Annotated in this window: 45 protein-coding genes (2 of these 45 cut by a window edge); 6 read left to right on the top strand and 39 right to left on the bottom strand. The window is 59.5% G+C overall.

Features of this window, described 5'->3' with window-relative positions:
• The 4 genes from ONB52_00695 to rsgA form a co-directional block, all read right to left on the bottom strand.
• Positions 1 to 883: the 5' portion of a hypothetical protein gene (locus ONB52_00695; protein MDZ7414656.1), read on the bottom strand. 437 nt of this gene lie to the left of the window's left edge; the window shows 883 of its 1,320 coding nt (coding positions 1-883); it begins with the start codon at positions 881 to 883; the stop codon falls past the left edge of the window.
• A 69-nt stretch (positions 884 to 952) separates the two neighbouring features.
• Complete coding sequence (locus tag ONB52_00690) at positions 953 to 4,654, bottom strand: CHAT domain-containing protein (protein MDZ7414655.1); 3,702 nt, start codon at positions 4,652 to 4,654, stop codon at positions 953 to 955.
• Between the two features lie 179 nt (positions 4,655 to 4,833).
• Positions 4,834 to 5,412: an HD domain-containing protein gene (locus tag ONB52_00685; protein MDZ7414654.1), complete on the bottom strand. Its 579-nt coding sequence runs from the start codon at positions 5,410 to 5,412 to the stop codon at positions 4,834 to 4,836.
• Between the two features lie 78 nt (positions 5,413 to 5,490).
• The gene (rsgA, locus tag ONB52_00680; protein MDZ7414653.1) at positions 5,491 to 6,561 is read right to left on the bottom strand and encodes a ribosome small subunit-dependent GTPase A; all 1,071 of its coding nucleotides are present in this window, start codon (positions 6,559 to 6,561) and stop codon (positions 5,491 to 5,493) included.
• A gap of 324 nt (positions 6,562 to 6,885) precedes the next feature.
• Between rsgA and ONB52_00675 the strand changes: the two genes are divergently transcribed.
• Both ONB52_00675 and ONB52_00670 read left to right on the top strand, forming a co-directional pair.
• Positions 6,886 to 9,168 (top strand): GWxTD domain-containing protein, encoded by a 2,283-nt coding sequence (locus ONB52_00675; GenBank protein MDZ7414652.1) that lies wholly within the window; start codon positions 6,886 to 6,888, stop codon positions 9,166 to 9,168.
• 27 nt (positions 9,169 to 9,195) lie between these two features.
• Positions 9,196 to 9,879: an NAD(P)H-binding protein gene (locus ONB52_00670; protein ID MDZ7414651.1), complete on the top strand. Its 684-nt coding sequence runs from the start codon at positions 9,196 to 9,198 to the stop codon at positions 9,877 to 9,879.
• A gap of 150 nt (positions 9,880 to 10,029) precedes the next feature.
• Here ONB52_00670 and ONB52_00665 read toward each other — a convergent pair whose 3' ends face one another.
• The 4 genes from ONB52_00665 to ONB52_00650 all read right to left on the bottom strand — a co-directional run bounded on the left by ONB52_00665 (position 10,030) and on the right by ONB52_00650 (position 12,723).
• Positions 10,030 to 10,437: a biopolymer transporter ExbD gene (locus tag ONB52_00665; protein ID MDZ7414650.1), complete on the bottom strand. Its 408-nt coding sequence runs from the start codon at positions 10,435 to 10,437 to the stop codon at positions 10,030 to 10,032.
• A 1-nt stretch (position 10,438) separates the two neighbouring features.
• Positions 10,439 to 10,846: a biopolymer transporter ExbD gene (locus tag ONB52_00660; protein MDZ7414649.1), complete on the bottom strand. Its 408-nt coding sequence runs from the start codon at positions 10,844 to 10,846 to the stop codon at positions 10,439 to 10,441.
• A gap of 92 nt (positions 10,847 to 10,938) precedes the next feature.
• On the bottom strand, positions 10,939 to 11,652 hold the full coding sequence (locus tag ONB52_00655; GenBank protein ID MDZ7414648.1) for a MotA/TolQ/ExbB proton channel family protein: 714 nt from the start codon (positions 11,650 to 11,652) through the stop codon (positions 10,939 to 10,941).
• 21 nt (positions 11,653 to 11,673) lie between these two features.
• A complete protein-coding gene (locus ONB52_00650; protein ID MDZ7414647.1) occupies positions 11,674 to 12,723 on the bottom strand; it encodes a TonB family protein in 1,050 nt (349 codons plus the stop codon).
• Positions 12,724 to 12,942: 219 nt separating this feature from the next.
• Here ONB52_00650 and selB point away from each other — a divergent pair, with 219 nt between their 5' ends.
• The 4 genes from selB (at position 12,943) to ONB52_00630 (ending at position 19,293) form a co-directional block, all read left to right on the top strand.
• Positions 12,943 to 14,865, top strand: a complete 1,923-nt coding sequence (gene selB, locus ONB52_00645; GenBank protein ID MDZ7414646.1) for a selenocysteine-specific translation elongation factor — start codon at positions 12,943 to 12,945, stop codon at positions 14,863 to 14,865.
• A 144-nt stretch (positions 14,866 to 15,009) separates the two neighbouring features.
• Positions 15,010 to 16,758, top strand: a complete 1,749-nt coding sequence (locus ONB52_00640) for an aldehyde dehydrogenase family protein (protein MDZ7414645.1) — start codon at positions 15,010 to 15,012, stop codon at positions 16,756 to 16,758.
• 125 nt (positions 16,759 to 16,883) lie between these two features.
• Positions 16,884 to 18,233, top strand: coding sequence for an MFS transporter (locus ONB52_00635; protein MDZ7414644.1), 1,350 nt, complete (start codon positions 16,884 to 16,886; stop codon positions 18,231 to 18,233).
• Between the two features lie 316 nt (positions 18,234 to 18,549).
• Positions 18,550 to 19,293, top strand: coding sequence for an NYN domain-containing protein (locus ONB52_00630; GenBank protein MDZ7414643.1), 744 nt, complete (start codon positions 18,550 to 18,552; stop codon positions 19,291 to 19,293).
• Between the two features lie 272 nt (positions 19,294 to 19,565).
• Here the strand turns inward: ONB52_00630 and ONB52_00625 are convergent, their stop codons facing one another.
• From ONB52_00625 to ONB52_00475, 31 genes are all read right to left on the bottom strand, one after another.
• Complete coding sequence (locus ONB52_00625) at positions 19,566 to 21,134, bottom strand: capsule assembly Wzi family protein (GenBank protein MDZ7414642.1); 1,569 nt, start codon at positions 21,132 to 21,134, stop codon at positions 19,566 to 19,568.
• Positions 21,135 to 21,311: 177 nt separating this feature from the next.
• Positions 21,312 to 21,842, bottom strand: coding sequence for an N-acetyltransferase (locus tag ONB52_00620; GenBank protein ID MDZ7414641.1), 531 nt, complete (start codon positions 21,840 to 21,842; stop codon positions 21,312 to 21,314).
• Positions 21,773 to 22,864 carry a Gfo/Idh/MocA family oxidoreductase gene (locus ONB52_00615; GenBank protein MDZ7414640.1) on the bottom strand — a complete coding sequence of 364 codons (1,092 nt, stop codon included), beginning with the start codon at positions 22,862 to 22,864 and terminating at the stop codon, positions 21,773 to 21,775. Before ONB52_00615 ends, ONB52_00620 begins: the two co-directional genes overlap by 70 nt.
• A 19-nt stretch (positions 22,865 to 22,883) precedes the next feature.
• Positions 22,884 to 24,344, bottom strand: coding sequence for a sugar transferase (locus tag ONB52_00610; GenBank protein MDZ7414639.1), 1,461 nt, complete (start codon positions 24,342 to 24,344; stop codon positions 22,884 to 22,886).
• The gene (locus ONB52_00605) at positions 24,328 to 25,392 is read right to left on the bottom strand and encodes a DUF354 domain-containing protein (GenBank protein MDZ7414638.1); all 1,065 of its coding nucleotides are present in this window, start codon (positions 25,390 to 25,392) and stop codon (positions 24,328 to 24,330) included. The genes ONB52_00610 and ONB52_00605 overlap by 17 nt, the downstream gene beginning before the upstream one ends.
• Positions 25,393 to 25,486: 94 nt before the next feature.
• Positions 25,487 to 26,692 (bottom strand): hypothetical protein, encoded by a 1,206-nt coding sequence (locus ONB52_00600; GenBank protein ID MDZ7414637.1) that lies wholly within the window; start codon positions 26,690 to 26,692, stop codon positions 25,487 to 25,489.
• Positions 26,674 to 28,845 carry a bi-domain-containing oxidoreductase gene (locus ONB52_00595; GenBank protein MDZ7414636.1) on the bottom strand — a complete coding sequence of 724 codons (2,172 nt, stop codon included), beginning with the start codon at positions 28,843 to 28,845 and terminating at the stop codon, positions 26,674 to 26,676. The genes ONB52_00600 and ONB52_00595 overlap by 19 nt, the downstream gene beginning before the upstream one ends.
• A gap of 284 nt (positions 28,846 to 29,129) precedes the next feature.
• The gene (asnB, locus tag ONB52_00590; protein ID MDZ7414635.1) at positions 29,130 to 31,046 is read right to left on the bottom strand and encodes an asparagine synthase (glutamine-hydrolyzing); all 1,917 of its coding nucleotides are present in this window, start codon (positions 31,044 to 31,046) and stop codon (positions 29,130 to 29,132) included.
• Between the two features lie 154 nt (positions 31,047 to 31,200).
• Entirely contained in the window at positions 31,201 to 31,362 is a 162-nt protein-coding gene (locus ONB52_00585; protein ID MDZ7414634.1) for a hypothetical protein, read from the bottom strand.
• A 106-nt stretch (positions 31,363 to 31,468) separates the two neighbouring features.
• Positions 31,469 to 31,879 (bottom strand): class I SAM-dependent methyltransferase, encoded by a 411-nt coding sequence (locus tag ONB52_00580; GenBank protein ID MDZ7414633.1) that lies wholly within the window; start codon positions 31,877 to 31,879, stop codon positions 31,469 to 31,471.
• A gap of 101 nt (positions 31,880 to 31,980) precedes the next feature.
• Entirely contained in the window at positions 31,981 to 33,429 is a 1,449-nt protein-coding gene (locus ONB52_00575; GenBank protein MDZ7414632.1) for a hypothetical protein, read from the bottom strand.
• 189 nt (positions 33,430 to 33,618) lie between these two features.
• The gene (locus tag ONB52_00570) at positions 33,619 to 34,794 is read right to left on the bottom strand and encodes a glycosyltransferase family 4 protein (GenBank protein MDZ7414631.1); all 1,176 of its coding nucleotides are present in this window, start codon (positions 34,792 to 34,794) and stop codon (positions 33,619 to 33,621) included.
• A gap of 280 nt (positions 34,795 to 35,074) precedes the next feature.
• Positions 35,075 to 36,247 (bottom strand): glycosyltransferase family 4 protein, encoded by a 1,173-nt coding sequence (locus ONB52_00565; GenBank protein ID MDZ7414630.1) that lies wholly within the window; start codon positions 36,245 to 36,247, stop codon positions 35,075 to 35,077.
• The gene (locus ONB52_00560) at positions 36,156 to 36,980 is read right to left on the bottom strand and encodes a methyltransferase domain-containing protein (GenBank protein ID MDZ7414629.1); all 825 of its coding nucleotides are present in this window, start codon (positions 36,978 to 36,980) and stop codon (positions 36,156 to 36,158) included. The genes ONB52_00565 and ONB52_00560 overlap by 92 nt, the downstream gene beginning before the upstream one ends.
• Before the next feature lie 15 nt (positions 36,981 to 36,995).
• Positions 36,996 to 38,879: an asparagine synthase (glutamine-hydrolyzing) gene (asnB, locus tag ONB52_00555; protein ID MDZ7414628.1), complete on the bottom strand. Its 1,884-nt coding sequence runs from the start codon at positions 38,877 to 38,879 to the stop codon at positions 36,996 to 36,998.
• Complete coding sequence (locus ONB52_00550; GenBank protein MDZ7414627.1) at positions 38,879 to 39,943, bottom strand: glycosyltransferase family 4 protein; 1,065 nt, start codon at positions 39,941 to 39,943, stop codon at positions 38,879 to 38,881. The genes asnB (ONB52_00555) and ONB52_00550 overlap by 1 nt, the downstream gene beginning before the upstream one ends.
• A gap of 165 nt (positions 39,944 to 40,108) precedes the next feature.
• Positions 40,109 to 41,311: a glycosyltransferase family 4 protein gene (locus ONB52_00545; protein ID MDZ7414626.1), complete on the bottom strand. Its 1,203-nt coding sequence runs from the start codon at positions 41,309 to 41,311 to the stop codon at positions 40,109 to 40,111.
• 9 nt (positions 41,312 to 41,320) lie between these two features.
• Positions 41,321 to 42,565, bottom strand: a complete 1,245-nt coding sequence (locus ONB52_00540; protein ID MDZ7414625.1) for a glycosyltransferase family 4 protein — start codon at positions 42,563 to 42,565, stop codon at positions 41,321 to 41,323.
• 18 nt (positions 42,566 to 42,583) lie between these two features.
• Positions 42,584 to 44,479, bottom strand: a complete 1,896-nt coding sequence (gene asnB, locus ONB52_00535) for an asparagine synthase (glutamine-hydrolyzing) (GenBank protein MDZ7414624.1) — start codon at positions 44,477 to 44,479, stop codon at positions 42,584 to 42,586.
• A 7-nt stretch (positions 44,480 to 44,486) separates the two neighbouring features.
• Positions 44,487 to 45,320 (bottom strand): class I SAM-dependent methyltransferase, encoded by an 834-nt coding sequence (locus ONB52_00530; protein MDZ7414623.1) that lies wholly within the window; start codon positions 45,318 to 45,320, stop codon positions 44,487 to 44,489.
• Position 45,321: 1 nt separating this feature from the next.
• The gene (locus ONB52_00525; protein MDZ7414622.1) at positions 45,322 to 46,551 is read right to left on the bottom strand and encodes a glycosyltransferase; all 1,230 of its coding nucleotides are present in this window, start codon (positions 46,549 to 46,551) and stop codon (positions 45,322 to 45,324) included.
• Positions 46,552 to 46,709: 158 nt separating this feature from the next.
• Entirely contained in the window at positions 46,710 to 47,702 is a 993-nt protein-coding gene (locus ONB52_00520; GenBank protein ID MDZ7414621.1) for a hypothetical protein, read from the bottom strand.
• On the bottom strand, positions 47,699 to 48,451 hold the full coding sequence (locus ONB52_00515; GenBank protein MDZ7414620.1) for a class I SAM-dependent methyltransferase: 753 nt from the start codon (positions 48,449 to 48,451) through the stop codon (positions 47,699 to 47,701). Before ONB52_00515 ends, ONB52_00520 begins: the two co-directional genes overlap by 4 nt.
• A gap of 4 nt (positions 48,452 to 48,455) precedes the next feature.
• Positions 48,456 to 49,496, bottom strand: a complete 1,041-nt coding sequence (locus ONB52_00510) for a GNAT family N-acetyltransferase (protein ID MDZ7414619.1) — start codon at positions 49,494 to 49,496, stop codon at positions 48,456 to 48,458.
• Between the two features lie 23 nt (positions 49,497 to 49,519).
• Entirely contained in the window at positions 49,520 to 51,076 is a 1,557-nt protein-coding gene (locus ONB52_00505) for a flippase (protein ID MDZ7414618.1), read from the bottom strand.
• Between the two features lie 78 nt (positions 51,077 to 51,154).
• Positions 51,155 to 53,275: a hypothetical protein gene (locus ONB52_00500; GenBank protein MDZ7414617.1), complete on the bottom strand. Its 2,121-nt coding sequence runs from the start codon at positions 53,273 to 53,275 to the stop codon at positions 51,155 to 51,157.
• The gene (locus ONB52_00495) at positions 53,268 to 54,071 is read right to left on the bottom strand and encodes a class I SAM-dependent methyltransferase (protein MDZ7414616.1); all 804 of its coding nucleotides are present in this window, start codon (positions 54,069 to 54,071) and stop codon (positions 53,268 to 53,270) included. Before ONB52_00495 ends, ONB52_00500 begins: the two co-directional genes overlap by 8 nt.
• A gap of 71 nt (positions 54,072 to 54,142) precedes the next feature.
• Positions 54,143 to 55,381 (bottom strand): dTDP-4-amino-4,6-dideoxygalactose transaminase, encoded by a 1,239-nt coding sequence (rffA, locus tag ONB52_00490; GenBank protein ID MDZ7414615.1) that lies wholly within the window; start codon positions 55,379 to 55,381, stop codon positions 54,143 to 54,145.
• Positions 55,366 to 56,073 carry a WbqC family protein gene (locus ONB52_00485; GenBank protein MDZ7414614.1) on the bottom strand — a complete coding sequence of 236 codons (708 nt, stop codon included), beginning with the start codon at positions 56,071 to 56,073 and terminating at the stop codon, positions 55,366 to 55,368. Before ONB52_00485 ends, rffA begins: the two co-directional genes overlap by 16 nt.
• 33 nt (positions 56,074 to 56,106) lie before the next feature.
• Positions 56,107 to 56,763: a formyltransferase family protein gene (locus ONB52_00480; GenBank protein ID MDZ7414613.1), complete on the bottom strand. Its 657-nt coding sequence runs from the start codon at positions 56,761 to 56,763 to the stop codon at positions 56,107 to 56,109.
• Positions 56,756 to 57,671 carry the 3' portion of a glycosyltransferase family 2 protein gene (locus ONB52_00475; protein ID MDZ7414612.1) on the bottom strand. The gene runs 164 nt beyond the window's last position, so only the last 916 of its 1,080 coding nucleotides appear in the window; its start codon lies beyond the right edge, outside the window; its stop codon occupies positions 56,756 to 56,758. The genes ONB52_00480 and ONB52_00475 overlap by 8 nt, the downstream gene beginning before the upstream one ends.

The raw sequence follows: 57,671 nt of genomic DNA, 5'->3' as shown, positions 1-57,671 counted from the left end.
TGATCTTGACCATGGGAATCACGTCGGTTTCGGCAAACGCATCGCCAAGATTCATGTTGAAGAGCAGGGAGATCGGAACGGTGTAAATGATGTGGCAGTGCGGCGCCTTCAGTTGCTCCGCATGCTCGGCAAAAAGAAGGGAATGACTGCTTTGTCCTTCCGGCAGGATTTTGTAATGCATCTTTTCCAGGCCATCGACAATCACCACCAGCCCTTGCCAGCCCTGACGTTGCAACTTCACCTGCACGGCATCCACCAGTTCGTTCAAACGCTGCAGAAAGACCCGCAGCTCTTTTTCCAGGGTCTGGCGGATTTCCAGCTTGCGCGAGCTGCCACTGCGGATCTGGCCGGTAAATGCCAGCAAGATGCGGGTGAGCAAGGGTACGGCTGGCTCAACAGCAAATTCGGTTTTGAGCGCCCCTTCGATGTCGCGCATGCTTTCGTGCGTGAGAATTCTTTCGGCAAACCACTTGTCCAGGTTTTGCAGCAGTGTCTGGGGAATTTTGAGCTTTGCTTCTGACACCGCTTCCGTTATTGCCCGCGCCATCGCCACCAAAACATCGAGGTAATTGAGGTCGCCCAGGTCCAGAACGTTTTCCACATCAAAATAGACCGCAAATAGTTTTTCTTCCCGCAATTTCGCCTGCAGTTGTTTGAGTTCCGTGGATTTGCCACAACCGCGGTGGCCAGTAATCAATTGTTTGTGAAATTGCGGAAACGGCGTGCGGCGAATGCGCCGGGAGATCATGGCCGCCAAATTTTGGCCGCCGCGCACTGCCGTGAGATCGACATAACGGCTGTCATTCGGCTCCAAAGGGATTTCCGGATGGCAGGCGTGATAGGCCTCATCGATATTCTGTGCTGGCTGAAAAGAGGTTGACATGGGTTCTTCTCTAAAATTTGGAGTTCGGCTGTTTTAATAATAAATCCCTCACGAAAAAATTGGCAAATACTATTTGGTCTGTGCCAGCTCCTGTTCCATGATGGCGAGCCAGCCGGCGTTGGCGGGCGGGAGTTTGCCGTTTTTTTGCAGGGCGCGCAGAATCTGCAGCCCGCGGTTGAGGTAGTCCCGTTTTACCGGCGGGGGAGAAATGAGGCCGAGTTTGTAAAAACTGACGACGAGATCGAGTTGGCGTTCGAGCAGGTTGGGCTCCTGGGCCGCCAGTTTCAACCGAATGTCCAAAGCTTTCTCATAATACTGCCGCGCCGCAGAGCCCTCGCCGAGGCTTCTCAACAAATCCCCCATCCGTTCATAACTCACCGACAGGTCGCGGGCGTAGTCCGCCCGATTGGGCTCCTGGGCCGCCAGTTTCGCCGCAATCTCGAGAGCTTTCTCATAATACTGCCGCGCCGCAGAGCCCTCGCCGAGGCTTCTCAACAAATCCCCCATCCGTTCATAACTCACCGACAGGTCGCGGGCGTAGTCCGCCCGATTGGGCTCCTGGGCCGCCAGTTTCGCCCGAATCTCCAAAGCTTTCTCATAATACTGCCGCGCCGCCTCGGTTTCGCCCAACCCCATCATCAAATCCCCCAGATTGCTTGACAAGCGTGGATAAGCCGAATGAGTTGCCGGAAAACATGCCAGCATCTCACGGTTGAGGCTGGCGGCCTCGCTGTAATGACCCCACTTCATCAATTTCACAAGAATGTCTGATCCTTCCCCAAAAGCCGCGTCAACATTCTCCGCCTGCAGCAAATGGCGCACGCCCAAAATCGCTTCGTGAATATTGTGGGTTTGGTTTTGCACGCGCCATTGCCAATAATCCGCGGCGCGTTGGTGCAGGTGGCGCTGCTGCGCCGGCGTGGCGTGCTGCAACAACGGGCCGGCGGTCCAGCGGTGCACAAAATAAAGCTCATGGTCCACCACCGAGAGCAGAGAAAGATTGGCCAGGCGGCTGGCGCTGGCGGCCAGCGGCCTGTGCTCATTGGTGCGCGCCGGCCGGCCAAAGCGCTGAAACGCCAGGCCGGTCAAATCCACCGGCTGCTCGTAAACCGTCGTGCCGAGCAGCAAGTCCCAGTCTGCCGATTGTTGCTGCGCCAAGGCGATCAGTTCGTTGAGCAAAATATCGCGGCAGCCGGCCGCCACCGCGGCTTGCAAAGCCTCGTCCAGCGTTTCCGGCAGGGCCTCGGCAGCAATATTCAGCTCGGCCAGCTTGGCCGCCAGTTTCCTGCTGACGTCGGGAAAGCGCGCCACGCCGCCGCCAAGCAGGGCATCGAGAAATTCCAGCAGGCGCGGGTGACCGCCGACTTTGCGGTAAACCGCCAGCCGCTCTTCACCGGCCAGGGCATTGAGATGGGGCAGCCGCAGCAGCAGCTTGCGCATTTCCTGCACCGAGAGCGGGCCGAGGGGGATTTCCGTGAGCGCATATTTCAACGCGGGCACGGGGTAGCGGCAGGTGAGGAGCAGCCGGGCCCGGAGCGGCAATTCCGCGAGCTTTTGCAGAAAGCCTTCCAACTCCGGATCGCGCAACGTTTGGCAGTCTTTTTCGAGGTTGTCTTCAAAATTATCGAGCAGCAGGAGCACGGGCCAATGCTGCAAAGCCAGCCAGAGCGCAGAGCGGCGCTGTTCATCGGTGATTTCATAAACCGCGCGCAGCGGCGTGGCGCGGCGGCGCAGCTCGTGGTCATGCGGCAATTGCCTCTGCTCGGCGAAGCTCCAAAGCTGGTTGCCCACTTCATGGCAAATTTCGGTTTCGTTGGTGCGGCCCACCACCGTGACCGCCAGCCAGCCTTCTTTGACGAGATTTTCGACGAGGTGCGCCGCGAGCGCGCTTTTGCCGACGCCGCCCATGCCGGTGATGAGGGCGCCGATTTTTTTGTTGTCCGCCAAGGCACGCCGGAGTTGGCGCTGCTGCCGCCTCCGGCCAATGAAGTCACCGACACGGCGCAGGCACAGCCCGGGCACAGCAAAGAGCTGCGGCTGCGGGCGAATACGGTCAAACGGCTGGCGGCGGTCGAACAGCGGCATGTCTTCTCCGCCAAGATACAGCGCGGGCGTGGCATACTCCGGCTCCTGCCCCTTGCCATTTGCCCCTTGCTCCTTGCCATTTGTCCCTTGCCCCTTGCCACTTGCCCCTTGCTGCCTTTCCAACTCCACCTGTCGTCGCGCCTTGCTCAACGCCCACAGCGGCGAGGGCACTTCGTCGTCGGCGAGATGTTGGTAGAGATAACCGGCGAGGGCGGTGGCGTAAGCGTCGCTCACCGGATGCTGCATCGCCACCACCGCGGGAAAGCCGCGCTGCAGCAACTGCGCCGCGAAGCTGCCGAGATCGGCTTCGCCGTCTTTCGCCGCCACGCCGGTCAAACACGAGGCGAGCACAATGAGCGGCACATGCGGGTGGCCGGTGGCGGCAATGGTGTCCGCCAGTTTTTGCGGGGTCACTGCCACGGGGTTGCCGTCGCGATCTTCAAAAATCAAAATGCCGGGCCGGCCGTGACAGGAAATGTGGAGGACATGAGACGGCTCGGCCTCCAATTTGGCACTGAGATTTTCGAGACTGCCTTCTTCGAGAATTTCGACGATGCAGTTGCCGCCGTGACTGGCATGGTCCACGGCGTCGAGGATGGTGCGCAGCTCGGCCTCGAGGTCGAGCAGCGGCTCCTGGGTTTTCTCCTCGTCCGGGCTGGCGATGAGCACGAGCAGGCGCAGGGGCCCGGGGATGCTGGTTGCCGGTTTGGCCGCAGTGTCGATGAGAGAACGGCTCACCGCCACGTGCGGATAAAGCACAAGCGGCAGGTTGATCACCGGGTCGTGGGTGGCTTCAATAGGCAGGGAAAGCACTTTCGGATCGCTGGCACGGAAAGTGATTTCGACGCGCTCGTTGCGACGCTGGGCCTCATCAATGGTATCGTGAACTTTCTTGCCGATTTCGCCGGGGAGCAGAAATTCAGCGAGCTGGCGGCCGAGGCGGTCGAGCAGTTGCTCACGCGAGGCCATGGGCATGGTCCAGCCGCGGGTGACGCCGGCGGCGAGGGCTTTGAGATAGTCTTCATGGGTGAACTCGAAGCCGGCCGGCAAGGTTGCGGACTGCGGCGGCACGAGCATTTCTTCGCCGCGCTGCAGGGCGACGGAGAACTGGCCGTCGGCCGCGCGCGAGAAAACCAGGGCAAGGCGAGTGGTGGGAATGGCCGGCAGCGGCGGGGCCGGCGCGGTTTGCGGTTGCTGCAATTGCTGCGAGATCGTTTGCAGCATGCGCAGCAGGGTTTGGTGGCGTTCGGCCTCTTTTTCGGAGAGCAGCAGCAGCGCGTGATTGACCAGCTCCTGATCGCGGCTGAGGCCGTCGTAGAGTTTTTCCACGAAGCGGTCGGTGGCCAGCGCGGCATCGGCGCCGGGGAGCAGGCGCTGAAAGACCGGCACGAGCAGGCTGCGGGTGGGCAGCTCGCCGCTGCCGAGCTTTGCCATGGCATCCGCCACGGTCGGGTCGGTCAGCAGGCAAAGGATGAAGTGCGACTGTGGCACGGCATGGTGCGCAGCGACAGCCTGCAGCGCGTTTTCAATCCAGCGGCCCAATTTGGTTTTAAAAAGCGGGCCGAGCTTGTCCTGTATGAGTTGACCGTAGAGGGCCTCGCCGGTTTTTTGCACCAGGTCGAGCAGGCCGGCCGTTTGAGCGGCGTGGAAAAGCGCCTTCAAAAAAATCGGAACGCTGAAATCCATAAAGTCTCCCCGCTTGACAAGCCGGGGGCAAGCCGCACAGCAGCCGCCCGGCTCGTGGTTACCCGGAATGTCTCAGGTGGCCGGCATACTGCGGTCACCATGCCATCACCGCGTCTGCGCATGCAAGCGCCGGGCGAAGGCCCGAGGCCTTGCGCGCGCAGCGGCGCGCATGCCACTGCTCACGCGGCCGGCAACAGCAAATCACACAACTCCTGCAGGCGGGCGAGCACCGCCGGCCCGTGCTTGGCGAGTTTTTCCCTGATCTGCGGCAGCGTCAATTCCTGATAGAGCAGGTGTTCCGTCTTGACGTAGAAGCGGTCAGCCAGGCAGATGATTTTCTCCTCCAGGCTCAGCGGCAGGTAATCGCGCACCGGCAGTGGCAGATTCTGCCGCAGCACTTCCGCGGCGGTCAACCCGGCGCCGGTGTGGCGCTCGCACACCAGGGCATGCGCCGGCAGTCCCTCCTGCTCCAGAATCTCCCGTCCGAGGATGGTGTGGCGAATGTAGGGCTCGCGGCCGTGGCAGTGGAGGGCGGGGGCATGGCAGCGCAAGATGCCGATGTCGTGCAGCCACGCGGCCTGCTCGATGAAAGTGAGGTCCAGCGCGGCCCCGGGGTGGCGGTGCAGGTAAGCACGCGCCAGCGCCAGGGCTTTGGCCGCCACCAGCACGCTGTGCACCACCAGCAGGCGGTACGCCGGGCCGGCGGGATCATAGTATTTTTGGATGAGGGTCAGCGGATTGAGCGGGTTGCTGGTCATGGCGGGAATCCCCGTGCGCCGGCGCGGGGCCGGCTTTGCGATGACGCTGGTTGACAGTGGCAACAGGATTGAACGGATTCAACCGCGGTATTTTTGTTTCAGGTGCGAGCGCAGGGCCTTGTGCAGGGTTTTACGGCGCCACTTTTCGCGGAGGCGGGCGCGGTAATCCTGCTTGCGCTGCAGGAGCTGCACTTCCTGCTGCAGCTTTTTGAAATTGGCAAGGCGGCCGGGATCGATCTCGCCGCGTGCGAGCGCCGCTTGCACGGCGCAGTCCGGCTCGTTTTCATGCTGGCAATCGTTGAACCGGCAGCCGGCGGCGAAGGCTTCGATTTCTTCAAAGACTTCCTGCAGGCCTTCGCCGGCCTCCCAAAACTGCAGTTCGCGCATGCCGGGCGTGTCGATCACCAGGCCGCCGCCCGGCACCAGAATCAGCTCGCGCTGCGAGGTGGCGTGGCGGCCGCGATCGTCGGTCGCGCGAATCTCGCGGGTTTTCAGGCGCTGCTCGCCCAGCAGGCGGTTGATCAGGGAGGATTTGCCGACACCGGAGGAGCCCAGAAACGCCACGGTCTTGTGATCGCGCAAGTACTCCTTCAGCCCGGCCAGCCCCTGGCCGGTAACCGCACTCACCACGCGCACCTCGACGCCGGGTGCCACGGCCGCAACATCGGCAAGCCGGGCCCCGACCTCGGGACAGAGATCCGCCTTGTTGAGCACGATCACCGGTTGCGCGCCGCTCTCCCACGCCAGCGCCAGGTAGCGCTCGATGCGGCGCAGGTTGAAATCCTGATTCAGCGAGCTGACCAGGAACACGGTGTCGATGTTGGCGGCGACAATCTGCTCTTCGGTGTGCTCACCGGCGGCTTTGCGGGAGAACTTGCTTTTGCGCGGCAACACGGCAAGGATGACCGCCTTGTGTTCGCCCGGCAACCGCCGCACGACCACCCAATCGCCGACCGCCGGCAAATCCCCGCTGCCCTGTGCTTCATAGAACAGTTTGCCGGCGGCTTCGGCCGGCATTTCACCCTGTGCGGTGTAGAGGCGGTAGGCGCGGCGATGCGCGACCGCCACGCGTCCGGCGGCAAAGCCCTTGTCGCGATAGGGCGCGAACTGCGCCTCGAAGAAATCATTCCAGCCGAATGTTGCGAGCACTTGTGAACCTTTCTCTGCGAAACCAATCAACGTCGCGATCGCCTGCGCATATGCGCTCCGCGGCTGGGCTTTGCGCATCTTCCACCCGCGGCGCGGGCCAAATCCCAACTCACGCTCGCCAAGTTGGGTGCCGCAAAATATCAACTCCCGCCAACATAGTCAATTGGATTGTGGGCGGTGCCGAATTCCGCGGGCGCACAGGTCGCGTTTTTGTGCTTGCGATTGCAGCGCCGTTTCACTAGCTTGCTGCCGGCGTGACAGATTACCCGTCAAAATCCACTGTGCCGCCCATGCGCCGCCAACCGGACTCTTCCCTTGCCGCACATGAAAAACTTCATTCACTCTTTTCCCGCTCTGCTCCTGCTGCTCGTGCCGCTGCAACTCAGCGCCGGCGTCCCGGACGAGGCCGCCACCTGGCTGGCGCGCGGCCGGGAGTTGCTGGCACAAAACCAGCTTGAGCAGGCCCACAAGGCGTTCGAGCGCGCGCTGCGGCTGTCGCCCCAAAATCGTGAAGCCCTTGTCCACCTCGGTCAAATCGAAGTGGCGTGGGGCAAATGGGGCAAGGCCGACGATCGCTTCGAGAAGATTCTCGAGCGCAACCCGAACGATCTCACCGCACATTACTACCGCGGCATCTGCCACCGCGAGATGGCCACCACCAAGGCGCTGCTGCTGAAGAAGATCGATTTCGACAAGGCCGAGAAGCATTTGCGCACGGTGCTGGCACAGGATTCCCTGTTTCAGGACGCGGTGTACCAGCTCGCGCTGGTCAAGCGCTATCGCGAGGATTATGAGGAGGCAATCCGCCTCGGTCATCTGGCGGTGCGGCTGCGGCCGGACCTGCCCGGCCCGCAGGTGGGCCTGTTTCGCCTGTACCGCTATTTGCTCGATCATCGCAGCACCGACGAGGCCCTGCGCTGGCTGGCGCAATGGCAAAACGACCATGCCCGCCATGCCATCGGGGAATGCTACCGCCTGCAGGACCGGGAGGAGAAGGCGGACTCGATTTTCCGCGAGCTGCTGGAACGGCCCGCCACCCTCAATCTGCAGCCGGTGCGCCTGTCGCGGGCGCGTGTATTCTACAACACCGGGCGCGCCCTGCTGGGGCAAAGTTTCTTCTGGCAGGCGGTGGATTCCATCCGTTCGAAACTCGATGCCGATTTCATTTTCGAGGACATGAAGTACATCCTCAGCGACGCCGAGTATGACACCTATCTCAAGTTGCAAACGCCGGAGGAATACCGCGCCTTTTTCCAAAAGATGTGGGTCAAACGCGATCCGCTGCCGGCCTCCCAGGTCAACCTGCGGCTGGCGGAACATTACCGGCGCCTGCGCTACGCTGAAAAAAACTACGCCTTCGATGGCTTCCGCACCTGGTTCAACAGTCCCGACCGCTCGCGCTATCTCAAATACACGCGGGTCTATTTTCTCAATCACGAATTCAACGACAAGGGTTTGGTTTATATCCGCCAGGGCCCGCCGGATGACACCGCCCTCTCCGTCAGCCAGAGGGTGAATCCCAATGAATCCTGGCGCTATTTCAAAACGCCGGAGCGCGGCGAGTTGATCTTCCATTTTGTGATTGCCGACAACGCGGTGGGCAACAACTGGCGTCTCACGCCGGTCCTCACGGATCCCGACATGCTCGCGGAACGGCTGCATTGGGGGCCGGTTTACATGCGGCTGCTCAACGCCAGAGAGAGCGAACGCCTGACCTACGAAAACGAGATGGCCGAGCAGAGCGTGAAAGCGGTGCAAACCGGCCTGGACAGCGACCGCCATACCTGGAGCAGGAAAATCGAACCGCTGGCCATGGCGTTCCAGACGGTGGTGTTCAAGGGCACCGCCGGCCGCGATGAGCTGGCGCTCTATTACGCCATTCCCGCGAATCAGATCACCCGGGATCATCCCGCCGAAGCCGGCCCGATTCTGCTGGAAAAAGGCGCGGTGTTGCATGACAGGAACTGGCACGAGCTGAAACGGGTGGACAAGCAAATCGCGCTGCCTCCGGACTCGCCGCGGCAATTTCCGCGCGGCTTGTTCATTGACGCCCACCATTTCAGCGCGCCGCCGGATTCCTATCACGTCGCCTTTCATGTCCGTCTCGACCAGGTCACGCCCAGCCGGGTGGGCGGCTTTACTTTTGAGCTGGCGCTGCCCGATTACAACAGCGACCGCCTGGTTTTGAGTGACCTGCTGCTGGCCTTCGCGGTCGCGCCCGCCAGCAGTGACGGCCCGTTTGTGCGCAATGGCCTGGCGCTGCTGCCCAACCCTTTCAAGCAATTCAGCCTGAGCCAGCCGGTGCAACTCTATTTTGAGATTTACAATTTGGCCTTGAATGAAGAGGGTCGGGCGCAGTTTCTCCTGCAATACACCGTGCAGGCGCTCAAGGGCAAGTCCGGCGGTTTTGCCGGCCTGTTCGGCGGCGGCGACCGGACGAAAATCTCACTGACCTTCGAGCGCGAGACGAACAGCCGTGACACCTTCGAGCAAACCGGCCTGGATTTGAGCGCAGCCAAGCCCGGCGAGTACGAACTGACGGTGAAAGTCACGGATCGCGTCAGCGGCGCCAGCGCCGAAGCGAAGAGCATGATCCGGCTGGATTGAACAGGGCAGGGCGGGAGGAAAGTGCGCATGGCGAAAACCGCGTTGTTGCTGGGCGCCAGCGGGTTGGTGGGCAGCCATTGCCTGCCGCTCCTGCTGGCAAACGACAGTTATCATCGTGTGATCACCTGGGTGCGCCGGCCGCTGCCGGACCGGCATCCCAGGCTGCAACAGGAGATCGTGAATTTCGACGATCTCGAGGGCAGCGCGGCTTCGTTGCGCGGGGTCGATGAGATTTTCTGCTGTCTGGGCACCACCATCAGGAAAGCCGGCTCGCCGGCAGCCTTTCGCCGGGTGGATTTCACCTATCCCGTCGCGATTGCCCGCCGCGCCGCGCAACAGGGCGTGAAGCAATTCCTGATCGTGACCGCGATGGGGGCGAATCCGCGTTCCGCCATCTTTTACAACCGAGTCAAGGGTGAGGTCGAGCAGGCCTTGCAGCAACTACACCTGCCCGGCCTGCACATTTTACGGCCCTCCCTGCTGCTGGGAAAACGCGCGGAATTCCGGCCGGCCGAACGCCTGGGCATCGCGCTGTTCCGGCTGTTGTCCTTCGCGTTCCTCGGGCCACTGCGACGCTACCGTGCCATCGCCGCGGCCGACGTCGCGGCGGCGATGGTTGCCATTGCGCAACGCGGCCGCACGGGGGTCAATGTTTATGAATCAGAGGAATTGCAGGAGATTGCGGTGGGAAAAAGAGGGGGGGAATTTTGAAACAGGGTGCACACGAACAATCGCGGGCATGCTGCCGCCGCCGGGCGGCGGGTGGCAGCGCAATTTTCCATCCTGCTTCCCTTCGCTCCCTCCCCGGCCGGCTTTTGCCACCCGGCGGCGATTTGAATCGCAACGCGCCACGGCAACGTCTCACCGGCGCTGCACCGTGGCAATCGCAATCCGCTTCGCACCGTTCTTCTTGGCCAGACTGAGCAGATCCAAAATCTGGCGGTGGCTGACGTTCTTGTCGGCGCGGATGACGACCAGGCGGTTGGGATGATCATTCACCATTTTCTTCAGGGCCGGCGCGAGCCGGGCGGGTGCCAGCATCTGGTCGTTGAGCGCGATCTCGCCGCCGGCCGCCAGTGAGATCGTGATGTTGTCCTGCGATTTCGCCTCGACGGTGGCGGCTTTGGGCAAATCGACTGCGAGATTGGAGGGCACATCCAGCAGCGGGGCGGTGACCATGAAAATGATCACCAGCACCAGCGCAATATCCACCAGCGGCGCGAGATTCAAATTGCTGATGATGTCGCCCGAGGGCTTGCCGGAATCCATATCAGAGTTTGCGTTTGACAATGGAAAGTTCCTTGGCGCCCGCCTGCCGCGCGGCATCGAGCAGGGCCACGACGCGATCGTGCACCACCTGCTCGTCGGCGCTCACCACCACCAGTTTGTTGCGGCTCTGGCTCAACAGCCGGCGCAGGCTTTCGTGCAGGGCCTGTGGTGCCACCGGCTGGTCGTTCAACAAAATCACGCCGGCGCGGGTGAGATGGATTTCAATGCACGCATCGACCTGCTTTTCCGCGCCGCCCGCCGTGCCGACCTTGGGCGCCGACACCATGATCTGCGATTGCATGATCATCGGCGTCATCACCATGAAGATCACCACCAGCACCAGCGCCACGTCGATCAATGAGGTCAGGTTGATTTCGGTCAGGCCGCCTTCCTGTTGATCAATTTGCATAACCGTGTTTTCCAGAATGACAGCGGGAGCGGCGCCGGCCGCTGCCATCCGCAGTGGCCGCGCGCGTCATGCCTTGCCCGCCGCGTCGGGGGTCAAACGCTCGTGGTCTTGCGAATGGCAGAGACGCGCGTCGCGCGCTTGAGCCGGCCGGCCGCCTCGTCGTGGGTTTCCTCCGCCGGCATCTGCTCCTGCATCTGCCCGATGCCGATGATCACGCGCACTTTGCGTGTGGCCGCTTCGATTTCCGTCATGATCGTTCCCACCCGGCGCAGGAAAAAGTTGTAGGCAATCGCGGAGGGGATCGCCACGAACAAACCGGCGGCGGTCGCAATCAACGCTTCGGAAATGCCCGCCGCCACCACTGCGGGCCCGCCGGAGCCGGAAACCGCGAGATCATGAAAGGCGCGAATGATGCCGACGACCGTTCCCAACAGCCCGATGAACGGCGCGATGTTGCCCATCGTGCCCAGAATGCTCAAGAAACGCTCCAGCTTGATCTTCTCCTCCAGCGCTGTCGCTTCCATCATTTCCTGCACCCGCTTCTCACCCAGCGCGAGATTCTCCAGGCCGGCGCGCACCACCGCCGCCAGCGGCTTGTGCAGCGTCTGACAGTACTGCAGGCAGGCGCGCGGCCCGCCGCTCTGCATGTTTTTGTAGATGGCGCTGACAAAGGCGTTGGCATCGAGCGTGGTGCGGCGGAAATACAACCAGCGTTCGATGATGAAAGTCACCACCAGCAGGGAACAACCGAAGAGAACGATGAAGGTCGGGCTTTCCCGCACCGTTTCCCAGAAATTGACTTCCATTCCAGGCTCCGAACAAGTCCGTTAGCTCATCTTGATGAAGATCATCGGATAGACGACTTTCATGTACCCGCGCGCGATGGGTTGATACTTCCAGCGCCGGATGGCATCGCGCAATTCCTCCTGAAAGGCCGCAATCGGAATTTGCGAAGAGAGAATCTGCACCTCGGTGACTTTGCCCTCCGCGCTGATCGTCACCTCCACCTCCACCTTGCCGCGTGCTTCCAGGCCGTTCTTCAGATATTTGGTGTAGAGGTATTGCAACCGCCCCATGTTGTCCATCATCACCTGGCGCAGGGATTCCTCCGAACGGCCGCCGGCGCCGCTGGTGGCCTCCTTGCTGCCGGTGATGCGGCCAATGCGTTCGATGGTGACGCGGCCAACCTTGCCGAGCTTGACGCCGGTGCCGCCGATTTCGCCCTTCAAACCTTCGAAGACGCCGTCGACGCCATTGCCATAGCCCCGGCCGTCGCCATTGCCGGTGGCAAAACCCTCCAAAACCGCGGCGCCGATATCCGTGCCATTCCTGCTGCCGTGGCCGTTGGTGAGAAATTTGCCGGCGCCGGCAATGTGCAACACCGGCTCGCTCGACACGCCGGCAACCTCGGCAACGCCCTCCATCACTTTGAGCACGCCCAGTTCCTCCACGTTGGGAGCGGGTGGGCCCGGTTCACCGCCGCCGGCGGGGATGCCGTTGGCAAGCGGGCTGCCGGCCTCGCTGGCGCTGATCGTGCCGCGCGCACGGGTCACGCGGCCCACTGCCGGTTGACTGTTGTCGAAGGCATCAGTCCCGCCGGGCTCCACCTCCAGTTCCTGCTCCGGCGCCTTCTCCTCCGGCGGCAGCTCGGTTTCATCGATGTAACTGATCTCGCGCAGCTCCAGGATCTCGGGCTTGCTCAGTAACGCAGAAGACAGCCAGCCTGCGAAGATCAGGGCATGCACGAACAAGGAACCACTGATGGCGATGCTGAAACGTTGCGAGGGGTGGGCGGCAATGGCGTCCAGCGTCGACAACACCGGACGCGGGCGGGCAGTGGCACCATCTCTGGAAGTTTTAACCTGCGCGGTCCTCATGCAGCAGGATCATCCTAATAAAAAAAGACGATTGTTCGAGTCGGGAGGTGAATCTATGCGGCATAATATACCGGCCGCGGGTGATGGGCGCGGACAAAAGCCGGGCGGAGCGGCTTGCTCATTTTGCGGCAAATGGTTATATTGCGCCCGGTTCGTTAGAGCAGGCTGACATCCACGCGGCCTGCATCGTTTTCACGAGTGTTTTTATCAGCATATTCCATGCCTGCACGTCATGTCATTCTCGGCACGGCCGGCCACATTGATCATGGCAAGACGTCCCTGGTCAAAGCGCTCACCGGCGTGGATACCGATCGGCTGCCGGAGGAAAAAGCGCGCGGCATGACCATCGACCTCGGCTTTGCCCATCTCGATGAGTCCGCCACCATCATTGACGTTCCCGGTCATGAAAAATTTGTCAAGAACATGGTGGCCGGCGTGAGCACCATCGACCTGGTGCTGTTTGTGATTGCGGCGGATGACGGTGTCATGCCGCAGACGCGCGAGCATTTGGACATCTGCGAGCTGCTGCAAATCCCGCGCGGCCTGATCGTGCTCACCAAAATCGACCTGGTCGAGGCCAACTGGCTGGCGCTGGTGCAGGAGGATATTCGCCGGCTGGTGCAGGGCACTTTTCTGGCACGGGCGCCGATCCTGCCGGTTTCGACGGTTACCGGTGCCGGCATGGCGGAACTCAAACAGCATCTCCGCCAGCTCATTGCCGAGTTGCCGCCCCGCCAGGATCGCGGTGTGTTTTGGATGCCGGTCGACCGTGCTTTTGTGATGAAGGGCTTTGGCACGGTCGTCACCGGATCGGTGTTGTCCGGTCAGACGACGCTGGGCGAGGAGCTGGAACTCCTGCCCGAACGCCTGCGCGTGCGTGTGCGCGGCTTGCAATGCCACGGCCACAACACGCCGCTGGTGCAAACCGGCGATCGCGCCGCGGTCAACCTGCAGGGGGTCGCCATCGAACAAGTGATGCGCGGACAGGTGCTGGCGGCGCCCGGCTATTTTGGCCCCACGCGGCGCAGCAATTGTCGCGTCCGCCTGCTCGCCCAAGCCCCCGCGCCGCTGAAACGGCGCACGCGCGTGCGGGTCCATCTCGGCACGGCAGAGGTCATGGCGCGTGTGCTGCCCCTGACCGCCAATGAATTGCAGCCGGGTGAAAGCGGGCTGGCACAATTGCGTTTCGAAAAACCGGTGGCGGTCCGGCCGCGTGATCCTTTTGTCCTGCGCCAGTATTCCCCCCCGCGCACCATCGGCGGCGGCCTGGTGCTCGAAGTCGAAGCCACACGCCTGCGCCGCCGCGATCCCGAGCTGCTGGCCAGACTGGATGCCCTCGAACAACACAGCCCCACCGAACAACTGGTCATGCAATTCCTGCTGCCCGGCCGCCATGCCGTCACGCTGACGCAACTGGCCGCGGAAACCAACACCTCCCAGGAAAGCGTGCAGGCGGCGGTCGAGCAGTTGATCCAGCAGCGCGCGGTGGTGGCCATCAACAAACGCACCTTCATCCATCGCCAGCGGCTGGACGGCTTGTGGCACCAGCTCGCGGCCCTGCTGGCGGAATATCATGAGCAACACCCCACCAAACCCGGTCTGCGCAAAGCCGAGGTGAGCAGTCGCCTGCCGGCGCTGGCCGACACCGCCCTGCTCAATCTGCTGGTGCGCACCGCCAGGGCGGAAAACAAACTGAAGGAAATCGATGCCCGGCTGGCGCTGGCAGATCATCAAATTCACCTCTCCCCCGCACAACAGGCACTGCGCCAGCAGCTTTTGGCCGCCCTGCACGCCGCACGCTACGCCCCGCCCGCGCCACTGGAACTGGCCGCCACCTGCAAAGCTACTGAGGCACAAGTCCTCGAAGTGCTGCAAGTCATGTCACTGATGCAGGAAGTCGTGCGCCTGGGCGAAGGCATCTGGCTGCACCGCGATCACCTCCAGGAGGCACACAAGAGAGTGATTGACTACTTGCGCCGCCATGGCGAAATGACCGTCGGCCAATTCAAACAATTGGTGGACAACACCAGCCGCAAATTTGCCATACCGCTCTTGCAATACTTCGACGCCACCGGCGTGACCCAGCGCCAGGGCGAAGTGAGGGTTCTGGGAATCGAGGGCGCAGAAAGTCAAATCGCGTGATTCCCCCGCTGGACTGCCCGGTCTCTACCTCACCGGGTAAAAATTTGGCAACCGCCCGCAGACAACGGAATCCCCAGCAGCCCTCGACAATGTTTTCGAGGCACAAGAAACGCGATTCTGTTCCGGGAAAACGAGGAGCACCTCATGATCATCACCGCCCCGCGCGGCACCGCCGCCATTCCCGAAGGCCCCGCCACCCTCCCCCCCACTTCACCCGCCGTGCTCGACCAGGCGATTGACCGCCTGCAGGCGCACAAGCACAAATGGGCCACGCTTGACATCCGCGCCCGCATTGCGCTGCTCGACACGCTCCTGCGTGATTATTCGGCCATCGCGGCAGAATGGGTGGCGGCGGCACACACGGCGAAAGGCATCGACCCGGACAGTGTGACCGCCGGCGAAGAATGGCTGGGCGGCCCGCTGTGCATTCACCGCAACCTGCGCCTGTTGCGGCAGTCTCTGTGCGACATCGAGAGATACGGCCGGCCACGGCTTCCCGGCAGGCCAGGGTTGCTGGCGAATGGACAAGTCGCGGCCCCGGTCATGCCGCAGGATCCCTATGAGCGCGTGCTGTACCGCGGCATCTCCGCCGAGGTTTGGATGCAACCCGGCGTGACGCTCGACACGTTGACTGCCACACAGGCCGTGGCTTATCACACACACGCGCGCGGCGGCAAAGTGGCGCTGGTGCTGGGCGCCGGCAACGTCTCCTCCATCGCACCGCTGGATGCACTCTATCAGCTCTTCGTCGAGAACAACGTCGTGCTGTTGAAAATGAATCCGGTGAATGCCTGTCTCGGGCCGTTTTACGAGCGGGCGTTTCGCGCTTTGATCGCCGGGCATTTCCTGCAGGTGGTGTATGGCGGCAGCGCCGAGGGGACGTATCTCTGCCACCATCCCGGCATCGAAGCGCTGCACATGACCGGCTCCGACAAGACTTTCGAAGCCATCGTCTTCGGCAGCGGCCCGCAGGCCGCGCAACGCAAAGCGCAACGCCGGCCGCTGCTGACCAAACCGTTTACCAGCGAGCTGGGCAACGTCACCCCGGTGATCATCGTGCCCGGCCCGTGGACGGACGCCGATATCGCGTTTCAAGCCGCCAACCTCGCAACCATGCTGGCCAACAATGCCGGCTTCAACTGCGTGGCGCTGCGCGTGCTCGTGCAACATGCCCGCTGGCCCCTGCGGCCGCGATTGCTCGCCGCACTGCGGGCTGCGCTCGGCCGCATTCCAACACGGCTGGCTTACTATCCCGGCGCCGCCGAACGCTACGAAAAATTCCACGCCGCGCATCCCGAGGCCGAACCCATCGGCACGGCCGGCAGGGGCAGGCTGCCGTGGCTGCTCATCAGTGATCTCGATCCCGAGGCTTCCTCCGAAATCTGTTTCACCACCGAGTCCTTCTGCAGCACCGCCGCGGAAACCGGTCTGGCGGCCGCCAGTGTTCCCGAATATCTCGCGCGGGCCGTGCAATTTGTCAATGACAAGCTGTGGGGCACTTTGAGCGCGACGCTCATCGTTCATCCCGCTTCCCTGCGCGATCCCGAAATCCATGCCGCGGTGGAGGCGGCCATCGCCAACTTGCGCTATGGCACGGTCATGGTCAATCACTGGGCCGGGTTGGGTTATGGTTTGATCGCCACCACCTGGGGCGCCTTCCCCGGCCATGACATCTATGACATTCAATCCGGCACCGGCGTGGTGCACAACACCTTCATGTTTTCCCGGCCGCAGAAATCCGTGGTGCGCGGCGGCTTCCGCATGTGGCCGACACCGCTGTGGTTCGCCACCAACCGGGTTCTCCACCGGCTGGCGCCCAGGGCCGCCCGTTTTGAAGCGGCACCGGCATGGTGGAAAATCCCCGCGCTGGTCGCGACTGCGATCCGCGGTTGAGCGCGGCTGCGGCCGCAATCTTCCCCCGTCCCGCAGACGGCCAGGGCCGGGACTTTCCGCCACCAGCGGTTCAAAAATTCCCCGTTGCCATCATGGGCTTGCAGATCACCACCGAACAGCAGGCGATGCTCCCGCACCACAACGCTTTCCCACGCCCGGCGTATGCCTGGTATGTCGTGGCCGTGCTCACGCTTGCCGCGATCTCGGCTTACATCGATCGCCTGATTCTCAGCCTGCTGGTCACGCCCATCAAGCGCGATTTCATCCTCAGCGACACCGAGATGAGCCTGCTCATGGGTTTCAGCTTCGCCTTGTTCTACACCCTGCTCGGCCTGCCCATGGGCCGCTGGGCGGATTCCCACAGCCGCAAACGAATCATCATGCTCGGCATCATACTGTGGAGTGTGATGACGGCACTCAGCGGCATCGCGAAAAACTACGGGCATCTTTTTCTGGCGCGCGTGGGCGTGGGGGTGGGCGAGGCCGCACTCTTTCCCGCCGCCTATTCGATGATCGCCGACTATTTCCCCAAACCGCGCCTGGCCCTCGCCATGAGCGTGTTCGGCATGGGCATCTTCATCGGTGCGGGGCTGGCGATGTTCATCAACGGCCTGATCGTGGGACTGACGGCGCAAGCGACGCCGCTGGAATTGCCCGTCGTCGGCACCATCTTCCCCTGGCAGAAGATCTTCTTCGTGATCGGCCTGCCGGGCCTGCTGGTGGCGGCGTTGCTGCTGACAGTGCGCGAGCCGGTCCGGCACGGCGGGCTTGCGGGCACGACTGGCGTGGAGCGCACACAATATCCCATGCGCGCCGTCCTCGCCTACATGCGCGCAAACAAGCGGACCTTCCTGTGCCACCATCTCGGTTTTGCCCTGTTTGCGCTGCACAATTATGCCGCCAACGCCTGGATTCCGCCGTTCTTCATGCGCACTTACGGCTGGGAGGCCGCCAAAGTCGGCACGGTTTACGGTCCGGTCATCGTCGTCTTTGGCACGCTGGGCATCCTGCTGGGCGGCTACTTCACGGATTGGCTGGCGCGGCGCGGCCATGTCGATGCCAAACTGCGCACCGGCCTGACGGCCGCACTCGCCCTCACGCCCGCCATCATTCTCTATCCGCTCATGCCGAACGGTGAGGCGGCACTGCTGGCTTTGATCCCGGTGAATATTTTCGCGAGTTTCGCGTTTGGCGCGGCCACCGCCGCGATTCAGGAAGTAACCCCCAACCAGATGCGCGCCCAGGTTTCTGCACTTTATCTCTTCGTCATCAATCTCATCGGCCTGGGTTTGGGCCCCACGGCGGTGGCGCTGATCACGGATTTTGTTTTCGGCGATGAAAACTGCGTGCGCTATTCGCTGATCGTTGTCGGTACCCTGGCCCTGTTGCCGGCCGCGCTGCTGTTTTGGCTGGGATTGAAACCTTACCGGCGGAGCCTGGCGAATTTGCAAGAACAGGCAGCCGCGCGCCACTAACCCGAAACCTGTCTTGCATCTCACCGCGGCACAAGTTATTTTTCGGCCATCTCAGAAATGCGACCCTACATTGAAGCCTGTCGCCGCCGCATTCGGGAAGCGCGCGTGTCCAGGCAGCAACGTGCGGAACTGGCGCGCGATGTTCGGGGGCTCCAGGCAGTTTTCAGCCAATTCCAGCACGAATCAGCCCAATTTCCCTCCAACATGACAGTGGTCGCGCAGGAATTGGGAACCGATGATCAAACTAGCGAAAATTGACCTTCGCATTGTGGCAACCCGGAAGCCTCTCACGAACAAAACTTCCAAAAAGGAATAAATGGAAGACAAAATCGCCGTTTTTATCGATCTTGAAAACCTGGTTTTGGGCGACAAACAGCCGGCCATCGGCTTTGACGTTCAAAAGATTCTCGAACGCTTGCTGGAAAAAGGCAAGATCGTCGCCAAACGGGCATATTGCGATTGGGAGAAATATCCCAAGGAAAAACTGGCGCTGCACGGCGCCGCCATCGATCTCATCGAGATTCCGCACCGCGGCATGACCGGCAAAAATTCCGCGGACATCCGCCTGGTGGTCGATGCGCTCGACATGTGTTACTCCAAGGAGCATATCAGCATCTTCGTCATCGTCTCCGGCGACTCGGATTTCAGCCCGCTGGTCTCCAAGCTCAAGGAGAATGGCAAAACCGTGATCGGCGTGGGCCGCAAGCAGTCGTCTTCCGAGCTGCTGATCAGCAATTGTGACGAGTTCATTTTTTATGAGGATTTGTTCCGCCCGGTGGGCGAGCCGCCCAAAATCAAGGGCCTGCCGCGCAAAAAGGCGCAGGTGATGTACTGGCTCATCGACGCCATCCAGGCATTGATGCGCGAAAACAAGGAGGTCTTGCTGGCCTCGACCATCAAACAAACCATCAAGCGCAAACGGCCCTTCTTCGACGAAGGCGAATTCGGTTATCACTCCTTCTCCGAGTTGCTGGAGGATGCCCAGGCCAACGGCATCATCAAGCTCGATCGCCACCCCAAAAGCGGCACCTACATCGTGACCGGCTACGGGAAAACATGAATGAAGAACAGCCTGCGTACTTTTTGAACACCCCTCTCCCACGAAAACGAAATCCCACGAAAATGGTTTTGGGTTGTTTTCGTGGGAGAAAAATTGAACTCATGCCCGACCATCCTCTCCCGTTGACTGAAGGTTTCCCCAAAGACGCAAAATTCTTCTTTCAGGGCAGGACTTGACGAGGCGGCGCCCTGCCCGAAGATCACGAGTGTCATTGCATGTGATCACTCCGGTTTCCTGACAAACAAAACTGCGATGCTTCAATCACCCCGCCTTCATCGCGCCCGCGTGATCATCCTCCTCCACGCGCAGCCAACAACAAACCGTTTTTCATCATGCCGCAAGTCCGGCTGATGGTTGTAATTGTGAAAGTGTGAAAAGGCAGCCAGGAGAGAAACAACGAAATTGGCGGTGGGATGCCAGCGCGCCTGCCAACGTAAATGCAAACTGCGCGCGACGATTCCGGAGGGGAATTTTTCGTGGTAGGATTGTCCGGTGGGAACGGCGAGCCAGGGCTGATCGAACGGCGTGGTGATGCGACCTTCGCCGCGACGGCGATATTCCAGGAGGAGTTGCGTCCAAACCTGCCGGCCGGCATACGCGCTCGCATGCGCCAGCCAGCGCTCAAAGTCATTGCCTAAAAAATGCGCCAGCGGCTGCTGGCGGTGCAAGAACTTCTCCCAATCGCGCTTGGTTTTGTAGGTGCGGTTCGCCACGCGCGTGAACTCCACACCCAGGGTTACGCCGCGGAGGCCAAGCGGATCAGCGACGCGCCCGCCCACCAACAGGCCCCACTCATTTGGCTCCAAATCCGTGCTGTCCACGTTTTCAATTTGAAAATCATCGATCAGCCATTGGCCGTAAATCTCCAGGCCGGCTCGTGGCAGGAACAGCGCGTCAAAGGCGACCGCAGTGTTGGCGTTGAGATCGCCGTTGAGCTGCTCCCCGTGATACAGCAACAGCGGATTGAGCATGAGCCATTCGAAGCGGCGGTGCGGGCCGCCAGACAGCACCATTTGTGAAAATGCCAGGCGCAGCCGCTGCGGCAGAATTTCCGCTTCCAAACGACCGGCGGCGAGATAGCGGGAGGCAAACCCGCTGCGCAGAGCCTGCGCGAGCGAATCCGGCGTGAGCCAGGGGTCGAGTTGGGCCGCGAGATACACCAACCGCAGCCGCACCAGATCGAATTGCAAATGCAACTGATCGAGCGCGCGGCTGTAGTCGGAAAGCAACAACGAAGCATCGAACCCCCGCCCCCACTTCACATAATCCCGCCCCAGTTTCACGGCATATTTGCCCCGCTCAAAACGGACATAAGCCTGCTCCGTCAACCCGGTAATGTCGCGCCAGCGCTTGCCGAGGTATTCAGGTTCATCGGACACGCCGAGATCGACACGCATCACATTCACCAGCGTCAGCGCGGGCGCGGGAGAAATCACCAGATAACTGCGCACCCCCAGGCGCGAATGCGCGGCAATGAAATTGCGCTCGCTGGCAAGATCCGGCGGCAGGGTTTGCGAGCGGCCGGCAAAGTCCAAGCCGGCGATCATCACCGGCCCGGTTGTGGTGTCATTGACCGCCGCGGCTTTGCACCAGCGCCGCCAGAATTCCTCCGCGCCACCCTGCCCGCGCAATCCGGAAAGGGCCGCGGTGCCGGTGACACGGCGCAGGGGGAGCGCCATCTGTTGCAACGCGAGCACGGGATGGCGCAGAGCGAGTTCCTCGAGATGATCATTCTGCCAATGCCAGGAGGGTGGCATCGCCAGGAGGCTTTGCGCTCCCGCTGCCACGGCGGAGGCCAGCACTGCTGCCGGCACAATTGCCGGGAGGTATGGGCGAATCATCAACGGTCACTCAAATATGCCGGCGGATGAGGACCCAATTTGCGGCAACGCGCGCAACCGCAGACCACCGCGCGGAGGTTGCGGATTATTGCGCCCCGGCGTGTGGTTGTGAAATCACGCACGGTTGCGGGCATGTAGCTGCAACGGCCGGGCCGTCGCATTAAAATCTCCGGAGTTTCACGACGCCGCGCGTTGGCACACCGCCGGGTTGGAAATGTTTTCGCTGGGAAGCGGTTTCTGCATTCTGAGCACCCGTGCCGGCACGCCGGCCACGATGGCATTGGCAGGCACGTCTTTCGTCACCACGCTGCCGGCGCCGACAATGGCGTTCTCACCGATGGTGACACCGCATAAAATCGTCGCACCGCTGCCGATGCTCGCACGCTTTTTCACCAGCGTCGGCACCACCTGCCAGTCGCTTTCGGTTTGCAGGCGGCCAGCGGCGGTGGTGGCGCGGGGATAGCGGTCATTGATGAAGGAAACGTTGTGGCCGATGAACACTTCGTCTTCGATGGTTACACCTTCGCAAATGAAGGTGTGGCTGGAGACTTTGACGGCGCGGCCGATGCGGGCGTTCTTCTGAATTTCGACGAAGGCACCGATTTTGGAGTCGTCGCCGATTTCACAGCCATAGAGATTCACGAAGGCGAAGATTCGAACGTTCCTGCCAAGCTTGACATCTGCTGATATTCTTTGATAGTTTTCCACGAGAACTCCTTGCGGGAATGTGTGGCGAGCGGCACGACGCGTCCGCCGGAGCGCAGCGATTGCTCGGCCGCTTCCAGAATGCGCACGACATTGCAGCCGGCGGTGCCGTCGGTGAGCGGCCGGCGGCCGGTGCGAATGCAATCCGCGAACTCCGCTGTCAACCGGGAGAGTGCCTCCGTTTGATCGATTTTGGGGGCGTACATGTCGCCCATGCGATATTGCACCAGCGTCTGATACACCGATTCCTTTTCAGTGATCTCGACGCCGCGGTTGTAGACTTTCACTTTTTCGCTGGGCTCCATGTCGTCATAGACCACCATGTGCTTGCTGCCGCCCAGCAAAATGCGCCGCACCTTCACCGGCGACAGCCAGTTGACGTGGAAATGCGCAAGCAATTGGTCGGCAAAATGCACGGTGAGGTAGGCAACGTCCTCCAGGCAGTTGTAGTGGCTTACTCCGACCGCCGAGACCGAAACCGGCTCGCGATCGATGAGATGATCCATGATCGACACATCATGCGGGGCGAGATCCCAAATCACGTTGGTGTCGTGTTGAAACAGGCCGAGATTGACGCGCACCGAGTCGAAATACAGAATGTCGCCGATTTCACCGCGCTGGATCATTTCCTTGATTTTGCGCACGGCGCCGGTGTAAACAAAGGTGTGATCGACCATCAGAGTCAACCCCTGTTCGCGGGCGAGGGCAATCAGCTCGCGGGCGTGCTCGACCCTGGTGGTCATCGGCTTTTCCAGCAGAACGTGTTTGCCGGCGCGCAATGCCCGCAGCGCCAGGGGATAGTGGGAGGATACCGGCGTGGCGATCGCAAGTGCCGTCACCTCCGGGCGCTGCAGCAGACTTTCAAACGAGGTCGTCACTTCGGCATTGGGAAACACTTTCCGAATCTTGTGCAGACGCTGTTCTTCAATGTCACAACAAACCACCCCCTCCACCCCCTCGGTCGCAAAGAAATTACGCACCAGGTTGGGACCCCAGTAACCAAGGCCAACGACACCGATCTTCATGAGCATATCCTCAACCAGATTATTTGGCACCTTTTCCGAAAAGCATCACCGGGATGGTTTTCAAAATCAGGGGCAAATCCAGCAGCAGGGAGGCATTTTGAATATAGTAGAGATCGAGTATGACCATGTCGTCGAAGCCGACCAGGCTGCGGCCGCTGACTTGCCACACACCGGTGCAGCCCGGGGTCACACTCAATCTTTTTTTGTGCCAGTCTTCGTAATTTTCCCATTCATAAGGCAGACAGGGGCGCGGCCCCACCAGACTCATGTCGCCCTTGATGACGTTGAAAAGCTGCGGCAGCTCATCCAAACTGGTTTTGCGGATGAAGCGGCCGACGCGCGTGATGCGTGCTTCGTTGACGATCTTGGTCATTCCGTTGTGGCCGTTGTTGTGCGACCGGCCGCGCATGAACTGCAGCATGGCGCGCTTGCGTGTGTCGTCGTCATCGCTGCCGGTGACCATCGAGCGAAACTTGTAGAAGTGAAACGGCCGGCCGTCCTTGCCCATGCGAATTTGCCGGAAGAGCACCGGTCCGGGCGAGTCCAGCTTGATGGCGATCGCAATCAGCATCATCACCGGTGCAAGCAAAATCAGGCCGGCAGTGGCGAGCGTCACATCCAGGGTGCGCTTGCACAGCTTGTGCAGCCGGGTGGGTTTGGCCGCACTGAAGCCCACCACCGGGATGTTGCCGTAACGTTCCGTGGACAGGCGCTCCGCCACGACTTCATACAATGGCGAGGCGATCTTGACGGTGGCCGTGGTTTGGCCGCACCAATCCAGCACGTCCAGCAGCCGTTGCGGCGCGACCTCATCGAGACAGACCAGGATCTCATCGATGCGGTGGCGGTGCACCACGTCCTGGACCTCATCCAGGCGTCCCAAAACGCGGAGTTGCTCGAACACGCGCGTGCCGGGCGCCAGTTCGTCATCCAGGAAGCCGGCCACCCGCAGGCCGTAGGGATTTTTCAGGCGCACCGTGGCCGCCATCATGCGGCCGGTGGTGCGGCCGCCCAGAATCAGGGCCCGGCGGCGGTACAAATCATGTTTTGTCAGAAAGAGAAAGAGACTGCGAAACAGCACGATGCGGGTGAACACCAGCAGGCTGAAACTGATGAGAATGAAACTGAAGGGCGCGAAACGGCTGACAATGATGACCTGTGCATTTTTAATGAAGGAAAACAGGGTCAGGCCCAGCACGGCTGCGAAAATGCCGTTGCCAATGCGCACCACGTGGTCGGCCAGCGAGAGAAACACGTTGATCTTGTACAGATCGTAATGCCGGAAGATCAACACCACCACGGCGCCGTAGAGTGCACAAAACAGAATCTCGGGCCGGTATGCGTCCCACACGGCGGCCGGCGAATGCAATTGTGAGTCCGCGCCATACGCCAGCGCCAGAAGGAAGGCGGTGTTGATGCTCACCCAATCCAACAGGGCGAGCAGATACTTGTGCGGTGCTCTTTTAATCAGGCGTAGCATTGCAAGCGTTTCCAGCCACTCCGTTTCGACGCAAGTCCAGAATCAACTCGGTGATTTGTGCGGGCAGGTCGGGATTGCCCGGTGTGAAGGCAGCCGGGCGGGGGCGGGGCCGCAGGGGAATGTTCTCTATTTGCCGGGCCTGCTCGATGAAAGTCAGGCGGCCGGCTGCCTGCAGATACTCGTCGAGATAAGGCCGCCGGCCGGTGAAAATGCTGTAGGTGGGCACGCCCAGCAATGCGGCTTCGCGGTTCATGGTGCCGCCGCCGCTCACCACGACATCCGAGGCCCACAACAGTTGCAGGCCGTCCACGGCACGTTCGAGCACCCGCACGTTGGGCCGCCGGCACAGCGCCTCCGGCAGCAGCCGGCGTTCTGCCGCGGTGCGATTGACGATCACACACTGCACATTTTGTTGCGCGGAAAAGACCTCCAGGCAGGCGCGAAACAGGGCTTCGCTCCCGGCATCGTGATAGTTCCCCAAAAGGCTCGGCGGCCGCAGCGTGACGAGGCTTGCCCGTGGATCGAGCCCCAGGGTTTCGCGAAACGCCGGATCAGGCACGAAATCGCGCAAATAAATTTCCTCCTTGAAACCGGCGTAGCGAATGACCTTGTTGAGCTTGAATCCCGCCTGCGCCAGGCGCTGGTCGGGAATGACCGCCGGTATGAGCAAATGCGTGGCGAGCGTATTGAAGATTCTCGCTTCGGTGTATTCATAATCTAGCATCAAAAGCGCCGGAATGCCGAGACGCGCGGCGGCCATGAGCTGCGTGCGCGAACCATGACTCACCGCCAACGTGACCGCTTTGTCACGCATCACGCGCGCCAACTGCCGGCTGCGCTGCAGCAGATTCACCACTTTGCCGACCTTGCTCCCGCCGCCATGCCGGCCCAGCAGCAGGTGTGGAATTTGCCATAGCATTAAAAGTTCTCTGGTCTGTGCAAAATCCCGCGCCGTGATGAAATGTGCCTGCTGCCGCCGGCGCAATTCCGCAAAAATTGGCCGAAACAAGGGCACATGCGGCGAGTTGTCGAGATCAAACCAGATCATGCCTGGATGCTGGATGCTGGATACTGGATAGTCGTTTTTGAGCACTCATCACAGCCCCATTGCCTCCTTGCCTCGTTGCCCCTTGCAGCTTGCCTCAGCACAGCCGCGCGAGCGCGAGAAACATCCACGCCTGCACCCAGCGCAGGAACGGCCGCTTGTCCACCAGAAAACGATGGCGGCGATAGTAGAAAAACCCTTCCGGCGACCAAAACAGCGCCAGCGCCTGCGGCACGACTTTCTGCAGCAGCTCTGCCGCATCGGGAATCTCGTCGCCCAGGTCTTGCAGTGCAATTAATGCGTGGGCGAAAGCATGGCTGTCCAGCGGGTAGTCTTTGTTGGGATAATATCGCACGCGGCCGTCAGCGGTGAAAAATTGGCGGCGGTAAAAGGCACAGCCGCGCTGCAGCGCCTCGCGGCCGAGGGGGTCTTTTCTCGCAGCCAGAAATTGCTGCAATGCCAGCAGACTGTAGCCGGTGTGAAAGCTGTCGCTCCAGCGGTTGTACCATTCCTCACCATACAACCAGGAACCATCCGCCTGCTGCCGCGCCAGAGAATAGCGCATGCTGCGCTCGGCCAAATCCGCATAAGCGGTCTCCCCCGTCAACGCGCCGACCTGCGCCAGCAATGCAGCAGCCAGCATGTTGGCATTGTGAATGCAAAAGTGGTCGCGCGGCGTGTAGCTGAAGGCAAAGCTGCGGCCGTCGGCAATGCGATTGAGACTGCCGGCGATGAAATCGCAGGCGGATCGTGCGAGTTGCAGCCAGCAGTGTTCGCCGGTCAGCTCGTGAAACTCCAGCAGTGCCTGCGCCGCAAACACGGTGGTGACGACGTTGGGTGTGAAACGCGGGGCATAGAAATGCCGATTGGCCCAGGGAAACTCATAGCCCCATGCGGCACCGGCATAGCCGCCAATGACATTCTTTTGCAGCCAGTGCGCGAACCCGGCGGCGCGCTCGCGATACTGCGGCCTGCCGGTGGCGCGATAAAGCCGGACATAAGCGGACAGGAAAAGCCCCATGCCCTTGGCATTGTGCGCCGGCCGGATGCCGAGCAGCGGCCGCAGATTCACCGGCGTGCGTTTGACGAGTTGCAGGGCGGCCATGCCCAGAAGGCGCGAGCGGCCGGTGAATGCCGCCAGGAGCGGACTGCTCAGCGCATCATGCGGGTCATAGCCGCAATAGTCCCGCGCGATCAGCCAGCGCTCGTGTTGCTGCAGGATTTTTTCGAGATCAGCGAGGCAGGCCGCCCGCCGCACACCGCGCGCCGGTGCCGGCTTGACGGTCAGATGAGAACCGACCATGTAATCACCCGGGGCTGGCGTGTGCGCAAGGATTCCATGATGGCAAAGGTGATCAGCGAGGGATAAAACAACTCCTGCACGGTCGGCGCAGGTTCGCCGCGCAGAAAGGCCGCGATCTCCTCCGCATAGCCCTTGCCGGGCATTTTGAGCTTTTCCTGCGCGGTCGCCGAGTAGAAAACGCCGCCGGTGAAATTGTCGAGACGGGCGCACAGGCCGCCGCCGAAGATTTCGACATGCTCCTTCGGCATGCGCGCGCTGCCATTGGCAAGATAGGATATCGTGGCCAGCCCACCGTTTTGAAAGCGCAGCGTGGCCACGACATTGTCGAACGGCATCGCTTCGCCGTGCGACGAGCCGAAGCCCTCGGCATAAACCGACACCGGCGCGGCCTCAATGAAATACATCGCCAGATCCACGAAATGACAGGCTTCCCCGATGATGCGGCCGCCACCGCTGTGCGGATCGTGCAACCAGTGCCCGCCGTCCAAAAAGCCGGCATTCACGCGGTAGTGGACCACCAGCGGCGCCGCCGCGCCGGCAAATCGCCGTTTGATCTCGCGGGCCAGGGGCGCATGCCGGCGATTGTAGCCCACCACCAGCCGGGGACCCTCACCGCTCTGCGTCCGTGCGGCGATATAAACCCGGTGCAACTCGCGCAGTTCTGCGAGCGTGAGCGCCGGCGGTTTCTCCACAAACACATTCTTGCCTGCCTGCAAAGCCGCCATCGCCAAGGAGGCATGCGCGTCGTGGCGTGTGGCGATGAACACGCTGTCGATGCTGTCATCCGCGAGAAGGTCGCGATAGTCCGTGGTGCAGTAGGAAAATCCGAACTTCTCGCACACGCTTTTGGCGCTCGGGCCGTGCGCGTTGGCCACCCCGGCGAGCTGCACCTCCGGCTGCCGCTGCAACGGCGGCAGCAGGTAGGCCTGCGCAAAGTTGCCCGCCCCAATGAACCCGATGCGCCGGGCGGCCGGCCGCCGGCGGGCGGCGGGCGCCTGCTCGTTCACGAGCTGGCGCACCAGCCCGTCGTTGCCCGCGGGATATTCCAGCAGCACGCCGAGATACTTTTCCTGCGTCCTGCCGAGAATGAGTTGATATGCCTCCACCGCGCGCGTGATCGGAAAACGGTGCGTGGTCAACTCCTTCACTTTCACCCGGCCTTTGGCGAGCAGTTGCACGAACGCCGCAAGATTGCGCTGCTCGGTCCAGCGCACGTAGGCAAAGGGATAGTCCCGGCCCTCCGCTTCGTAGCGCTGATCATAACGCCCGGGACCATAGCTGCACGACATGCGCACTTCGAGCTCCTTCTCGTAAAACGGCGAGCGCGGCAGATCGACGCGCACCCATCCCACAATCACGATCCGGCCCTTCTTGCGCACCAGCCGGCCGCTCAATTCGAGCGGATCATTGCTTTTGGTCGCGGCAGTAATCAGGCAGGCATCAAAGCCGTGGCCGGCGGTGAGATCACGCAGCATCTCCTCCAGATGCGGTGTCTGGCGCAAACAGGCCGTCACCCCGGTTTGCTGCGCGCGCGCCACGTTCTCCGCGCTGAGATCGATGCCCACCACGTTGCACCCATTGGCTTCGAGAAGCTGAATGGCGAGCTGGCCGAGCAATCCCAGACCGATCACAGCCACCCACTCGCCCAGGCGCGGTTCGGCCTGGCGCACGCCCTGCAGCGCAATCGCACCCAGCGTGCTGTAGGCGCCCTCCTCGTCGCTGACATTGTCGGGCAGCCGCACGCAGAGATGTTTCGGCACCAGCACATATTCGGCATGCTGGGCATATTCTCCGCCGGCACACGCGACGCGATCACCCGCCTGAAACAGCTCCGGGCAGCCGCTCTCCATCACTTCACCGGCACAGGAATATCCCAGTGTTTTCACCGTGCGCAGCCGGCTCCGGACTTTGGCATAGGTCGCGGCCACGCCCTCACGCCGCACATTCTCCAGCACCTGCCGCACCAGATCCGGACGTTTTTGCGCCTTGCCCAAAAGACTGCTTTGCGCCACTGCCACCGTGGCGCGTTCGGTGCCGGCGCTGATCAGCGAACAGCGGTTGCGCACCAGCACCATGCCCGGCCGCACCAGCGGCACCGGCAGCTCGGCAACCTGTAATTTGCCAGTTTGAAAATCCTGCAGAATCTGTTTCATCAGAAAAAATCGGAGTGGGAAACCCGGCGGGAAGTCAGAGGAATAACAACCCGCTGAGGACGGGGATTTTTTTCTTATTGATAACGCGCCTGCTGCAGCAGCCACTTGCTGCGGGGAAAAAACTGCTCAACAACAGCAGCGGACAAACTCCTCCGTTCCGCCAAAAAGAAAACCACCTGCCGCACGAAAGATCGGGGGTCCTGTCTTCGATCCTGCCAGACAGCCGGAATGAGGAGACTGGGTTGCACCTCAAATTTCGACCGATACGCCGGACTCGCCTGGCTTTATCCCCCGCTGCCATCCACAAAAATCCCGAACCACAGCTCCAGCGTCAGCAGCGCCCAGATGCGATGGGCGTTGTCCTGCCGGCCGGCGCGGTCCTCCGCGATGATGCGGCGCACATACGCGGGGTTGAGATAGCCGCGCCGTCTGACACGCTCCTCGCTCAACAGATCGTCGATCAAATCGCCCAGCCCGTGCTTGACCCAGGCACGCAGCGGCGCGCCAAAAGGCGCTTTGGGCCGGTAAATCACTTCACGCGGCAACAACGTTTCCATGGCTTTCTTGAAAATATACTTCGATTGCAGCCCGCGAATCTTATACTTGGCTGGAATGCTGAAGGCGAATTCGACGACTTTGTGATCGACCAGCGGCGGCCGGCCTTCGACTCCGGCCGCCATCGTGGCCTTGTCGGAATACATCAAATTCAAACTGGGCAAAAACATCTTGCTGTCCACAAAGCACATTTGATTGAGATATTCCAGCTCGCCCGCTTGATCAAAGTAATCAAAATGCCGCCGCAAAGGATACGTCTGACCGCGCGGCGTGTAAAACTCCGGCGCCAGCAGTTGTTCAAATTCCGTTTCGTCATAGTAGGAATAGCTGCCAATGAAGCTATTGACGGGATCGCAGCCCGCGCTTTTGATGAAACGCTTGGCCCAGCGCGCCAGGCGCCAGCCGCGTTGTGAAAACGTTACTGGCGCGAAGTGCACGAAGCTCTCGACCAGGGCCTTGCGCAGAAACCGCGGAATGCGGCGATAAGTGATCGCCAGCATCGACGCAAGATGCTTGCGATAGCCGGCGAAGATCTCATCCCCGCCCATGCCATTCAGCAGGACGGTGGTGCCGGATTCCTTAGCAGCTTTTGCAATCACATACGTATTGATCGCCGCCGGGTCCGCAATCGGCTCATCGAGATGCCATAAAATTTTCGGCAGCAAGTCCACCAGATTGGGCGCGATCACGATTTCATGATGCTCAGTATCGAAGCGCTGCGCGATGAGACGGGCATATTTGGCATCATCCGGCATGGCCTCCATGCGACTGTCCTGCGCGCCGAATTTGATGGTGTAGGTTGAAAAGTTGCCGTTGCTCCGGCTGCGCGCCAGGGCCACGATCGCGCTGGAATCCAACCCGCCGCTGAGAAAAGCGCCCACCGGCACCTCACTCATCATTTGCCGCTGCACCGCCTGTTGCAGTTGTTCGCGCAAGCCCTCGACGTAGTAGCTCTCCGGCCGGGAGTCTGTGTGGGCCGTGGGGATTTCCCAGTAGCGTTCGATTCTAAGCTTGCCTTGAGAATATTCCAAGTAATGGCCGGCAGGCAATTTCAGTATGTTTTGAAAAATCGTTTTGGGATCGGGAATCCATAGAAACAAGAGAATGCTGTGAATCGCGTCAACGTCGATCTCGCGCTGCAATCCGGGTACATGCAAAAGCGCCTTTAGCTCCGAGGCAAAAACAAATCTGCCGTTGGTGAGGGCATAGTAAAACGGTTTGACGCCGAGCTGATCGCGCGCAGCAAACAGCTTTTGCTCGCAGTGATCCCAAATCGCAAAGGCGAACATGCCGGTGAAGCGCTGCAAACAAGCGCTGCCCCAGGCTTCATAAGCGGTGAGCAGCACTTCGGTGTCAGAGCGCGAGCGAAAGGCATGGCCGCTCTGCTCCAGTTCCTGCCGCAGCTCACGATGGTTGTACAACTCGCCGTTGTAAACCAAAGTGAAGCGGCCGCTGGCACTGGTCATGGGCTGGTGGCCGGCAGGGCTGCGATCGATGATGCTCAAGCGGCGGTGGCCGAGCGCGACCTGATCCTGCGCCAGCGTGAACGTGCCGCAGTCATCCGGCCCGCGATGGGCGAGCGTCTCCGTCATCGCGTTGATGAGCGCCTGGTCGGCCGAGCCGACGATTCCGGCAATGCCGCACATGGTTTGATGTGGGAGATAGTATTACGACGTTCAGCACAGACTGTCCTGCTCAGCAGGCCGACTGGACTCCAACGGAGTCGCATCGAATAGCCCACGGGCAGCGCCCTGGGAACCGGCGAGATTTATCGCCTGTAGCCCTGAGGGGCGGAATCCCTCACGCAATTCCATGGCGCAAGCTGCGGTGGCCGGGCGCGACCTGGTCGCGTGTGAGCGTGAACTTGCCGCTGTCATCCGGCCCGCGATGGGCGAGCGCTTCCGTCATCGCATTGACGAGCACCTGATTTGCCCGGTCAAGTATTCTGGTGATGCCGCACATTTCAATCTACCTCCTGCCCCTCACCCAAAGGTGCCATCCGAATCTTGCCTCCAGTGACTGTTTTAGCCGTCTTGAAAGAACGAACTGCAAACCCAGCAAGTGTCTTTCATTTAGCATGTGTTTGGAGAAACGCAGATCGCGAAATCTCCGCAGAATTTGCCGAACTTGAGCAACACTGCAGAAGGCGTTTCTTGACACGATTGAGGCTCTCCTGAGTCAAGTCGACACCACAATAAATGCCGCCGGCTTCTATGATTTTCCGTGCTTCCGCACCTTGCCCCGGGCCTATTTCCAGGACACGCTTATTCCGGAAATCGGTTTTGCCCAGCTCGACCAAGATGTGCGGTTCATTCTGATACTTGTATCGATCATATTCAATGAAGAACTGCCTCCAATCCACCTTCTGCACGAGATGTTGTCCACAGGGATTGGCTTGCCAGAACTCCTCGATCTCTTGGCCAATGGGAGTCGCGGCCAACGTGTCAACTTCGTGGGGTTCTAGATGAACATGATTCATGACTGCACCACTGAAGTCCAAATGGGAGGGAGGATGAGTATCGTCACATGCTCACTGCGGTTAAACGCCAACAACGAAATCGATAGAATCGCATGCGGTTCTCAATTCAAATCCTCTGCCATCGGCGCGACTTCCTGCGATGAAGGAACTTCCGTCAGCCCGCCGGCCTCCTGTTCATGGCGCCTCACCTGCACGCTCGTGCTGGTGGCCCAAAACAGCAACCACACCGGCAGGGTCGCACGCGACATTTCCCAATAGTTGTCCAGAAACGCCAGGCCGAAGAGATAGACCGAACCGGCAACCAGGGCGGTGGCGAGCGGCAAATATTCCCGGGCAATCTCCCGGGCCTGCCGCAGCAGTTTGAAGGACTTGATCACCAGGAAGACATACATGCCAATGATGATGGCACCGCCGGGCAGCCCGATTTCCGCAATCGGCGCGAGAAAGCTGGAATGGGGGTTGGAAAGCTGGTAACTGCCAAACACGGCCTGGCCGCGATATTGCCCGAGATAGTGGTCACTTACTTTGGTAAAGCGTGCGTGCGTGAGTCCGAACAGGTCTTCGACCAGCTCCCCCACACCTTTGCTGCCGCTGCCCGCCATTTCATAGCTGAACGTGTAGTAAGCCCGGCTCACAAAATTGCCCGGACCCACGCCCGCCAGTGCTGCCAGCGGCCGTTCCTGAAAAAGCTGCAGGGTTTGGCGGTATGCCTGAAATTTGCCGTACTGCGTGTAAGCGAGCGGATCCGACATGATCAGTTTCCAATCCGAATACTTCAGATTGACTTCGCCCCGTACTCGATCCATGACATATGAAACCGTGTTGGAAGCCAGAAACAGAACAAAGGAGCCGGCAATGAGAGCCTTGGGAGTGCGCCGTCCATAAAGGGCAATGATCATGGCGAACCAGGCCAGGATGAAAAAAGGCAGGGCGGCACGATACTGCAGCAAATAGAAGACAACCAGCACCGCCGTCTGGCCGCCAATCAAGCGCCATCTCTGGCGCTGCTGAAATTCATCATCTCCCAGCAACAGTCCGCCGCAAATCACCAACAGCACGGAAAACTGATAGGCGTTCAAGCCGTAGGTGCCTGAGATCACGTCCGGATTTTGCGTGGCGAGAAACCGGGGCAAATCGATGAAGACGACAATGATGATGTTGACCACCAGCAGTGTGAGAAACAGGCGCCGCAGTTGCTGCGCCAGACTGCCGGCGTCTTCAACAATCTTGTTGAGTGCCACAAACAGCAGCGGGCCCTGCAGGAAAGCGAAGACAAAGAGCAGGGCAGCCGGCACCAGCAGATCATCGGCATTGACGAAAGCGGAGCCGATGGCGACCAGAACAAAGGCAAACATGCTGCGCGCCAGAAAGCGGTGGGTGGTAAGATCGACTTCAGGATGCACATAGCGCAGCGAGGCGGCCACGCCCAGGATCGCGACAAAAGGCAAATCAAGAATATCAACCCATTTGGGCAGAATGCCGGCCACTTCCGAAAAGAAACGGCTTACCAGAAAGAAAGCGAAAAAGCCGATTATGAGACGTTGTGACATGTTGCGAAATTAAGGTGTTTCGCTCAGAGTGAAAATTCCAGCGGGCTTCCGGTCGCAAAGCAACCACTTGAACCGCGGAGATATGGAACGCGCCGGGTTCCTGCAGCTAAAACGCCTTTTTCTGTGTCCGCCGTGATTCTGCAGGTGCGCTGTTGCTTTTGTGACTTCCTGATGTTCGCCGGGTTGTCGCTAGGCATGGGCAAGAATTTCCTCGAACTCGGCAGCCACTTGTGCAATGCCAAAGCGCTCAGCCACGTAGCGGGCATTGTATTCCCCCATGGCGCGGGCCCGCTCACGCCGGCAAATCAGGGTCTCCAGCTTGTCCGCCAAATCCCGGCTGTTGCCCACCTCCACAAACACACCATTCACGCCCTCGCGCACCACCTCCGGCAAGGCCCCCACCGGCGTCACCACCACCGGCAGGCCGTGTGCCATGGCCTCCAGCACCGACATGGAAAAACCCTCGGTGTAGGAGGGCAGCACGAAAACATCCGCCTCCTGGAAGGCCCGCAGTTTGGCCTCCCCGGAAATCACGCCGAGATAATGTGCCGCATGGCGTTCCGCGGCGTTGACGAATTCGGTTATCACCCGCTCGATGTGATCGGCTTCGCGATCAAAAAACTCCCGCGCCGCTCCGGACAGAAAGTCTGAAATCGATTTCCGCCGCTCGCCGGCAAAACGCTGCTCGCCGGCAAACAACAGACGAATTTCATACTTTTGGCGCAATTGCAGGTAGGCGTGCACCAATTCGTAGAATCCTTTGGAAAACGCCACGTGCCCCATGAACAGAATGGTGAAGGGTTTTGGCGCCGAACGCCGCGGCCGGGGAAGAGAGCCGTTCAGCCTGATGCCGTTGTACAGCACGCGCAGCTTCTCCTGCGCAACCAGACCGGCAAACAATGGTTTGAGGACTTCCGCCTGCACAATCACACAATCCACGCGTGCGAGTGCGCGCCGGATGAGCCAGCGCAGCAGCGGAGGATACTGCTCGTACAAACTGCGGAAGCTGCCGCCACGGTAATGCGCAATGGCGACGCGGCCCGTCAGTTTGATGGTGAAAATAATCACAATATCACGCAGCAGGCCGACCGGACCGGAGGACAGCAGAAAATAAACCTTATCCGGCCGATTTAGCACCAGCGCCTTCACAAAGGCACGATAAACCCGCATGAAATTAATGATGCCTTCTGCATCCAAAACGCCCTTTTTCCCGTTTTCCAGGCGCACATTGCTGGGCACGTGGGTGAGTCTGATCTGCTCACCCTTGATGGCTTCGAGCAGCAGGCTGGTGGCCACTTCCGGACCGGCATAGGGCGGCGGCGTGGGGGCGTAAAGAAGAATGTGTGGCTTGCTATCCTGACTCAAAGAATTGCACAAAAGGGATGGGGCATGGCAATCGTTGCAGCAACTCCGCCCGGCACAACTTTTATCCGGAAAGAAAATACCAAGTACACCGGCTCATCCCTCACAAGAAAATGTAACGCAGATATCCCGCCCAATGTCATCAACTTTTCAAGCAAGGCAAAAAACTCCCACGCCGGGAGGCAGCAATGATGCAAAAAATTCTTGCGGTGAGCATTTCGTCCCCTTTGTGATCGGCTACCGCCTGGCCGTGACATCCCTGCAGAGCGGGCGACACCAGCGTTTACCGTGCTTGCGAAGTACAGCTCAAAATCGCCTGCACAAACCCCTCGGCACTGCGCTGGATATTGACCGACTCGGCGACAATCTGCAGCGATTCCCTGCCCATCTGTTGCCGCAACAGTGGTTTGGTGCACAGTTCACGAATGCGCGCCGCCAGGGCCGGAATGTCGGTGGGATCGACGATGAAACCGTTTCTCCCCTCCTGCACCACGTCCACCGTGCCGCCGGCGAATTTGGAGGCAATGATCGGCAGCCCGGCAGCCGCGGCTTCGACCATCACGAGGCCAAAAATCTCCTGCAAGGAGGGAAAAATGAAAACATCCGCCGCTGCATAGTAGGCCGGCAACTCTGCTTTTTGTTTGAATCCATGAAAGCTGACCGTGCGCAAGTCAAGCTGCACCGCCAGGCGTTCAAGCTCGCCACGTGCCGGACCATCCCCCACCACCTCCAAGGTCCACGGCAGATCGCGGCATTCTTGCAACGCACGCAGGACCAACTCCAGCCCCTTGCGGTGTTGCAAATGTCCGACAAACAGAATGCGGGTGCGGGCAGCATCAAAATGCGACAACCGGCGCTGGCTGAGCACCTGATCCCGAAAAAAGTCGGTGTCCACGCAATTGATTGCCACTTTGATCTTGCTGGCCGCCACACCCAGGGTTTGCAGATACTCGCGCGCCCGGCTGCCATAAGCAATGCAGACCGCGGCTTGTTGTACCAGGCGGCGGCGCAAGAAATGGCGCATCAACCTTCCGCGCCGTTGCGAAGCCTCGGCAACTGTCTCTCCGGACCAGATCAGGTAGGGAATTCCTTGACGCCTGGCAAATCTGGCGCCGGTCAGGGCGGGAAGACTGAAACCTCCCAAGATCAGGCAGGAGGCGCGCAGTTCGCGCAGCAAGTGACTCAGCCATGTGGGAATCGCCAGGACATACTCCTCGCCCCAGGGCAATCGCGGCAGATCCAAAACCCTGTAATCGAAACGGGCTTCCGCCAGCACCCCCTGCCAGCGCCGGCGATGGTAAGTCGGCAGGGCGAACAGCACCAGCAGCGGCAGGCGATGCTGGCGCAGCCGCTCGGCAACACGGTTAAACAGCGGTATGCGATAGGGCGTGGGAATGTTGGTGAGAATGACGACCATTGCCGGGGATTTTACTGCAAAAGTAGAGTTCTTCATCATTGCCACCACAACGCCGCCGCTCTTCTTCATTTTCCCACGGTTTGACCAAATTCACAATCCACCCTGCCGCCTGCAGGCGCTCCCGGTAATCTCGGCCATAGCGACGGACATGACAGCTCTCAGCCGGATTGGGAGCGTCATATTCAAGCGTTTGTGCCAGGTTGTGATCCATCGGCACCTGCAGCAAAGCCTGTCCGTTGTCGTGCAACACACGATGCAATTCACGCATCGCCCGCCCATCTTCCTGCACATGCTCCAGCACGTGTGAGCAAAGCACGAAGTCAAAAGATCGTTCAACAAAGGCCAATCGTGTGACATCGGTTTTGACTTTGACGGTGCGATACTCGAGGTCCGCCGGGACGTAAAAGCGGTTTGGCAAATGAGCGAACATGCGCTCAGAGTATTTCGGGGCGGCGACTTCCAGGATGCGCACCCGCTTGTCGGAAGCCGGCAGGCAACGTTTCAAAGCGACGGCGTAAGTGCGGTAGCGCTTGTCGCTCGAACATTTCGGACACGTGTGGCCTGAGGTAATCTTCCAATCCGTTCCCAGCTTGGGAAGAAAATGCGCGCCACACCAGCCGCAGAGGGGACAAACAACCCGCTTTCGCCAGCCCACCAGCATGGCGTGTGGAAGAGTCAGCATGGCATTGAGCAGGGCGCGCAGTGCTTCACGCCCGTTCGCCCGCCAGGCCTGGGAGAGTGCGCGGCGCAGATATTTGAGAACCGTGATCAAGACAGGCATCATGTTTCAGCAAAACCACCGTTCATACCAGGTTGCCAGCGTATACAAATTCCAGCTCAAAAAGCCCTGATCCCTGCCAAAACGCATGTGGGTGCGCATTGCTTGCAGGAAGGCCGGAGACAACACCCCCCAATCGGTGTGCAGTCGCGGCAGCACGGTCAGAATTTTGTCCTGCATCATGCTGCCCGCCCATTCCCGCAGCGGCACACAAAAACCCTGTTTCGTGCGATCGAGAAATTCATCCGGCACCAGCCCGCGGAGCGCCTGTTTGAGAATATACTTTTTCTCACCGTTTTTGTATTTGAGCGCCTGCGGCATCTGCAGCGCGAACTCGACAAGCCGATGATCGAGAAACGGCACGCGAATCTCGATGGAATTGGCCATGCCCAAGCGGTCGGCGCGATACAGAAAAACGTGCTCGACTTCCGAGCGCAGGCCCCAATACGACAGCCATTCACAGTAATCGCGACCGCGGCGTTCCTGCTCGAATTCCCTGCGGCCTTCCATGACGCCACGGTAAACTTCCACATTGCCATTCGACATCTCTTCAAAAACCGCCGTGCCTTTGAGCGCGCCCGTGGCGCCGGCGTAAAGCTCGATCCCCCGCGCGGCGCGCCGCAGTAAATCGCCGGCAGTGCCATTGACGCCCAGGCGTTGACTGGTTTGCGCCACGGCCGTTTTGAGGAAACGCGGCAGCCGGTTGAACCAGCGCCAGCAGGGTTCCAGCCGGAGATACTGCAGATATTTGTGATAGCCACAAAACAGCTCATCGCTGCCATCGCCGTTCAAAATCACGATGGCGCCGTGCTGTCGCGCCAGTTGCGAAACGAAATAGATCGGCACCACCGTGGCATCGGCCACCGGCTCATCGAGATAAAAAGCCAGCTCCGGCAGCACCTCCACGAGCTGGCGCGGGGTGATCTCGATTTCATGATGCTCCGTCTTGAAATGCGCTGCCGCCCGGCGGGCATATTGCCGCTCATCATACGCCTCCTGCCCCTGAAAACCGGCGGTGAAGGTGTGCACCGTGCTGCCGCTCACCTGCGACATCAGGGCAACATTGGCGGTGGAATCGACCCCGCCGCTCAGGAACACGCCCACCGGCACATCGCTGCGCATGCGCAACCGCACCGATTCCTGCAGCAGGTCAAACAGAGTCTCACGATATTCATTCTCATTTGACTCCGGCGCCAGCGGGAAACGCCGCTGATAGGGTGACCAATAGCGCTGCAACACGGTTTCGCCGGAATTTTTGATCAACATATAATGCGCGGCCGGCAATTTCATGATGCCGCGAAACAGAGTCCCCGGCGTGTAGACTTTGCCAAAGGCCAAATACTCATGCAGAGCTTGTGTATCAAGCTCTTTGGTGACTCCCGGTATGGCCAGCAGCGCTTTGATCTCCGAGGCAAACAGGAACCGATCATTGCAGGTCGTGTGATACAATGGTTTGATGCCCAGGCGGTCGCGCGCCAGCAGGAGCTGCTGCCGCCGGCAGTCATACAGCGCGAACGCAAACATGCCGCGCAAACGGGAGATAATATCGACGCCATACTCTTCATAGCCGTGCACGATGACTTCGGTATCCGTGTGTGACCGAAAGCGATGCCCGTGCGCCTGCAGCCCGGCGCACAGTTCCGGATAGTTGTAAACTTCCCCATTGTACACCAGCCAGACGGTTCCCTCCTCGTTGCACATCGGCTGGTGCCCGGCGGGGGAAAGATCGATGATGCTCAAGCGGCGATGGCCGAGCGCGCAGGTGCCGTCGTCTGACAGCCACAAACCGGCGTCATCCGGGCCGCGGTGGGCCATCACATCGCGCGCCTGTGCCACGGCCGGGGCGGAAATGGCCGTGCCGTCCCAGCGCAACATGCCGACGATGCCGCACATCAGGCCGCAGCCTCCGATCTCTGCCGGCCGGCGGTTGCGAAGTATTGCCGGCGATAGCCCGCCGCAAAAGTCTGCGGTGAAAAACGTGTATTCACGCGCTGCTGCAAACGCCGCAGCCCGCGCAGCGCCTGCCGCCTCTGCTCGGCATCAGCGAGGCGCAAAATCTTTTGACTCATCTCTGTTTCATCCCGGCAGACAAACCATTCGGCACAACCGGCAAAGATTTCCAAAAGTCCGCCGCCATCGGCAAACACAAAGGTGGGATGTCCGGCCTGGATGGCTTCGAGGGCAGACAGTCCAAGCGCTTCATCACGCGAAGAAATGATTTCAACATCAAAATTGGAAACCGCGGTAGCGGCAGCCGCACAATAGGGTACGAAATGCAACATCACGCCCAGCGCCCCGGCCTGTTTTTCGAGTTTGCTTTGCAGGGGGCCCTCACCCACCAGAACAACTTCTACAGTACGCTGCCGGGAGACCAACGCCGCAACTACCAGCAGGCGGTCAATGCGCTTGACCGAGACAAACCGGCCGTGAAAACCCAGGCGCCACACCGCTCCCGGCTCAAATCGCGGCGGCTGCGCCTGCCAGCGTGTACAATTGTGCACGACGACACTTTTGGCCAACGACACGCCATATTCCTGCGTCATGCGCTGCTGCATGAATTGCGAAACATGAATGATGCGGTGCACGGCATGGCGCAAGAACAACTTCATGAGCACCAATTTCACGTGTTCATGCGGCGCGAGGGGACGGCCGGTTCCCAGGAGGCCATGATTGGTGTACACCATTTTCTTGCGTGCCAGCCAGCAGGCCAGCGCCTGCCAGGGTGTGAAGCCGTGCAGGTGAATGAGGTCATACCCGCCGGCGAGTCGCCAAAGGGCGACGAACTTTCGCGGGAAAGTCCCGGCCACCACCACATGTTTGCCGGAAAAGAGGAAATCGCTTTCGTCACCGCTTGCTGTCACCAGTGCCGCCTGCAACTCGACATGCCGGTCGTGTGCCAATACTTCGAACAGTTCACACACCACGCGATAGATGCCGCCGCGCGAACTGCGTGGCACGAGGTGAAGGACACGCAGGCGCCGCTGCACTCTCTGTTTGTAGCTCGCCTGCCTGATTCCGACTGCCCTTGCTCGTTTGATGGCTGCAATCATATTCCGTCGCGAGTTCGTGGGAAATTGGTCTCTTGCTGCACCGATTGAAATCCAATCGACAAATGCGACTGATCAATGACCTTTCACTGCTGATTGCAACACATGCACCGATCCAGCTCGCCTTGATTTCGGGCTCAACTCGATCACATTGAGAAAATAATCGGCAACCGCAGAGATGGCAAAATGCCGGCCGGCAAAATTGGCAACACGTTGGGATAACTCATTGTACCTGTCTTCCTCCGCCAGCAATTCCTGCAGGGCCTGCGCCATCTCGGACACGCTGCCCGTGACCCGGCCCAAATTGTTTTGCGTGACGATGCCATCGGGATCGACTTCCAGCGTCACCACCGGCACGCCGCGCAGCCATGCCTGGAGAAAAGTATTGGGAAAACCCTCGGAGTCGGAGCGCGAGGTGTTGACCAGCACAGCGGCTTGATCGAACCACGACAGGGTTTCTTCAAAGCTTCTTTCGCCCAGCCAGCGCAAATTGCCGGGCCAATTGTCACTCATCCACCCGGGCGGGCTTTGACCGGCCTTCCCTCCCACCATCACAAATTTCCAATCGTGCTGCGGCAGCATGCCTGCCAGCGCGACGAACTTCTCCGGCCGTTTGTTCGCGCCCAGGTTGCCCACCCACAGAATGACCGGCCGGTGAAATTTTTCCCGGGGCGGAACGAGGCTGGCAGGCACCTCATGACCGGAGGGCAGAGGCAAGGAGGGCATGCCGAAGTTGCGCAGCAGCTTGTGAAACTGTTCCTGGTTTTGTGTGAAGACATGGGAGGCCTGGCGCATGCCCCATTCCCGGGCGAGATCACAGACCATGCCATTGAGCAGCAAAAGTGGCACTTTCAGCTTCGCCAGCCGCCTCTTTTGCCGGCCGGCATGCCATTCCCTGCGGGTGAACAACCAGGGCGTGGGGACGGCATTATCGGTGCAAATCCAGGCGAAGGGCTTGCGAAATCTCCGGGCATACCATCCGATGACGCCGGTGTTGAAGGAAGTCAAGCGCTGAATCAGCATATCGGGCGCAATTTGCTGCAGCGCGCGATAGTAGTTCAGGCTGTTGCGCCAGAGAAAATAGCCGCGATAGGCAAGCCAGTGCAGCCAAACCCCGTCCCGCATTTCCGTTTGCTTTCCCCGGCCCTGCAGCGACTGCGCGAGGTAGTGAACTTCAAAACCACGCCGCGCCAACTCTTTGGCCAGCAGCCAGGCTTGCACCTCGGCGCCGCCGATGCGCTCGCTGTAGTGAAAATCCATGGCGAAGCAGAAGGTCATGATTTTTCGTCAGACGGCGTTATGAGAATTGGCAGGTTCGACAGGCGCTAGCCTGGGACTATTGCGATCAACGCTGCGCAAAATACCTGGTTCAACAGGCTTTTTCCCCAACAAACGTTGATACCGAGAAATGACTCTCTCAGGAGCAAAAAGGTCGATCGCCCGGCTGCGGACATGATGGCTGAGCGTTTCGATTTGCTCACGATTATCCAGCAGTTTTGCAAAGGACTGCACAAATTCCTGCCAGTTTGCTCCGGCCACAAGGCCCATGCCTTCGCGATTGATCAAATCATCCGGATCCAATTCATAAGACAATACCGGCACTTCTCTCAACCAGGCCTCGATCATCGAGTTGGGAATGCCATCACCACAGCGGCTGCTCGTGTTGATCAAGAGAGAGGCTGTACCCATGAGCTCCAGAAGCGCATCGCGATCAAGCCAATTCAAATGACGAAAATTGCAGACCTGGGCAAGGCGGCAAATTTCTGCGGCCCATTGGTCTGTTTTAGAAATCGGACCGATCATGCGGAACGCCACGTTGCTGGTCTTAAAGGCATCAACCAGTTTGAAGAAGAGTTCCGGCCGTTTTTCCCGTGACAACCTGCCAATCCACAACACTAACAGCGGGTCGGCCTTCTGAAACGGTCCGGGCGGCACTTCCTGCATGGAATAGATGACATTACCTTCACGCTGGAAGTGTTTTGCCAACGCCTTTTGCTGGTCCTTGGTTTGGTTGACCAGGAAAGAAGCCTGCCGAATGCCACGGGCATAGGCAAGGTCTTCCAACGCGCCCTTTGTCATGCGGTAGAGCCTTCTGAACGGTTGGACCTTGGCCCGTTTTGCCTTGCTGGTGAATTTCCACGGATCACAACCGTCTTCACCGTTGGAGGCCCAAATGAATTCGGCGCCTTGCTCTGCAGCATAGGCTTGCGCCACAGCCACGAGCCAGGAGCGGCCCCTGACATAAATGAAATCGGGGGCGAGTTGCCGCAACGCCTGTTTCACCTCCCGCCAGAAAAACAGAAAGGGTGCAATTGCACTGGTTTTCACGAAACGAACCGTCATGCCCTGGTAGCCGGGCGGAACCGTCGCCCCGGGCAGGGCCGAGGCCACCACGAAGCTGACCTTCATCCCGGCTTGGTAAAATTGTCTGGCCAGATTGTAGTTCTGCAAATGCGTGCCGGTCCAACCTGTCGAGGTTGGTGAGTAGAGACTGTCTTGCAGGAAGCAAATATGCGCAGCCTGCGGCATCATGGCTTGAGAATCCCGCATTCAGTTGTTCTGAGGTTGGTGATATTGCCACCAGGTCAGCAGGAACAGAATAGCCCACAACCGGCTTTGATGGTTGCGCCTGCCGCTTTCATGCTCCCGCGCCAGTCTCATCACAAAGTCCCGGTTCAAAACTTTTTCAATGCCGCGCGCTGCCCGCCATTTCTGCTCCAGCAACGAGACCGGCGAAATCTGGCGGAACCAGTAGCGCAGGGGGACGCTGAAGCCGCGTTTGGGCCGGCTGGCAAGCTCTTCACCGAGCAGCCGGGCGGCCAGCCGCCGCAGCGGATATTTCAATGAGCGTTCATGCAAAGCACCATTGCGGGGCACGCGCAGTACGCTGCTGACCCGCATGGCCAGCGCCATCATGCGCAGATCCAGCATTGGAACACGCACCTCCAGGGAGGAAGCCATGCTGGCACGGTCGACCTTGGTCAGCCCATCCTCCGGCAAATAGCTGTTGATGTCGATCCATTGCATGACCTCGAGCAAATCCCGGCCGCTTTCCGCTTCGGCAGCCAGCCCGCCGAGATAATCCGGCGTCGCACAGGCCACATAAGCTTCGGATGACAGAAGCCGCCGCAGGCTGCTGTCGTTGAAATAGAGCTCCAGGCCGCGAATAAAGCGTTCCAGAGGGTGCTGAGCGTGATAGGCGAGTGCGGGCCGCTTCCACTGGAAGGGCCATGCGAGCGTACCAATGGCAGCCAGAGCGCGCAGCGTGCGCTGCCCCAAGCGAGCGAGCTGCTGCTGGTGGAGCAGGGCGGACAGATAGCGTTTGTAACCGCCCCACAGCTCATCGCCGCCGTCGCCGGAGAGCACGACCTTGACGTGTTGCCCGATAATCCGGCAGAGATGATGGGTGGGCAGGGCCGAACTGTCGGCAAAGGGCTCGTCGTAAATGGCAACCAACCGGTCCAGTTCCTGCTCAATGTGGCGGCTTTCGAGCAAACCAACGTGATGCTCCGAGCCGATTTTTTGGGCGATTCTTTCCGCTGCGGGTGATTCGTCATACTCCGGCTCGGGGAACGCCATGGTGAAGGTGTGAATCGCCCGGTGGGAGACACGGGAGCCAAAACAGGCCACCAAACTGGAATCAATGCCACCGCTGAGAAAGAAACCGAGCGGGACGTCGCTGATCATGTGATCCTGCACGGCGGCAGCAAGCTGCTGTTCGAGCAGTTCCAAACACACGGCTTCATCATGCAACGGCGTGTCGGCAAACGCGAACCGCCAATAGCGGCGCGGTTCGAGACGCTCCAGTTTTTCCCAGCCAATCTCGAGAAAATGCCCGGGGCGAAGTTTACGGCATTCCCGATAAATCGTGTGAGGGGCGGGAATGTACCCCCACCGCAAATAGAGACCCAACGCCTGCCAATCGAGCGCGAGTTGCCGGTCGAGGGCGGCGAGCAGGCCTTTGAGCTCCGAGCTGAACAGAAATCCCTGCGGCGTGAGGGCATAGTGCAGCGGTTTGATGCCGGCATGATCGCGTGCCAGGAAGAGCTTGCGTTTGTCCTGCTGCCAGATGGCGAAGGCGAACATGCCCTGCAAGCGCTGCAGACAATCGCTCCCCCAGGTGAGATAGGCGTTCAGCACCACTTCCGTGTCGGATTGGGAATGAAAGCGGCAACCGTTTTTTTCCAGTTCGAGGCGCAACTGAGGGTAATTGTACACCTCACCATTGTAAACAATCACCGCCCGTCCATGATAATCTTTCATCGGCTGCGTGCCACCGGCGAGATCAATGATGCTCAGGCGGCGATGACCGAGCCACAGACGGCCATCACAATCGCTGAAATGACCGCTCCCGTCCGGACCGCGATGGCGCTGCGCATCCGTCATGGCGAGGATCATTTGCTGATTGATGGGGGTGTTGGAGAGAATTCCGGCGATGGCGCACATGGCGCTTTTATCGTGAAAACAGATAGATCGAACAGGCCCCTTCACCGCGCGGTTCATCACGAACCAGACGTAAACCGTGTTTACGACAGAAAGCTTCGACTTCCTTCTTGCTTGCGACCTCATAGGGCAGGCCGCCAAGCCAGTCCAGGAGATCATGATAGGAATTCATGCCTCGCGCTTTTTTTTCGTTCCAGGTAAAAGGGTTCCTTCCGGAAAGTGCGCGATTTAGCATTCTTCTGGCGATGATTCTCGCCACCATTAACCGCTTTTGCAGGTCATTGGCTGCATTGTAGCGGCGCTTGAGTGCCAAGTGGGATGCATAATTCGGGCCAGCGGTGTACAGCGAAAGCCAGAGTTTTCCATTATCAGCGATCAGTTTGGTGCAATTATCAAGGGCGTTCCACATAGCACCGGTATGATGCAACACACCCCAGGCATAAACGATATCAAAGCGCCCAAGGTTGAAGATAAAATTCTCATTCAAGATCGATCCCTGCTTGATTTCCCAATTCGCCGGTGTGCCGAATTCTCTGCAAAAAAATTTTGTGGCTGCGATACTATGCACATCTACATCGATGGAAAGGACCCGCGTTGCTCCCAACAAAAGAAAAGCCAACGAATGCAGGCCGGTGCCACAACCAATGTCAAGAACAGTTCGTCCAGCAACCCCGTCTCTGCCCAGCCACTTCTCAATGTCCTTCACAGCCAACTCTATCGCTTCCTGCTGTGTTCGTGTCTTAAAAAGTCTCTCGTTGAAGGCCTGCCAATTCTCACCAAATGAGAACGTAATCTTGTCTTTCTCCAACACCGATGCTTTCACTTTACTTTTCTCTTTATGCATCTCAATACCCGTTGACTAATTCACCACCTTGGTTATTTACATTCTTGTGAAGCAAACCGGCAAAGCAGTCATTCAGCATGCGGACATGCTCTTGAATGGTGAGGCCGAGAGCCTCGAGCGACTGACGGGCTTGCCGGCCGATGCGCTGACATTCCTCCCGGCGGGACGACAGCTCACGAATCAGCTCGCACAATTCTCCGCCATCGGCGACCAGAAAGCCATTTTGCCGGTGGGCAATGATCTCACCGGTGCCACAGCCCTCTTTGAAAACAACAACCGGCACGCCGGCAAACATGGCCTCCAATGCCGCGTTGGAAAAGGCCTCATTGTCGGAGGGCAGCACGAAAAGATCACACTGGTTGAGCACCTCATAGGGATTGTGCTTGACTCCCAGAAACTCCACGGCGGCGGCGATGTCGAGAGCCCGGGCCAGTTGTTCGAGCGACGGCCGCAGGTCGCCGTCACCGGCGATCAACACCCGCAGATGGTAACCGGCATGCACCAGCGGGGCAACAGCTTGCAGGAGACGATCCAGCCGTTTTCGCGGATCCAGGCGGCCAATAAAGCCGAGAGTGAACGGCTCATTCTTTCGTGCGCTCTTGCGGGCTTTTTCCAAACGTTTTGTTTCATGCGTGACATCCAGGCCGTTGCGTACGATGAGAAATTTCTCTTCCGCGACTCCATATTCCCGCCGGCCAACAGCTTTCAGAAAACTCGAATTGACCAGGATCAAAGCGGCGCGGCGCCGCAGAAAGTTGACGAACAACAGCCAGCGAATCAGGCGCCGGCTCCGCATGGCGAGATACTCGAGAGGGTGCCGCAGGGCGGAGCGTGCTGGTTGCGGGCATGTCATTTGGTTGAATGTCATCGCGGGCCTTGCGGGCGTTGACCGCTGGGCGCGCTGAAACGGCCGGGGCGCACTCATTTGCAGGCCGGAGAGGCGATAGATGACGGGGCGCCTGGCAAACCAAAGCCCGAGCAAAAAGGGAATACGCGGGCTGTGCAAAAATGCAAGGTCATGTTGACGGGCCAGGCGCAGGGTTTGAAGGGCCGCCCACAGACTCATTTCGCCGGACGATCGCAGGCTGACGACATGAACCCCGGGGTGTCTGCGAAGCGCCTCATAATTCGGCCCGGCCGGATTTTGAAATACGACGGTCACGTGATGGGCGAACTGACGGGCTTGCTCCCCCGCGATCAGCACGATTTGTTTCTCGCGGCCGCCCATCATGCCGCTGCCGATAAAATGAATGATGCGCCAGCCATGAGGGCGGCCAGCCCGTCCAACACATCCGCCTGCTGCCGCCGTGGACGCTTCTTGCTCCTGCCCGTCTGGTGTTTCCTCAGACATTTCTAAAAGCCTGATTGGCAAGGACAAATCCCCGCTGGTCATTGCACGTGCCCGGGATGATATTGCGCCATTTCACCGAGTCCCACGCTGTACGGTTGGTGGCGGGAATAAAGGAACTCGAACGCCTGCTCCATGCTCTGCAAGAGCCTGCCCACTTCTGCCTCATTTTGGGCATACGGGCTCGTGCCCGGCCAAAACTCGACATTGTGGAACATCATGTTCAGCACCAGGGGCGAGCCGGCCGGCTGCTGCGCCACCAATTCCTCCACCAGGTTCTGCAGCTCGCTGCCGGTCGCGAAAGTGGGCCGAAACCAGCGGTTCCATTTCTGCACTTTCAACACCCGGCCCATCACGAAACTCTGGCAGCGATTCAGGGGATTCAAGCGACGCAACAGAACGCCGGGGAAGCGCTGCCAAAAGCGGTTGTGCACGGTTACCGGCACTTCGAGAATGCGCAACGTGCCGGGTTTGCGAAAATCTTCCCGGCTGGGGAAATATGGTTGCAGTGGTGCGCCCAGAAAACTGACGCCGTGGGAGACGTTCGCATGCCAGGCCAAATAGGGCGTCACGCTGGAATCAACGCGATAGCCCAACTCCTGCAGCAGGGACAGCGATTGCCGGCCGATCCCGAAGCGGCCGGCGCGGAACGAAGTGGGCGCATAGCCGAAAACCCGCGTGAAGGCCAGCGTGAGATTTTCGAGCTTTTGCCGCTCGATCGCCGCCGGATATTGCGATTGAAAGGTCGCGGTCATTTCCGCCTGCCAGTCGGCCAGCGGCTCGACGTATTCGCCATGCAGATGTGTTCCCAGCTCCACCTTGTCGCCCAGGTGCTGCAACGTGGCCGCCGCGGCGGTGTCGGCAATCACTTCGGGACTGAGCAGGTAGGTGGGTTTGATGCCATAACGCTCGAACAGAGGTTGCAGACGTTCCGGGATGGCGCGGGTGACAGCTTCGAAACGCATCGGCTTCTGCACACGCCAGCGCGGGCCTTTGTCGCACTCGGTGTCGATGGTGACCAGCAGGTAGATCATTTCCCGGCCACTGCCATGACATATTGCGCGTGTTGCTTCCGCCAACCGAGCTGGATCAGCATGTTCTCCACCGGATATGCCAGCATGGCGGGCAGACGTTTGCGCAGGCGGCCGGGCAGGCGAATGATGCCGAAAACGCGGCAGTGACGAAACCCGGCGCTTTGCAGCAAAGTCGCGATTTCCTCCTCGGTGAAGGCCATGCGATAAAGCCCGCTGCCGAGATGGTTGCTCTCCTCCTTTGGTTGCGGTGGTCGAATCCAGCCGCCCCAGCGGTAGGCGCTCAGCACCAACAAACCGTCCGGCACCAGCAGCGTGTGAAAATTGCGCAGAGCCTGCAGGCGTGCTGCCGGTGTCGGCAGGTGTTGAATGGTATCCAGACACACCACACGGTCGAAACCTGCTTCAGCCGGACAAAAGCGGGTAATGTCGGCGGCCTGTGTCTGGATGTTCGACACGCCGGCCTGCCGGGCCTGCTCTTGCAGCACGGCCAGACTGGCGGCGGAAAAGTCACTGGCCAGAATCTGCAGTGTGGGATGCCGTCTGGCCACTTCCAGGGTATAGAGACCGACGCCGGCGGCGGCATCGTAAAGCCGCAGCCCGTTTCTGATTTTGAGGGCATGCAGCAACAGACCGGTTTGTGCCTGCATCCAATACTTGCCGCGATGGGATTTGATGAATTCGGCGTAGCTTGCGGCCTGGGCATCACGCAGCCGGATCTCTTCGAGCTGGGTTGGGTGCGAACCGTCCAAAGTGTCAAGCGACGCCGGTGTGGGAACGATATTTGTTGAGCAATCCATAGAAGCCGGTTTCTCTGAGCCAGCGCAGTTGAAAGTTGAGACGGAAGGAGCCGGTCCAGCGGGTCTTGTAGTCCGAATCGCCACGCATGAAGTTGAATTCCTGCATGCCCGTTTGAAAGCAGCGCTTCATAACTTCGGCGAGCAACACCTTGGAAGGTGACAATTTTTCAAAGGCGGAATCGAAGCCGATATTCCAGTAATAAAACACCCGCTGAAACACGAAGCCGAGCACGAAGGCGGCCGGCTTTTGATCAATCAGCAGGTAGAACAGCCGAATCGCCCCCAGGCGGTTGAGGTTTGTGATCATTCCGGCAATGAAGGCACGATAGCGTTCATCCGCATAGTAAGATTGCCGGCCCTTGCGCTGCTGACTGCAGCCGTGCAGATGATGAATGATGGCAAGCTCGCGGGGAATATCCTGCAGTGGGGACTCCACCACCTGCCATTCCCGTTCACGCAGATGGTTGTACAACCGCCGCAGGTCCTGCTGCACGAAACTTTTGCTGGTGGTCGGGAGATATTGTTCCCACGTTTTGTCCTGCATGTCAACGTAGTAGCATTTCGTCTGCGGTCGGATGCTGGCGTTTTTGCCGGCCAGCAGCTCACGCAAAACCGGCAAATTCGGGGAAGTTTCGGGGATATTGTGCAACAGGATTTCGGCCCAGGCGTCCTCGCGCTCCAGGGTGGCAAGGATGGCCTGCAGGGCTTCCGCACGGTGGCGCGTGATGATGAAGTCCGCGAAATCGGACTCCGGATCGCCGAGGAAAAGCAACTGGCGATAAGGCAGCATGCCGCGCAAACGCCGGCGGCGAATTTGCAGGGGGGCAAAACCGATGGTTTCGCCGCCGGCACGCAGTCGCAGCACGAACAGCCGGCCCGGCGGCAGCAAATGAGTCGCCCAGCTCATCAACCACTCATGCCGGAGATGAATGTTTTCCGAACCGGAGGCGGCCAACACGCTGTTCCACTCCGCATGCACACTTTGCAACTCACTCATGGTTCTGATCCGCCCGACCTGGATCATGCCGTCACCCCGCCGAAAAGACGACGGCGAATGGCAGCGAGGACCACACGATCGTCGTCATCCAGACCAAGAACATACAGGCAGCCGCCATAGAGCAACCACAGCAGCAGCAACAACCACAGCCAGGACTGCGGCAGGCTGCCGAATGAAGTGGCTGTGCGCAACAGAACAACGGCGGCGGAGCTGGCGCAAGCCGCAACGCCGAGCTTCCACAGACTGGCCTGCAAGGGATGGATGCGCAGGAAGTGATGCACTTCGGCCAGACGCAGCAGATTGACCGCGAGGGTTGCAGTGGCGTAAGCCACTGCCGCGCCGATGATGCCTGCCTGCGGGATCAAGGTGAGATAAAGGACGACACTTATCACCGCAATGACGAGGGAATTAATCAAATTGACCAGCGGGCGGCCGATCATGGTCAAAACCTGCCCGGCCATGCCGAAGATGTCAGCAAGCAAATTGCCCGCGCTGAGAATGAGCAGAACCAACGTCGCCCCGTGAAACTCTCTGCCGAATATGCCCAAAATCGGTTGATGAAACAGCACGATCGTCAAAAAGACCGGCAGGCTGAGGCTGGCGGTCCATTTCGTCACGGTTTTGTACAGGCCCGCCAATTCGGTCACCCTGCCCCTGGCGTTGAGCTCGGCGACCACCGGGCCGAAAATCTGCATGATGGCGGTGTGCGGCATGTAAATCAACGGTTGCAGGCGCAGCGCCACCGCGTACAGCCCCACCTCTGCCGGCTGGCAGAACATACCCAAAAACAGGATGTCCAGTTGAAACGTGTGCTTGTTGAACAGGCTGGTGGCGAACAGCGTGCCGGAGAATTGCCACAATTTTTTCTTTTCGCTGGTTGCCGGCAGGCCGGGATCGCGCAGCCCTGGAAACACCTTGACGAGAAAAAATCCCGCCAGCATCAGAATGACCAGGTCCTGCAGCAGGCTCGAGGCCAGCGCCGCATAGAGCTGCAAACCACAGGCGAGCAGGGCCACCAGAGTGAGCAGCTTCGTCAAGTTTGCAGCGACGGAATTGGCCAGCACGGCATGGCCCTGCTGCTGCAGGCCATTCAGTGCCGCCAGGAAAATGCTGTAAACCGCGGTGAACAGAACGGCGATGCTGGCAAAGCGAAAGGCGTGGGCATAGCCGGGCTGTTTGACAACATGGCGGCAAAATGGCTCTGCCAACACCGCCAAAGCCAGCGCCAAAACTCCGCCGACGAGGAGTGCAATCTTGAGCGAGAGCAGGATTGCGCCTTTGGCCTTGTCGAGCCGGCCTTCGCCCTTGTAACTGGCGGAGAAACGCGTGAGCATGCCGGCGAAACCGAGTGTGGAAAGATCTGCCAGGGTGCCGGTCCAGTAGGTCGTGAGGGTGTAGATGCCATACAGCTCTGCTCCCAGGGCGCGGGTGGTGATGATGCCGCTGAGCGGTCCCAGCACCTGGCTGAGCAACTGCCCGCTGGCGGTGAGACCGGCGTTTTTGGCGATTTTTTTGAGGTAGAAACTGGTTTCGCTCTTCTCCGTTGAGGTGGCTGGAGGCAATGTCCCGATAATAGACACAATGGATTCGAATGAAAAAGGGCGCGTCACGAATGACGCAGGATTGAAAACAACCTGGACGGATTCAGAGGTAGTGCCTCACGTCCGCAGTACATTCCTGCGAAAAGCATAGATGATCAGGTTTTTACTGGCATGCACTTGTTCGAGAAAGGAAGGGTCAAAGTGCAGCGTTTGACCATACTCCAGATCGACAAGCACATAATCGACCGACCACCTCTCCAGGATTGCGCGGGCTGTCTGAGAGTCATCAGTCGAATAAAATTGCGCAATGTCCTCCCGCACCCGTTTCAGAGCCAAACTATCAGCGACTCGGATGATAGAGAAGCGCTCGCCTTCGGATAAAACCATGTTCTCCGAGAAAGCAGAGTAAAGATAGAAAATGTTTTCCTCCCGCCCTTCTTCGGAATATTTGAAACGGTTGCTCATGATCACCTTGAAATCGTTGTCGCGCGCGGTGATCAATTTCTGCAGACCTGCGATTTTATCTTGTGGCACCTTCAAGGTGACCTCGGAACGCAATCGAAAAAAGGTGTACAAACCACCGGCCACATAGAACAAACAAAGGCCGGCAATCAAAATTGCACTCACCCTCTTGTGATCAAACAAATGCGCGAGAGTTCTGGCCATCAGAAAGGACAAACAGACAGCTCCAAAGCGATGAAAATACATTGCATTGTAAGCATCCAACGAAGGCGTAATCAACAATGTGAGGAGTACGCCGACAATCCCACACAGCCACAAAAGGCTGATGCCGTCTGCCCGCCTTTGTAAATCTCCGGGAAGATATCTGAGAGAAAGCAGTCGGGGACCAAACTCAACAGGCAGATAGATGATGAGGATTCCCGCCACGACCAAAAAGGGCAGAAATGGCGTTTCGGAGAGATGTAGCAGCTCCCTTCCCAGCGGGGATGCCAGCGGGAAAAGAGCTGGATTGAAGCGTAGCGAGGCAAGAGAGGTTTGCTGCAGAGCCATGAGAAAAGGGGAAGAAATTGCCAGAGCGAAAGCCCCCATGGCAGTGTAAATGAATGTTCGCCGCCGGAGAATCTCGATTGCCGCGAGTATCATCAGGGCCAGACCCAAAACTAGAAAGGTGCTGACTTTGAAGCCGGAAATCGTTCCGATCAAGAAGCCGGCCGTGACGATTGCCGCAGCACCATGGCGGTCCCCTCTGAGATGGGAATCATCATTCCTGATCAATGGCAAAAGTGGGAAGAAAACAATGAACGCAGCACTGTATGATGGACTGCTCAAATAGGCTGAGGTAATTTTGGGACCAAGAAAAAGGTAATCCAACGAGGCCAGGTGCAATGTCTGTCCGAGTTTGACTGCGATTGAGGCATCATCCATAAAAAGTGCCAACAAAGCAGCAAGCAAACCCATCTTCCGACTTCGGAAAAGGGTGGAGCCACTGACGTAGCCGGAATAAAGCAGGAAGAAGAAAGTGTAAATTGGCAGGAATTTGAAAAAAACGATGTCGGTATTCAGGCTGCAGAGATTGGAGGCCAGTGCGGCAAAGATGTATATGAAAAAGTGATAGGTAAATTTGAATCCGTTCTGATGAATATCGCCGAAGTCGAAATCCTTCTTCATGTAGGCTGCGTTGCCCAAATGCCAAATTCCCTCCACTCCGGCTGTGCCGTAAAAACAGAGTTCTCCGCCATGAACGGTCGCATTTTTGGCCAGTCCATTGGAGACAAGTATTGCGAGCAAAGCGATGGCGAGCAGCACCGAGAGCTCGGACGATCGAATCAGATTCAATATTCTCTGCAGCAGGCCTGAGACTCGCCATTCTCCATGTTGGAGCCTTGTCATGCGGTTCCAGAGAAAAAAGAGACTCAGGGCCACAATCATGTAAACACCGGAATAGTAGGGAAGTCTGAATTTGGCATTGAGCAGCCAGGAGAAATAGCATAGACCAGACAGACCGATGGCATTTGCAAGTACAAATTTCGACTTTACAGTAGCTCCCGGCAGTGACAGGGATGATACCGCCAAACCACCCGGAAGGATAACCAGCAAAACAACGAACGCTGAAAATACGAACAAATCCCCAGGCGAAAATTGATAAATCGCGGCGAATACGGCGACCACTGCGATGTTCACTGCGATCAGGATAAGATTCGCGATGCCGACAACCGACGATTGTCTTTCTGAAAATTTTGCTGCCGCCACGATTGGCAGTTCTCTTTTGTCACTCATGGCTTGCCGGAATTCTTTTGGCCAGCGCCAGGATCGACGTCCCCATCGGGAGCTGAACCCGCCGGGCGATCAGATGTGCTTCCTGTGCCAGCAGAAAATGGAGGACTTCATTGATCACCGGCATGACGCGAAGCTCACGATGGGCGAGTTCCGCTGTGCCCGTTGCACTCCCTCCCCCGCCATTCCTGGAAGTACCGGACAATTTCCTGCCCAGCCACAAGATGGGGAACAGGCTGAACATGAAGTAAGTGGCATAGTCGATCTGAAAACCGGCCTGCCTCAGCTTGTGCCCGAGTTCGTCAAGTGTGTATCGCCGGCAATGCTGTGAGGCCTCGTCGAAGTAACTCCACAAAGAGGGACAGGCCGGAACGGTGAGGACCAGGCGGCCTGCCGGCGCAAGATGTTCGTGCAACAGGCGGAGCACGCCAACGTCATCGGGCAGGTGTTCCAACACATCGAACAGGCCCACCACTTCGAAACGTTGCCGCAACGGCGAGGCATTGAGGTCGCCCTGCACCAGGGCACAGGCGGTGCGGCGGCGGGCATATCGCAATCCTTCTGCGAACAAATCCATCCCGATCACGGAGCCCTGCGAGCAGATGCCGCTGAGCATGCTCAGCACATAGCCGGTGCCACAACCCACTTCCAGCACACGATAGCCGGGTGCCAGCGCCGCAGTGATCTGGCGCATGACGGTCGCCAGGATGCGATTGCGGGCGCGAAACCAGAAATGCCGGTCTTCCACCGCAAATAAAGGCTCAAAATGGGCCGGGTCGTAACTTTGATGGGTATCCATCTGAGAAGTGGCAGGGATCATTTTTGTGAGATGGTGGTGCGATGCAGCAAACCAATGAAGGTGCCGGTGGCTCAGGGTTGCGGCATGCCTTCCAAAGCCACAGTGGTCGTGCCCCGGACTTTTGCGGGCTTGCGCGTCGCGCGCGGGGTTTGATGCCTGGGCAACATGTCGCTGCAACGAAATTCACGAACCGCCGCGACCACCCGCAAAATCTCCTCCGGCGTCATGCTGTTGAAAAACGGCAGGCGCACCAGTCGGTCGCTGATTTCCTCCGTCACCGGGCAGACGCAGGGCCGGTCAAGCCAGCGTGCCGCCATCGGCGAGCGGTGCAGCGGGAGATAGTGAAAAACCGCCAGAATAGCGCGTTCCTTCAGGTGGGCAAGGAAGCGCGTGCGCGTGGCGAGATCCGGCATGAGCAAATAGAACATGTGATAGGCCTGTTCGCAATGCGGTGGCACCACCGGCAGCCGCACGAGATTCTGTTCCGCCCATTCCGCCAGCAGCGAACGATAAAGCTGCCACAACGCCCGGCGTTTGTTTTGAATGTTTTCGCGCTGTTCGAGCTGCGCCAGCAAAAAAGCCGCGAGCAAATCCGAGGGCAAATAGCTCGAGCCGATATCGACCCAGGTGTACTTGTCCACCTGGCCGCGGAAGAAACGGCTGCGGTTGGTGCCCTTTTCGCGCAGGATTTCGGCGCGCTCGGCGTATTGCAGGTCGTTGATCAACAGCGCGCCGCCCTCGCCGCAGGTGAAGTTTTTGGTCTCATGGAAACTCTGGGTGGCCAGCGCACCAAACGTGCCCAAATATTTGCCGCGATACTTGCCGAACAGGCCGTGGGCATTGTCTTCGACCACGGGAATGTGATGGCGCCGGGCAATTTCCATGATGGCGTCCATTTCACAGCCCACGCCGGCATAGTGCACCGGCACGATGGCGCGCGTGCGCGGCGTGATGAGGCGCTCGAGTTGTGTTTCATCCAGGTTCAGGGTGTCGGGGCGAATGTCGATGAACACCGGCCGGGCGCCGCGCAGCACAAACGCATTCACGGTCGAAACAAAGGTGAAGGAGGGCACGATCACCTCGTCGCCGGGCTGGATGTCGAGCAGATGTGCGGCCATTTCCAGGGCGTGGGTGCAGGAGGTGGTCAGCAGAACTTTGGGGACGCCCAGTTGCTCCTGGAGCAGGGCGTGACATTTCCTGCTGAAGGCGCCGTCGCCGGAGATGTGGCCGTTGGCGATGGCCTGGGCGATGTAGGCCTGCTCGTTGCCTTCAAAGCAGGGACGGTTGAAGGGAATCAATGGGTTCGGCATGGATCTCCCCAAATGTAGTCGGGTGCCTGCGGTCCGGTCATGAACAACAAATCCAAAATCGACACCTGCGGGTCAAAGGGTGGGTGAAGCTGCGGATAGACAGGGTAATCGTAGGTCATGTATTCCAAAGTGATGCCGCGCTCACGGAATTTGTGTTCTTCGATGTATGCACGTGCCGAGGGGCCGCTGAGATAGGAAGTGGCGCCGACTTTTTCCAAAATGGCCAGCAGGCGGTCGGTTTTGCTGCCCGTGACGTTGAATTGCGAGGCGCGCAGGAAGCGTGTGCGTTCAATGCCGAGCGCGCGTGCCAGGGCAATGGTCAGATCAATGGTCAGGTCGGCCAGCAACGCGGGGCGCCGCTGAAAATGCGCTTCCAGCAAGGGTGCGTATCGGGCATGGAAGGGTGCTTTGCCATACGCATGCTGGAGGGTAAGCAAATGCTTTTCATGCCAGTTTTGCTGCCAGTCTATCGCGATGCGGTTGAGCGGGGTGTGATGGATTTGACAACCGGCCGCATGAACGGGGATGGTGAGCCAGAGGCTGCCGTGCGCTGATTTGATGCGATTCCGGTTGCGCCAGCCGCGTTTGTCATATTGCACATCATCATAAAAGACGAAAACGTCCGCCTTTTGAATCTGGTGAAAGTAGCCACGCCAGGGAATGTAAGAGGGTTGCAGGATGACGCATGTCATGGTCGCTTCTCGGAGGTGGGCAACAGTTCGCGTTCAATCAGGAAAGCTGCGCTCAACTGCCGGTGAGATGGGCAATTCACCATAAACACCGTTCGTCACCCATAGCCTGCCGGCTTGATCGCGGCTGATTCGGCCTTCAGCATACCAGGCGAGCACCTGCAGAAACATCAAACGCAAGTACCCATAGAGCCGCGCCCCGAGTGCGGCGGGGCTCTCCTGTTGCCGCACGCCGGTGAGGCACTGGGCGATGATGGCACCGCTGTCGACTTCGACATCCACTTCGTGAATGGTGGCACCGGCATACTTCACCCCCGCCCGAACAGCCTGCTCCAGCGCGTGCATGCCTTTGAAGGCCGGCAGCAACCCCATGTGGACATTGATGATGCGCCCGCGATACTGAGCCACCAATTCAGCAGGCAAAATTTTGTCAAAGGTCAAACACAGCAAGTCCAGTTCGCTCGTCGCGCAAATGGCGGTGATTTGTTGTTGCACGCGTTCGCGTTCCTGCCTGGCAAGTCGGTGAAACGGAATATCCCTCTCACGGGCGAGGATTTCCAGATCGGCAGCGGCCTTGTAATCGGCCAACAGCAGGGCGGGTCTGATCCCCAGCGTCTCCGCGTGATGTAATGCGGCTTTGCAGAGATGACCGCCACCGGAAACGCAAAAGCCAACGCGCAGTTTGTCAGCCATGGCGGGGCTCCTCCCCGGCAGACACGGCAGCGGACGTGTGGCGCTCCGCTTTCGCAACTTGCTTGACGACATAGGTGGGCTTTTGAATGCTGCGCGTGAACATGCGGGCCAGATATTCACCGATGATGCCCAGTGCAAAAAGTTGTGCCCCGCTGAACAGCGAAATGATGGAGGCAAGAAACGGAAAGCCGGGAATGCTGCCGCGCACAAAAAAGCCCACAATGACATACAGAAAGACAACGATGCCAAAAAGGGTGAAGCCAAAGCCCACCAGGCTGGCGAGGCGCAACGGTGCCGTGCTGAAGCCGGTTAAAATCAACATTGCCTGATTGAACAGTTTCCAAAAAGTGTAATTGGATTTGCCCGCCTGTCGGACGCGATGTGAGACCACCACACAGGCAAATTTGCCGGTTCCCCAGGACAACAACAGATCGAGCAAAACGTAGGGGCTGGCGTAATCGGCAAAGGCGCGGCACACCTCTGCCCGGATCGCGCGAAAGGCACTGATATCGCGAATTTGATGATTGCCGAGCGTGCTGGAAATCGTGGTTTTGGTGAGACGGGAAAGCAGATTTCGCAAAACAGAATGGGATTCTTTCGCCGGCGTGCCATAAACCACATCATAGCCCTCCTGCAGCCGGGCGAGCAGTTTGGGAATTTCTTCCGGCGGGTGTTGCAGGTCGTCATCCATGGTGATGATCACCTCGTAGCGCGCCGCACGGATGCCGCACAGCAGGGCGTTGTGCTGGCCGTAGTTGCGCATCAGGTCGATCGCCACGATTTCGTGGTGCTGTTGTGCCCAGCCCGCAGCCACCTGCCAACTGTGGTCGCGGCTGCCGTCATTGACCAGGATGATTTCGTGGCGCGCCGTCAGCGCCGCGAGCACCGCCTGCAGCCGCGGCAGCAGG

This window comes from candidate division KSB1 bacterium (assembly GCA_034506255.1).
Classification (GTDB): Bacteria; Zhuqueibacterota; Zhuqueibacteria; order Zhuqueibacterales; family Zhuqueibacteraceae; genus Coneutiohabitans; species Coneutiohabitans thermophilus.
This window is presented reverse-complemented; position numbering and strand designations above follow the sequence as displayed.

What these genes read in the sequence shown, in the direction of transcription:
- ONB52_00690 (MDZ7414655.1), bottom strand. Translation starts at nt 4,654, where the DNA reads ATGGATTTCAGCGTTCCGATTTTTTTGAAGGCGCTTTTCCACGCCGCT.
- ONB52_00685 (MDZ7414654.1), bottom strand. Translation starts at nt 5,412, where the DNA reads ATGACCAGCAACCCGCTCAATCCGCTGACCCTCATCCAAAAATACTAT.
- ONB52_00675 (MDZ7414652.1), top strand. Translation starts at nt 6,886, where the DNA reads ATGAAAAACTTCATTCACTCTTTTCCCGCTCTGCTCCTGCTGCTCGTG.
- ONB52_00670 (MDZ7414651.1), top strand. Translation starts at nt 9,196, where the DNA reads ATGGCGAAAACCGCGTTGTTGCTGGGCGCCAGCGGGTTGGTGGGCAGC.
- ONB52_00665 (MDZ7414650.1), bottom strand. Translation starts at nt 10,437, where the DNA reads ATGGATTCCGGCAAGCCCTCGGGCGACATCATCAGCAATTTGAATCTC.
- ONB52_00660 (MDZ7414649.1), bottom strand. Translation starts at nt 10,846, where the DNA reads ATGCAAATTGATCAACAGGAAGGCGGCCTGACCGAAATCAACCTGACC.
- ONB52_00655 (MDZ7414648.1), bottom strand. Translation starts at nt 11,652, where the DNA reads ATGGAAGTCAATTTCTGGGAAACGGTGCGGGAAAGCCCGACCTTCATC.
- ONB52_00650 (MDZ7414647.1), bottom strand. Translation starts at nt 12,723, where the DNA reads ATGAGGACCGCGCAGGTTAAAACTTCCAGAGATGGTGCCACTGCCCGC.
- selB (MDZ7414646.1), top strand. Translation starts at nt 12,943, where the DNA reads ATGCCTGCACGTCATGTCATTCTCGGCACGGCCGGCCACATTGATCAT.
- ONB52_00640 (MDZ7414645.1), top strand. Translation starts at nt 15,010, where the DNA reads ATGATCATCACCGCCCCGCGCGGCACCGCCGCCATTCCCGAAGGCCCC.
- ONB52_00635 (MDZ7414644.1), top strand. Translation starts at nt 16,884, where the DNA reads ATGCTCCCGCACCACAACGCTTTCCCACGCCCGGCGTATGCCTGGTAT.
- ONB52_00630 (MDZ7414643.1), top strand. Translation starts at nt 18,550, where the DNA reads ATGGAAGACAAAATCGCCGTTTTTATCGATCTTGAAAACCTGGTTTTG.
- ONB52_00625 (MDZ7414642.1), bottom strand. Translation starts at nt 21,134, where the DNA reads ATGATTCGCCCATACCTCCCGGCAATTGTGCCGGCAGCAGTGCTGGCC.
- ONB52_00615 (MDZ7414640.1), bottom strand. Translation starts at nt 22,864, where the DNA reads ATGAAGATCGGTGTCGTTGGCCTTGGTTACTGGGGTCCCAACCTGGTG.
- ONB52_00610 (MDZ7414639.1), bottom strand. Translation starts at nt 24,344, where the DNA reads ATGCTACGCCTGATTAAAAGAGCACCGCACAAGTATCTGCTCGCCCTG.
- ONB52_00605 (MDZ7414638.1), bottom strand. Translation starts at nt 25,392, where the DNA reads ATGATCTGGTTTGATCTCGACAACTCGCCGCATGTGCCCTTGTTTCGG.
- ONB52_00600 (MDZ7414637.1), bottom strand. Translation starts at nt 26,692, where the DNA reads ATGGTCGGTTCTCATCTGACCGTCAAGCCGGCACCGGCGCGCGGTGTG.
- ONB52_00595 (MDZ7414636.1), bottom strand. Translation starts at nt 28,845, where the DNA reads ATGAAACAGATTCTGCAGGATTTTCAAACTGGCAAATTACAGGTTGCC.
- asnB (MDZ7414635.1), bottom strand. Translation starts at nt 31,046, where the DNA reads ATGTGCGGCATTGCCGGAATCGTCGGCTCGGCCGACCAGGCGCTCATC.
- ONB52_00585 (MDZ7414634.1), bottom strand. Translation starts at nt 31,362, where the DNA reads ATGTGCGGCATCACCAGAATACTTGACCGGGCAAATCAGGTGCTCGTC.
- ONB52_00580 (MDZ7414633.1), bottom strand. Translation starts at nt 31,879, where the DNA reads ATGAATCATGTTCATCTAGAACCCCACGAAGTTGACACGTTGGCCGCG.
- ONB52_00575 (MDZ7414632.1), bottom strand. Translation starts at nt 33,429, where the DNA reads ATGTCACAACGTCTCATAATCGGCTTTTTCGCTTTCTTTCTGGTAAGC.
- ONB52_00565 (MDZ7414630.1), bottom strand. Translation starts at nt 36,247, where the DNA reads ATGATGAAGAACTCTACTTTTGCAGTAAAATCCCCGGCAATGGTCGTC.
- asnB (MDZ7414628.1), bottom strand. Translation starts at nt 38,879, where the DNA reads ATGTGCGGCATCGTCGGCATGTTGCGCTGGGACGGCACGGCCATTTCC.
- ONB52_00545 (MDZ7414626.1), bottom strand. Translation starts at nt 41,311, where the DNA reads ATGACCTTCTGCTTCGCCATGGATTTTCACTACAGCGAGCGCATCGGC.
- ONB52_00540 (MDZ7414625.1), bottom strand. Translation starts at nt 42,565, where the DNA reads ATGATGCCGCAGGCTGCGCATATTTGCTTCCTGCAAGACAGTCTCTAC.
- asnB (MDZ7414624.1), bottom strand. Translation starts at nt 44,479, where the DNA reads ATGTGCGCCATCGCCGGAATTCTCTCCAACACCCCCATCAATCAGCAA.
- ONB52_00530 (MDZ7414623.1), bottom strand. Translation starts at nt 45,320, where the DNA reads ATGCATAAAGAGAAAAGTAAAGTGAAAGCATCGGTGTTGGAGAAAGAC.
- ONB52_00525 (MDZ7414622.1), bottom strand. Translation starts at nt 46,551, where the DNA reads ATGATGGGCGGCCGCGAGAAACAAATCGTGCTGATCGCGGGGGAGCAA.
- ONB52_00520 (MDZ7414621.1), bottom strand. Translation starts at nt 47,702, where the DNA reads ATGATCTACCTGCTGGTCACCATCGACACCGAGTGCGACAAAGGCCCG.
- ONB52_00510 (MDZ7414619.1), bottom strand. Translation starts at nt 49,496, where the DNA reads ATGAGTGAGTTGCAAAGTGTGCATGCGGAGTGGAACAGCGTGTTGGCC.
- ONB52_00500 (MDZ7414617.1), bottom strand. Translation starts at nt 53,275, where the DNA reads ATGAGTGACAAAAGAGAACTGCCAATCGTGGCGGCAGCAAAATTTTCA.
- ONB52_00495 (MDZ7414616.1), bottom strand. Translation starts at nt 54,071, where the DNA reads ATGGATACCCATCAAAGTTACGACCCGGCCCATTTTGAGCCTTTATTT.
- rffA (MDZ7414615.1), bottom strand. Translation starts at nt 55,381, where the DNA reads ATGCCGAACCCATTGATTCCCTTCAACCGTCCCTGCTTTGAAGGCAAC.
- ONB52_00485 (MDZ7414614.1), bottom strand. Translation starts at nt 56,073, where the DNA reads ATGACATGCGTCATCCTGCAACCCTCTTACATTCCCTGGCGTGGCTAC.
- ONB52_00480 (MDZ7414613.1), bottom strand. Translation starts at nt 56,763, where the DNA reads ATGGCTGACAAACTGCGCGTTGGCTTTTGCGTTTCCGGTGGCGGTCAT.